Raw genomic sequence first — 54,060 nt, forward strand, 5'->3', positions numbered from 1 at the left:
CCCGCGCGAGGTGATCGAGGGCGTCACAATATGCGCGCGGTTGCCCATCCCCATGAGGATCGGCCCCACCTCCAGCCCGCCGGCCTTGAGCCGCAGGATGTTGCGCACGCCGCTCGCCGCATCCGCCTGGGCGAAGATCAGCACATTCGCCGCGCCCTGCATGCGGTTCTCGGGCATCAGACGCTCGCGCAGTTCGGGGTCGAGCGCGCTGTCCACATGCATCTCGCCTTCGTAGATGAAATCGCGCGGCTGGCTGTCGAGGATGTCCAGCGCGGCGCGGATGCGCGGGCCGGAGCCGTCGCTCTGGTTGCCGAACTGCGACCGCGAACATAGCGCGATCTTGGGCGTGAGGCCGAAGCGGCGCACATGCCGCGCGGCGCCGATGGTCGTCGCGGCGATCTGCTCGGGCGTCGGCTCGGTCCAGACCTGGGTATCCGCCAGGAACAGCGGCCCGTCCTCGAGGATCATCAGCGACAGAGCGCCCTGCGCCTCGCGCCCCCCCTCGCCCAGCACCTGGGTGATGTAGTTGAGATGCCAGCGATATTCGCCGAAGGTGCCGCAGATCATGCTGTCGGCCTCGCCGCGATGCACCATGATTGCCGCAATCGCCGTGAGGTTGGTGCGCAGGATCGCGCGCGCCAGATCCGGCGTCACCCCGCGCCGCGCCATCAGCTTGTGATAGGTCTCCCAGTAATCGCGATAGCGCGGGTCGTCCTGCGGGTTCACGATGTGGAAATCGCGGCCCGGGCGAATGTCGAGCCCCATGCGCTCGCAACGGCTTTCCATCACCTCCGGCCGGCCGATGAGGATGGGCTGTTCGGTGGTTTCCTCGAGGATCGCCTGCGCAGCGCGCAGCACACGCTCTTCCTCGCCCTCGGCAAACACGATCCGGCGCGATGCCGAGCGCGCGGCCTCGAAGACCGGGCGCATGAGCAGCGCCGACTTGAACACCGAGGCGTTGAGCTTGTCCTTGTAGGCCTTCAGATCCTCCAGCGGCCGCGTCGCCACGCCCGAGTCCATCGCCGCCTTGGCCACCGCCGAGGAGACCACGGAGGACAGGCGCGGATCGAAGGGTTTCGGGATCAGGTAATCGCGCCCGAAGGTGAGCTGCTCGCCATGATAGGCCGCCGCCGCCTCGGCGGAGGTGGTGGCGCGGGCCAGCGCCGCAATGCCCTCGACGCAGGCCACCGACATGGCGTCGTTGATCTCGGTCGCGCCGACATCCAGCGCGCCGCGGAAGATGAAGGGAAAGCAGAGGACGTTGTTGACCTGATTGGGGAAATCGCTGCGCCCTGTGGCCATGATCGCATCGGGTGCCACCGCGCGCACCGCATCGGGCATGATCTCGGGGGTGGGGTTGGCCAATGCGAAGACGATGGGCTGTGCGGTCATCTGCGCCACATGTTCGGGCTTCAGCACACCGGGACCGGAGAGACCGAGGAACAGATCGGCACCGGCGACCACCTCGTCGAGCGTCCGCTTGTCGGTCTTCTGCGCAAAACACGCCTTTTGCGGGTTCATATCCTCGTCCCGGCCCTCGTAGACGAGACCGTGAATGTCGCAAAGCCAGACATTCTCGCGCTTCACACCGAGTTTCAGCAGCATGTTCAGGCAGGCGATCCCAGCCGCCCCGCCGCCGGTAGAGACCACCTTGATGTCCTCGAACCGTTTGCCCGCCACATGCAACGCATTGGTGGCCGCGGCGCCCACGACGATGGCGGTGCCGTGCTGGTCGTCATGGAAGACGGGGATGTTCATCCGCTCGCGGCAGATCTTTTCCACGATGAAACAATCCGGCGCCTTGATGTCTTCGAGGTTGATCGCCCCGAAGGTCGGCTCCAGCGCGCAGACGATCTCGGCGAGCTTTTCCGGGTCGGGCTGGTTCAGCTCGATGTCGAAACAGTCGATGTTGGCGAATTTCTTGAAGAGCACGGCCTTGCCCTCCATCACCGGCTTGGAGGCCAGCGGACCGATATTGCCCAGCCCCAGCACCGCCGTGCCATTCGATACCACCGCCACGAGATTGCCGCGCGCGGTATAACGGGCGGCGGCCTGCGGATCGGCCTTGATCTCGAGACAGGCCTCGGCCACGCCGGGCGAATAGGCGCGGCTGAGGTCGCGGCCATTGGCCAGCGGCTTGGTCGCGCGGATCTCGAGTTTTCCGGGCTTGGGGTTTTCGTGGTAGAACAGCGCCGCCTGGCGCGCGGATTCCTGGGCGGTGTCGGACATGAGCAGCCGGGCTCCCAAATTAGTTCAATGCTGAACAATCCGCTTCGAGGCGGATGCGCGCCGAATAGCAGGAGTCTCGGAAGGCGTAAATGAAAAAGGGATCGCGCCCGACCCGGGCGCGGCACCGCGCCGATGCCCCAGCCGCGCAGGAACCGCCTGCCCCACGCCCCGGAACCATGATGCCCGCCCGGCCGATCCGGGCCGCGCCGCGGGTCACGGCACAAATCCGCGACCGTTTGCGCTCACGCGGTGGCGGCGCCGATTTCCATGGGTGACAAGTCCCGCCCCCGCTCCTATAAGGCGCGCGAAATCCGATACCCACCCAAGGAGTATTTCCAATGACCACCCTGGTTTTCGGCCATAAGTCCCCCGACACCGACAGCACCGGCAGCCCCATCGTCTGGGCCTGGTACATGAACGAGGTGAAGGGCGAGGCCGCCAAGCCCGCGCTGCTGGGCGAGCCCAACACCGAGGCCGCCTTCATGCTGTCGCACTGGGGTCTGGAAAAGCCCGAGATCATCGCCGACGTGGCCGAGGATGCGCCGGTCGTCATCGTCGACACCAACAACCCCGCCGAGCTGCCGGCCTCGATCAACGCGGCCGACATCACCGCGATCATCGACCACCACAAGCTGGTGGGCGGCCTGGAAACCAAAGGCCCGATCGACATCACCGTGCGCCCGCTGGCCTGCACCGCCACCATCATGGTCGATCTGATGGGCGACGACGCCGCCAAGATGCCCGAGGCCATCAAGGGCGCCGCGCTGACCTGCATCCTGTCGGACACGCTGGAGTTCCGCTCGCCCACCACCACCGAGCATGACAAGGCCGTCGCCGAGAAGCTGGCCGCCGAGCTGGGGGTGAACATCACCGAGTTCGCCGCGCAGATGTTCGCCGCGAAATCCGACGTCTCGGCCTTCTCGGACGCCGAGCTGATCCGCATGGATTCCAAGGAATACGAGGTCGATGGCACCAAGTTCCGCGTCTCGGTGCTGGAAACCACCGCGCCCGAGATCCCGCTGGGCCGCAAGGACAGCCTGATGGAGACCTTCAAGACCGTGGCCTCCGAGGACGGCGTGGATCAGGTGCTGCTGTTTGTCGTGGACATCCTCAAGGAAGAGGCCACGCTGCTGGTGCCGAACGACCTGGTGAAGACCGTCGCCGAAAAGAGCTTTGGCGCCAGCGTTGCGGGCGACACCGTCGTCCTGCCCGGCATCATGAGCCGCAAAAAGCAGATCATTCCGAACCTCAAGGTCTGATCCCCGGGGCACGGCCCCCGGAAAAGACGATGCCGGCTGCCACGCGCAGCCGGCATTTTTCTTTGTCGCGCGCTCACTCGCCGCGCACGACCTCGTAAAGCGCCGCATTGGGCACCACGCCCTCGACCGGCGGGAAGGCGCCCGCCTCACGCATCGCCGCGATGGCCCTGGCGAAATGCGCCGGGCTTTCCCAGCGGGCGATATTGATCAGCGAAAACCGCGCCTGCGGGTCGAGCGACCCGTGCAAGGCGGTCGAGATATAGCCCGGCTGCTGCTGGAGGAAATCGCGCGCGCTTTCCCAAGCGGAGATGGCCGCCTCCTGCCGACCTTCCGGCACCTCGAACACGTTGATCAGCGTCACCTCTGCCGCCGCCGCGCCGGCGATGAGAACCGCTGCCGCCAGCACGGCCAGACCCTTCGAAACTTTCATGTCTTTCATCCTCTCGATTTTAGATACCATGCTATGTAAAATTAAATAGCTTGCTATTCAATGATCTTTTTCAAGCGCTCTCGCCCCGTTTGGCCGCATATGCCGCTTGCTTGTCAGGGGTCTGCGGGAGTAGCGGTAAGGAATGACACCCAAAATCCTGACGACTCTGCGTGACTACAGCGCAGAGACTTTCCGTGCCGATCTCTGGGCGGGCGTGACCGTGGCGATGGTCGCGCTGCCGCTCAGCCTTGCCATTGCCATCGCCTCGGGCGCCGGGCCCGAGGCGGGGCTGATCACCGCCATCGTCGCGGGGTTCCTGATTTCGGCGCTCGGCGGCAGCCGGGTGCAGATCGGCGGGCCGACCGGCGCCTTCATCGTCGTGGTGGCGGGGGTCATCCATCAGCACGGGTTCTCCGGCCTCGTCACCGCCACCTTCATGGCGGGGCTCATCCTTCTGGCCGCCGGGTTCCTGCGCGCGGGGCGGCTGATCCGCTTCGTGCCCGAACCGGTGATCAACGGCTTCACCATCGGCATCGCCGCGATCATCGCGCTGAGCCAGCTCAAGGATCTCTTCGGCCTCTCCGCGCCCATGCCCGCCGAGGCGCTGGAAAAGATCGCCGCGCTTTGGGAGGCACGGGGCGAGATCGCGCTCTGGCCGCTGGGCATCGGCGTGGCCACCATGGCGCTGATCACGCTCTTCCGCCGTCTGGCCCCGGCCTGGCCCGGGCTGATCGTGGCGGTGGCGCTGACCTCGGGGGCGGTGGCGTTGTTCGACCTGCCGGTCGAGACGCTGGGCGACCGCTTCGGCACCCTGCCGCGCGGCCTGCCCCTGCCCGCCCTGCCCGACCTTTCCCCCGCAACCCTGCGCGAGCTGCTGCCCTCGGCGCTGATCATCGCCTTCCTCGCCGGGGTGGAATCGCTGCTCTCGGCGATGGTGGCCGACCGCATGACCGGCTTCCGGCACCGCTCGGGCGCCGAGCTGCTGGCCCAGGGCGCCGCCAACCTGGGCTCGTCGCTCTTCGGCGGGCTGCCCGCCACCGGCGCCATCGCCCGCACCGCCACCAATATCCGCGCCGGTGGCCGCACGCCGGTGGCCGGGCTGGTCCACGCGCTGACCATCCTGCTGGCGATGCTGGTGGCCGCACCGCTCGCCTCGATGCTGGCGATGCCCGCGCTGGCCGGGCTGCTGCTGCTCACCGCCTGGAACATGAGCGAGCCGCAGCACTGGAAGGCGCATTTCCTGCAAGGCCGCCGCAGCGACCGCTTCCTGCTGATCATGACCTGCGCGCTGACGATCTTCGCCGATCTCACCGTGGCCATCGGTCTGGGCGTGACCGCCGGTCTGGCCCTGCGCCTGCAACGCCGCGAGGTGCCGCCCGCCGACTGGACCCCGCCCGACCGGTAACCCCATGGCGCCCGGCGCGCGGGCACTGGCCTTCGCCCCGGGGCTGCGGCACTCTGCTGGCACCGGAGCCAGGAGAAGAGACCCCGATGGACCAGCAGACCCCGATCCGCATCGACAGCGGCGCCCTCTCCGCCACCGTCTCGCCGCTCGGCGCCGAGCTTCAGACCCTGCGCACGGCGGATGGCGCCGAACTGCTCTGGCACGGCGATCCCGCCTTCTGGAGCGGCCGTGCGCCGATCCTCTTTCCCATCGTCGGCCGCGCCCCCGGCAACCGCATCGCCGTGGGCGCCCATGAGGCCGAAATGGCGCAACACGGCTTTGCCCGCCGCGCCCGCTTTACCCTCGACACACACGCGCCCGACACCTGCCGCCACATCCTGCGCGACACCGCCGAGACACGCGCTCTTTACCCGTTTGCGTTCCGGCTCGCGGTCACCCACCGGCTGCACGGCGCCACCCTGGAGGTCGCCGTCGAGATCGCCAATTGCGACGACCGCGCGATGCCCTTCGGCTTCGGCTTTCACCCGGCCTTCGCCTGGCCCCTGCCCGGCGCCGAGGGCCAACCGCATGAGATCCGCCTCGACAACGGTGCCGAGCCGGCCATGGCCCGGCTGCATGACGGGCTTCTACCCACCGACCGCCTGCCCTCGCCGTTCCGTGCAGGCAAGCTCACGCTGATGCCCGAGCAGTTCGAGGAGGATGCCATGATCTTCCCCGCAGGCGCCGGCGCCGGGCTGCGCTACGGCGTGCCCGGCGGGCCGGAACTGGCCTTCGCCTTCGAGAACCTGCCGAACCTCGCGCTCTGGACCAAACCCGGCGCGCCCTTCCTCTGCGTCGAGCCCTGGCACGGCATGGCGGCCCAGAGCGGCGCCTCTCCGCAGATCTCCGAGCGGCCCTACAGCCAAAGCCTCGCGCCCGGCGCCGAGGCCCGGTTTGCCTATCGGGTAACAGCGGATCTCTGAGCGCCGCGAGGGGTGGCCATGGCCCCGATCAGGCCATATCAAAGGGCCAGATTTCTGCCAGAGGCCACCATGACCCAGATTATTGAAACTCTCTCCGATATTTCCGACAACTACGAGGCGATGTTCGTCGACCTCTGGGGCTGTCTGCACAACGGCGTGACCGCCTTTCCCGCGGCCGTCGAGGCGCTGCAAGCCTATCGCGCCAAGGGCGGTGTCGTGGTGCTGGTCACCAATTCCCCGCGCCCCCGCGCCGAGGTTGCCAAACAGCTCGTGACCTTCGGCGTGCCCGACGATTGCTGGGACAATATCGCCAGCTCGGGCGATTCCGCCCGCTCCGCGATGTTTCAGGGCACGGTCGGCAACAAGGTCTGGTTCGTCGGCACCGAGGCAGAGCTGCCCTTCTTCGAACCGCTGAAGCTGATCGACTCGCCGGTGGCGATCGAACGGGTGCCGCTGGAAGAGGCCGAAGGCATCGTCTGCACCGGCCCCTTCGATGCCGGCGCCGATCCCGCCGCGCTGCGCCCGCAGTTCCTCTATGCCAAGCAGAACGGGCTGAAGCTGCTCTGCGCCAACCCCGACATCGTCGTGGACCGCGGCGAGAAACGCGAATGGTGCGCCGGGGCACTGGCCGCGCTTTATACCGAGATGGGCGGCGAGAGCCTCTATTTCGGCAAGCCGCATCCCGCCATCTACGACCTCGCCCGCCGGCGCCTCTACGAAGTGGCGCCCGACCTGCCCGATTCCGCGATTCTCGCGGTGGGCGACGGGGTCAAGACCGACATCCTCGGCGCCATCGGCGAGGATCTCGATTCGCTCTTCGTCACCGGCGGGCTCGCCGCCGAGGAGACCCGCACCGGCGAACACCCGCATGAGGAGGCGTTGCTCGCCTTTCTCGCCGGAGAAGGCATCTCTCCGACCTATTCCATCGGCTTCCTGCGCTGATCCGATCCCGCCCCGACACAAACAGTTTGCCCGTGTCGGGGCGAATCCTCTTGATTTTCTGCATCCGCGAAGTAATAAAGTTGCCCACTGCGGGCGGTGACTCGCATATTTATTACTGGGCCAAAGTTCATGGAGGCAGAGATGTTCGATAACTTCCCGCGCGGAACGATCTGCATCGAAGACATCGAGATGGGGATGAGCCGCCATCTGCGCAAACATGTGACGGACCGCGACATCGAGCTGTTTGCCGAGGTCTCGACCGACCGCAACCCGGTACATCTCGACGATGATTACGCCCATGACACGATCTTCGAGGGCCGCATCGCGCACGGCATGCTGACGGCGGGGCTGATCTCGGCGGTGATCGGCGAGCAACTGCCGGGCCACGGCACGATCTATCTCGGCCAGACGCTGAAATTCCTCGGCCCGGTGCGCCCCGGCGACACCGTCTATGCCGAGGTCACGGTCACCGGAATCGACCACGCCAAGCGTCATGTCACCCTGAACTGCCTCTGCTCTGTGGATGGCAAGAAGGTGCTGGTCGGCGAGGCCAAGGTTCTGGCGCCCTCGCGCAAGTTCGACTGAGCGCGGCGCTTCATCCACAGCTCCGGCTGCGTATTTGACAAGAGAAGAAGACAGGGCCAGTGCGGCTCCTTGCCCTTCTTCTCTTTAAAAATACGCGCCTAAAGCGAGTCCTCCACCCGGAACCCCGCCGGGATGCCGTCGCGCCCCTCCAGCACCAGCGCCGCCATGACCTGCGCCACCTTCGGCGCCACGCCGAAGCCGATCTTGAACCCGCCATTGGCGATGTAATGCCCCTCGCGCCCGGGCCAGGGCCCCAGCATCGGCGCCCGGCTCTTCGCCCGCGGCCGCACCCCGGCCCAGCGCTCCACGATCTCGGCGCCATGCAGCACCGGCATCGCGGCCACCGCCCGTTCGACCAGCCCGTCGCATTGCGAGTCGGTCGTATCCGGCGCGTCGAAATCGCGCTCCGAGGTCGAGCCCAGCGCCACCGTCCCGTCGTGATGCGGCACGATATGCAGCCCGCCGGCAAAGACCTGCGGCACCGCACCCGCATCGTGGCGCAGCAGCACCGACTGCCCCTTCACCCCGTTGCCGACCGGCTTGCCCAGCCGCTCCGAGAGATCCAGCAGCCCGCGCCAGCCCGTCGCCCAGACCACCGCGCCGTCGTCCGGCGCCTCCGCCACGATCTCCACGCCCATCGCCGCCAGCGCCGCCACCAGCGCCGCGCCCGCGCGGCGCGGCGACATGCGCGCGCTCAGCGTGTCGCGGATCAGCCAGCCCGTCGGGGTGAGCGGCGCCCAGGCGCCTGCCGCCTCCGCCGCGATCACCTCCCAGGCCGCCGCCGCGCCCCAGAGATCGCGCGCCGTGATCTCCCGCGCCCGCGCCAGCTCCAGCGCGCGGGCATCGGCCACCGGTTGCAGCCGGCCGCTGCGCGCATAATCGGGCGAGACCCCGCCGACCTCTTCCACCTCGGCCCAGAACCGCGCGGCCATGAGCAGGCTGTCGAGCTGGAACGCCTTCTTCGGGTTCCAGTTTTCCGGCACATGCGGCGCCAGCGCGCCCACCAGACCGCCGCTCGATCCGGCACCGGGCCCGGCGGGGTCCACCACCCGCACGCGCGCACCCGAACGCGCGCAGACCCAGGCGATGGAGAGGCCGAAAATCCCCGCCCCGCGCACCGTCACGTCCAGCCTTGCCATTCCCGTGCCTCCCGTCCAATCTCGCGCCAGTTCTAGGACAGACGATCATGACGAACCAGCCCGATGCGCCGCTCTGGCGCGACGGCGGGGTGCCCGTGTCGCCCCGCTTCGACGACCCCTATTATTCGCTCGACAACGGGCTTGCGGAAACCCGCCACACCTTTCTGGCCGGCAACGGCCTGCCCGAGCGGTTCCGCGACGGGTTCCACATTGCCGAGCTGGGCTTCGGCACCGGGCTCAACCTGCTGGCGGCGCTGCATCTTTGGCGCGCGCAGGGCCGGCCCGGCACGCTGCGCGTCACCAGTTTCGAGGCCTTCCCCATGGCCGCAGAGGACATGATCCGCGCCCAGGCCGCCTTTCCCGAGCTGGCCGGGATCGCCGCCGAACTGGCGCCGCACTGGCGCGCCGGGGCGCAGCGTATCGCCCTGCCCGACCTGAGATTCGAGATGGTCCCCGGCGATGCCCGCGAGACCCTGCCGCGCTGGGAGGGCCTGGCCGATGCCTGGTTCCTCGACGGGTTCTCTCCTGCCAAGAACCCCGAGCTCTGGGAGCCCGCGCTGATGGCGGAGGTCGCGCGCCACACCGCCCCGGGCGGTTCGGCGGCCACCTATACGGCGGCGGGCCATGTCCGGCGGGCGCTGGAGGCAGCGGGCTTTGCCGTCACCCGCGCGCCGGGATACGGGCGCAAGCGGCACATGACCGTGGCGAGGCTTTCCTGATGGCAGAACAGAACACCCGGCTCGGCATCTGGCTGATGGTCGCGACGACCTTTGTCTTCGCGCTTCAGGACGGGATCTCGCGGCATCTCTCCGAGGCCTATAACGTCTATATGGTGGTGATGATCCGCTACTGGTTCTTTGCCGCCTTCGTGATGGCGGTGGCCGGGCGGCAGGCCGGCGGGCTGAAGGCGGCGGCGGCCACCACACAGCCCGTCCTGCAAGCGTTTCGCGGCGTGCTTCTGGTCGCCGAGATCTGCGTGATGGTGACCGCCTTCGTGCTGCTCGGGCTGACCGAAAGCCACGCGGTCTTTACCGCCTATCCGCTTCTGGTCGCGGCGCTCTCGGGGCCGATTCTCGGGGAAAAGGTCGGCTGGCGGCGCTGGACGGCGATCGGCGTCGGATTTGTCGGCGTGGTGATCATCCTGCAACCCTCGGGCGGGGTGTTCTCGCCCTTCGCTGCCGTGCCGCTGCTGGCGGCGCTGATGTTCGCGCTTTACGGGCTGCTGACCCGCTATGTCGCGCGCCGCGACAGCGCCGCCACCTCCTTCTTCTGGACCGGCGTCTCCGGCGCGGTGACCGCCACGCTTGTCGGGGTCTGGTTCTGGGAACCCATGACCGCGCCCGACTGGGGCTGGATGATCGTGCTCTGCTTTACCGGTGCGCTGGGGCATTTCACCCTGATCAAATGCTACGAGGTGGCCGAGGCTTCGGCGGTGCAGCCCTTCGCCTATCTGCAACTGGTCTTCGCCTCGACCCTGGGTCTCACGGTCTTTGGCGAAACGCTGCGCCCGAATGTGGTGCTGGGGGCCGCGATCATCGTGGCGGCCGGTCTCTTCACGCTGTGGCGTGCCCGGCAGCGGGGCTGAGCCCCCCGCGCGCCAACAGGCAAAAAGAAAAACGCCCCGCGGCTTTGCGCGGGGCGTTTTCCGTTTTCAGGATCGCGGCCGGATCACATGCGGCTGGCCACGTTCTCCCAGTTCACGAGATTGTCGAGGAAGTTGGCCAGATAGGCCGGGCGCTTGTTGCGGAAGTCGATGTAATAGGAATGCTCCCACACGTCGCAGCCCAGCAGCGCGGTCTGGCCGAAGCAGAGCGGGTTCACGCCGTTTTCGGTCTTGGTGATCTTGAGGCCACCATCGGTGTCCTTCACCAGCCAGGCCCAGCCCGAGCCGAACTGGCCCACGCCGGCGGCGGCGAAATCTTCCTTGAATTTCTCGACTGAGCCGAAGCTCTCCTTAATCGCGGCTTCCAGCTCGCCCGGCATGGAATTGTCGCCCGGGCCCATCATCTCCCAGAACTGCGCATGGTTCCACGCCTGCGAGGCGTTGTTGAAGATGCCGCTCTGCGCCACCGCGCCGGCGGCATAGGTGCCGGTCACGATCTCTTCGAGGCTCTTGCCCGCCCATTCGGTACCCTCGACCAGCTTGTTCAGCGTGGTGACATAGGCGTTGTGGTGCAGGTCGTGGTGATATTCCAGCGTCTCCTTGGACATGCCCTTGGAGGCAAGCGCATCGTGAGCATAGGGCAGATCGGGAAGTTCGAACGACATGTGAGGTGTCCTCTTGGCGTTGAGTGAATTTGTAAACCATTCCTAGACCCGCATGGCGCGAGGTCAAGCGATGTCACCGTATAAAACGTGCCAGACCGGCAAATGTTCCGCCGCCGTCAGGTGCCGTGAAAACCGACCTCGCCTCCCGGCTCCGCCGCGGTGGCGAGCACCCGGAAGGCATAATCGGCGACCGAGCGGAAACAGAAAAGCTGCGCCTCCTCCGGCCCGCGCAGCCAGATCCCCGCCGCGACCTGCGCCAGCTTGCTGCGCTTGACATCCCCCGGCACGAAGGCGCCCGGCGCCATATCCGCCGGCACCAGCTTGGAAAGCACATCGCGCAAAGGCGCGCCGCTCAGCCGGAAATGCGCCCGCGCGTCCGAGACATCGACCGCCAGCAGGATCCAGTTCGGAAAGGTCTCTTCCAGCCGTGCCAGCATCTCCGGCACCTCGTCATAGGGCAGCAGCAGCAGCAATTCGTCCGGCGACATCCAGAGCAGCGCGCGGTCCCCGTCCGAAACCGCCTTGCGCGGTTCGGGAAACGCCAGACCCAGCAGCCCGCTCAGCTTTGCGCGGTAATCGTCGGAGACCTCGCAGCGCAGGGTGATCTGCCCCTGCGCGGGCAGCGCCTCGACCGTGACCAGCCCGTCGAACCGGGCGCCGTCCAGAGGGGCCATGACATCAGACATTCTGTTTCTCCCCTTCCGGATCGTAGAAGACCGGGCTCACGATGCGCGCCTCGACCAGCGTCGGCTTGTCGTCGGTGTGATCCTGCTCCTCGGCGGTAAAGCCCAGCACCTCGCCCATGCGGTCGGGCCCGTGCCGGACCAGCCCCATGGCGATGCCCTTTTTCAGCGTCGGCGAATAATAGGTCGAGGTCACGCGGCCCTGGGTGTTGCGCTGCCCGTTGGCATTGCGCCCCGGCGCGATGGCATAGGCCCCGTCCGGCAGCACCGAGCCGTCGAGCGTCTCCAGCCCCACGAGCTGCCAGCGGTCGTCCCGCGCCATGTCGGTCCGCTCCTGCGCGCGTTTGCCGAGGAAATCCGCCTTCTTCTTCGAGATCGCCCAGGACAGGCCGAGATCCTGCGGGATCACCGTGCCGTCGCTCTCGTCGCCGATCATGATGAAGCCCTTCTCGGCGCGCATCACATGCAGCGCCTCGGTGCCATAAGGGGTGATGTCCCACGCCCGCCCGGCTTCGAGCAGCTTGCCCCAGAAGGCGCGTCCGCGATTGGCGGGCACGGCGATCTCGTAGCTGAGTTCACCGGAGAAGGAGATGCGGTAGACCCGCGCCGGCGTGCCGGCCAGCGCCCCTTCGGCCCAGGTCATGAAAGGCAGCGCCTCTTTCGACACATCCATGCCGCCGAGCGTTTCCAGAAGGTTGCGGGCATTGGGACCGACCACGGCGATCTGGGCGTATTGCTCGGTGAGATTGGCGGTGAAGACCTTCCAGTCCCACCATTCGCATTGCAGCCAGTCTTCCATATGGGCGTGGACGTGATCCGCGCCGCCCGACGTGGTGTGGCAGAGCCAGCTATCCTCCGACAGACGCACGACCACGCCGTCATCCATCAGAAAGCCGTTTTCGTTACACATCAGGCCGTAGCGGCATTTGCCCACCGGCAGCGTCGACATCATGTTGGTATACATCATGTCGAGGAACCGGCCCGCATCCGGGCCTTTTACCAGGATCTTTCCAAGCGTCGATGCGTCAAGGATTCCAAGAGATTGCCGTGTGGCATTGATCTCGCGGTTGACCGCGTCGCGTTTCGCCTCGCCGGGATGCGGATAGCAATAGGGCCGGCGCCACTGGCCGACCGGCTCCCAGGCCGCATGGTTCGATTCGTGCAAGTCCTGCATCGGCGTGCGGCGCAGCGGCTGGAAGATCTCGCCACGCGCCTCGCCGGCGATGGCGCCGAAGCTGATCGGCGTATAAGGCGGGCGGAAAGTGGTGGTGCCAACCTGCGGAACCGGCGTGCCAAGCGCATCAGAAAGCACCGCGAGTCCGTTTATATTGCTCAGTTTTCCCTGATCGGTCGCCATGCCCAGCGTGGTGTAGCGCTTGGTGTGTTCGACGCTTTCGTAGCCCTCGCGCGCGGCAAGCTGCACGTCGGACACCTTGACGTCGTTCTGGTAGTCGAGAAAGGCCTTCATGCGCAGCTCGGCGCGGGCGCCCTGCGGCATCAGCCAGACCGGCAGCAGCGCTGCCTCGGACGCGGCCTCGGCCTGCGGCGGGGCAGCGGTTGCGGCATGGCCCAGCGCCTCGGCGGCCGCGACCGCAGCCTTCTCGGCATCGGCCAGCGTATCGGAGAGGTGAAAGGCCCCGCTCGCCGCGCCGGCTGTGCCGAGGAAGGGCGCGCCATCGGCGCCGGTGGGCGCACGGGTGGGATCGGGGCGGAACACGGCGTTTTCCGCGTCCCAGGCGAGCTTGCCGCCGCAATGGGACCACAGATGCACCACCGGCGACCAGCCACCGGACATCGCCACCGCATCGCAGGGGATTTCCTCGAGCACCGAACCTTCGCCGGCCTGCAGACAGGTGGCGACACCGGTGACCCGCTTGCCGCCCAGCACCTTGGCGATGCCGCGGCCCGGCTCCACGCGAATGCCCAGCGCGCGCGCCTCCTCCATCAGCGCCCCGCCCCCCAGGGGCCGCGCATCGAGGATCACCGGCACCGCAAGCCCCGCCTTTTTCAGAACGATTGCAGTGCGATAGGCGTCGTCGTTATTGGTGACCACCACCGTGCGGTCGCCCGCCGACACGCCGTAATTCACCACGTAATCGCGCAGCGCCGAGGCCAGCATGACCCCGGGCACATCGTTGCCGGCAAAGCTCAGCGGGCGTTCGATGGCGCCGGTCGCGGCGACGATCTGCTTGCAGCGAATGCGCCAGAGCCGGTGGCGCGGACCATGTGCGCCGGGCTTGTGATCGGTGACCCGCTCATAGCCCAGCACATAGCCATGGTCGTAGACCCCGGCACCCATGCAGCGCAGGCGCAGACGGACGTTCTCCATGGTTTCCAGCTCGGCCACGGTCCGCGCCACCCAGTCCGCGGCGGCCATGCCGTCGATCGTGCCGCCATCGACCGGGGCGCGGCCGCCCCAATGCGCGCCCTGTTCGATCAGCAGCACCTGCGCCCCCGCCGCGCCGGCGGCTTTCGCCGCCTGTAGCCCGGCCACCCCGCCACCGACGATCAGCAGATCCACATGCGCATGGAAATGTTCGTAGCGGTCGATGTCGCGCACCTCGGGATGCGGCGCCTTGCCCAGCCCCGCCGAGCGCCGGATCACCGGTTCGTAAAGATGTTTCCAGAAGGCGCGCGGCCAGAGGAAGGTCTTGTAATAGAACCCCGCCGGCAGGAAGCGCGCCAGTTTCGCATTCACCTCGCCCACGTCGAACTCGAGGCTCGGCCAGTGGTTCTGGCTGTCCGCCACCAGCCCGTCGAACAGTTCGGTGGTGGTGGCGCGCTGATCGGGTTCGAACCGCGCGCCCTGCCCGAGACCGACCAGCGCGTTGGGCTCTTCGGCACCGGAGGCCACGACCCCGCGCGGGCGGTGATACTTGAAGCTGCGGCCCAGCAACATCTGGTCGTTGGCCAGCAGCGCCGAGGCCAGCGTGTCGCCGGCAAAACCGGTGAAGCGCTTGCCGTTGAAGGTGAAACCGATCTGCTTGCTGCGGTCGGTGAGGCGGCCGCCCTTGGCCAGTCGCGTACTCATGACTCGGACCTCATATGCGTGGCGCCGGCGGAGCCTCCGGCGGGAGTATTTGTCGAAAGATGAAGACTCATGCGCCTTGCGCCCAGTCCGGGTGGCGCCGGGCGATGCGGTCGCGGATCTCTTGCGGCGGTTCGTGGGTCTGAGCGGGATAGGTGCCGTAGACCTCCATGGTGACGCTGTCGCGCGCCGCGAGGAACCACTTGCCGCAGCCATAGGCGTGGCGCCAGCGCTCCAGCACCACACCTTTGGGGTTCTCGCGTTCGAAGAGATAGCGCTCGACCGCCTCGTCGGAGGCGCCGGGTCCCTCGCGTTTCAGATGCGCCTCTCCGCCGGGGACAAGCTCGATCTCGGCGGCATCGGCGCCGCAGCAGGGGCAAGGCAGGGTCAGCATGGGGCATCTCCTTGGAAGAGCGGACAGGCGCGGAAGCCGCGCGCGAAGGCCGGGGCGCGTTCCCGCGCTGCCGTTCTTGCGGCAGGGCTGCGGAAAACATGCACAAATTTGAAGCTATCGCCGCTTCCGCACGGCCCATGGGCCGAAATCAACGTCGCGTTTGCATCCCCGCCGCAGTTTGCGGTTACGCTAACGGCGAGGCAAAAAGAAAGGGCAGAGAGATGGGCAGATTGCTGACCCTCAGCTTGACGAGTCACCGCGGCCGGCAATACCCGGTCGAACTTTTCACCCCCGACACGGTCTTTACCGACACCGGCGCGGTCTACCTGTATCTGCGGATGCCCGAGGGCCGCTCGGTGCAGGCGCAGGTGCTCTATGTCGGCGAGACCGAGGCGCTGGGGCGCCAGCTTCTGCACGACCGGCGCCCTGGCGGGCCCTGGGACCGGGCCGAGGCCAAGGGGTTCGACACGATCGGCGGGCTGGCGCTGGCACGCCCCGAGGACCGCGCGATGATCGCGCGCGAGTTCATCCATAGCTGGCACCCGCCCTGCAATGACGGTCATGGCGCGCTGGCCGGTCTGGTGGGGCTGGCGGCGCCGGCGCCGTTCCAGATGAAACGGGCGATGGGCGGCAAGTGACGCCGTAACACGCGGGCCCACGGGCAGATCGCTGCCGGTGGCCGCGCTCAATGCGCCACCCCCGCCGCGACGCTTTCGTCGATGAAACGGCCTTCGCGAAAGCGGTTCAGGCCGAAGGCCTCGGTGAGCGGCGAGGATCCCTTGGCCATCAGCTCGGCAAAGCCCCAGCCCGAGCCCGGGATCGCCTTGAACCCGCCGGTGCCCCAGCCGCAGTTGATATAGCAGCCCTCGAGCGGGGTTTTCGACAGGATCGGCGAGCGGTCGCCGGTCACGTCCACGATCCCCGCCCATTGCCGCAGCATCTTGAGGCGCGAGATCATCGGGAAGGTCTCGATCAGCGCGCGCACCGTCTCCTCCACATGCTGGAAACTGCCGCGCTGCGCGTAGTTGATATAACCGTCGGTGCCGCCGCCGATCACCAGCTCGCCCTTGTCGGACTGGCTGAGATAGCCGTGCACGGTATTGGCCATCACCACCACGTCGATGGCCGGTTTGATCGGCTCGCTGACCAGCGCCTGCAGTGCCACCGATTCCAGCGGCAGGCGGAAGCCCGCCATCTCGGCCAGCACGCCGGAATGGCCCGCCACCACGATGCCCAGCTTGTCGCAGGAGATGTCGCCCTGGGTGGTGGAGACGCCGGTCACCCGCCCGCCCTCGCGCAGCACGGCGGTGACCTCGCAGTTCTGGATGATGTCCATGCCCATGTCGGAACAGGCCCGCGCATAGCCCCAGGCCACCGCATCGTGCCGGGCGGTGCCGCCGCGCACCTGCCAGAGCGCGCCCAGCACCGGGTAGCGCGGCCCGTCGATATTCATGATCGGGCAGAGCCGCTTGACCTCGCGCGGCGAGATCATCTCGGTGTCGATGCCCTGCAGGCGGTTGGCGTGCACCGTGCGCTGATAGCCGCGCAGCTCATGCTCGGTCTGCGCCAGCATCATCACGCCGCGCGGGCTGAACATGACATTGTAGTTCAGGTCCTGGCTCAGCCCCTCGTAAAGCGAGCGCGCCTTCTCATAAAGCGCAGCGGAAGGATCCTGAAGATAGTTCGAGCGGATGATCGTGGTGTTGCGGCCCGTGTTGCCGCCGCCCAGCCAGCCCTTCTCGATGATGGCGACATTCTTGATGCCGAAATTCTTGCCCAGATAATAAGCGGTTGCGAGCCCGTGCCCGCCCGCGCCGACGATCACCACATCATAGCGCGCTTTCGGCTGCGGCTTGCGCCAGGCGCGTCCCCAGCCGGTGTGATAACGGGCGGCCTCGCGGGCGATGGCAAAAGCGGAATAACGTTTCATCGGGCCTCGAATCCGGGACGGCATGTCCTCTTCTGTCCGGACCTCACCACAAGCGGAACCCCGACCGCAACCGCCAAGGCGGGGCTTGCGAAGCGACATTGCCATTTGGCCGCGCCTCTTGGCCCTTTTTTCCGCGGCCCCGCGCCTATACATGGTCCGGAAACACACGGGAGAGAGCATGACCCTATTCTGGATCGTCTCGGGCGCGGCGGCGCTCGTCGTGGCGGCGCTGCTGGTGCTGGCGCTGATGCGCGGGCGGCGGGAGACCGGGCCGGCCGAAGCCTATGATCTGCAGGTCTATCGCGACCAGCTCAAGGAGATCGAGCGCGACGCCGCGCGCGGCGTGATCGGCCCGGAGGAAGCCGAGCGCCTGAAGACCGAGGTCTCGCGCCGCATCCTCTCGGCGGATTCGCGGATGCGCGACGCCAAGACCGGCACCACGGCGGGACAGGGCCCGTCACGAGCGATGGCGGTGGGCATCGTGCTGGCCCTGATCGCGGGGACCTTCGGGCTTTACACCACGCTGGGCGCGCCGGGTTATGGCGATCTGGGGCTGAAGGACCGCATCGCCGCCGCGCGCGAGCTGCGGGCCAACCGCCCCGCGCAGGAGGAGGTCGAGGCGCAGCTTCCCGTGCAGCCGCCGGCCGAAGCGCCTGCCGATTACCTGACGCTGGTCGATCGCCTGCGCGGCGCGGTGGAAACCCGCCCGGACGACATTCAGGGGCACGTCCTGCTTGCCCGCGCCGAAGCGGCACTGGGCAATTACCAGGCCGCCTATGCGGCGCAGCGGCGGCTGATCGAGCTGAAAGGCCAGAGCGCCACCGCCAAGGACTACGCCGACCTGGCCGATATGCTGGTGCTGGCGGCGGGCGGTTATGTGTCGCCCGAGGCCGAGCGCGTGCTGGACGAGGTCATGGCGCGCGATCCGTCGAACGGGGTCGCCCGCTATTACGGCGGGCTGATGATGGCGCAGACCGGCCGTCCCGACGCGGCGTTCCGGATCTGGGACCAGCTTCTGCGCAACAGCGCACCCGAGGATCCCTGGGTGGCGCCGATCCGCGAGCAGATCGTCGATCTGGCCATGGCCGCGGGCGAGAACAATTACCAGCTTCCTGCAAATATGGCCCCGCGCGGCCCGTTCATGGCCGGCCCCAGCGACGCCGATGTCGAGGCCGCCTCGGAGATGACCGCCGAGGAGCGTCAGGACATGATCCGCGGCATGGTCGACCGGCTGGGCGAACGGCTCGCCACCGATGGCGGATCGCCCGAGGAATGGGCGCGGATGCTGAGCGCGCTTGGCGTGCTGGGCGATACCGAGCGCGCCAGCGCGATCTGGGCCGAGGCCCAGACCGTCTTCGCGGGACGGCCCGAAATGCTCGAAACGGTACGGCAGGGAGCGGTGCAGGCCGGCGTTGCGGAGTGACGGGCGCACCTGTCCCCTGCCGGAGCGTGCTGCGATGATCGTCGAGGAGATCGCCGAATTTGCCACCGCCCTGCCCCGCGACCGGGCGCTGGCCGGGCTCGACCTTGGCACGAAGACCATCGGCGTGGCGCTTTCCGACCGTCTGCTGACGGTCGCCACGCCGCTGGAAACGGTCAAGCGCAAGAAATTCACCGAAGACGCGCAGCGGCTGCTGGCCATCCTCGAGGCCCGCGAGATCGCCGGCGTCGTCCTGGGCCTGCCCCGCAACATGGACGGCAGCGAAGGCCCGCGCTGCCAGTCCACCCGCGCCTTCGCGCGCAATTTCGCGCAGCTCTGGCCGGGCCCGATCACCTTCTGGGACGAGCGCCTCTCCACCGTCGCCGCCGAGCGCGCGCTGCTCGAGGCCGACACCTCGCGCAAGAAACGCGCCGAGCTGATCGACCATGTGGCCGCCTCCTACATCCTGCAGGGCGCGCTCGACCGGCTGCGCCATCTGAAGGGCTGAGCCATGAGCGACGAGGTCTGGAAGCGCGACGAGATCGAAAGCCCCTGTATCAAGATCTGCGTGATCCATCCGGACTCGCGGCTCTGCACCGGTTGCCTGCGCAGCATCGACGAAATCGCCGCCTGGTCGCGGCTCAGCCCCGAAGCACGCCGCGCCCTCATGGCCGAGCTGCCCGCCCGCAAGGCGCAGCTCACCCGCCGCCGGGGCGGCCGCGCGGGGCGGCGCGAGGGCTGAGGCTCAGAACAACGCCTTGCGCAGCATGTTCAGGGCCACCGCCAGGATAAAGACCGCAAAGGCCCGGCGCAGGGTCTTTTCCTCCACCGAATGCGCCAGTTTCGCGCCCAGCGGCGCGGTGATCAGCGTCATAGAGATGGCGATGGCAAAGGCGCCGATATTCACCGAGCCCAGCGTCGCCGGCGGGCGCACCTCTGCCGGCACCGGCACGAAGAGGAAGGCCAGCACCGAGGGCACCGCGATCAGCACGCCGAAGCCCGCCGCCGTCGCCACGGCCCGGTGCATCGGGACCGAGCAGAGCGTCATCAGCGGCACGGCAAAACTGCCCCCGCCGATCCCCATGAGCACCGACAGAAACCCCACCATCGGCGACAGAGCCGCGCGCAGCACCCCGGTCGGCATCTGGCCTGACAGCCGCCAGTGCCGCCGCCCGAAGGCGAAATAAAGCCCGATTCCGATGGCGATGCAGCCGAACAGCGCCTGCAAAAAATCCGAGCGCAGCCGCGCGGCGATCATCACCCCGATCAGCGCGCCCACCGCGATGCCCGGCGCCCAGGCACGCAGGATCGGCCATTCCACCGCGCCTTTCTTGTTATGCGACAGGACCGAACGCATCGAGGTGACGATGATCGTGGCAAGCGAGGTCGCCAGACAGATCTGCATCACCTGCGGGCTGCCGTAGCCAAGCGTCTCGAAGGTGAAGAGGAACGCCGGCACCAGCACGATCCCCCCGCCAACCCCCAGCAGCCCGGCAATCAGCCCCGCGAAGGCGCTGGTGACGACAAGAAGCCCCACAAGGGGCAGCAAGGTGCTGAGATCAAACATGGGAGGTCCTTCGGATGGGTCCCATGCCGCTTAGCCCCGCCCCCGCCGGGGCGCAAGGCTCAGGCCGCCACGGCCACCCGCGCGAGGGCCCTCTCGATCACTTCGGGGCCGGCGCCGTCGCGAACCGCCTCTTCCGACAGCACCCGCCGCCATCCCCGCGCCCCGGGGCGGCCCGCGAACAGCCCCAGCATGTGCCGGGTGATCTGATGCAGCCGCCCGCCCGCGGCCAGATGCCGGTCGATATAGGGCAGCATGGCACGCGCCACCTCTTCCGGCGCCGGCACCGGGCCCGCCGCGCCGAAGATCCGCGCATCCGCATCGGCAAGGATTTCCCAGGGCCGGTGATAGGCCGCGCGTCCGATCATCACCCCGTCCAGCCCGGAGGCCAGCAGCGCCTCGGCCGTCTCGAGGCTCTCGATTCCGCCGTTGATCGAGACGTGCAGGTCGGGAAAGGCCCGTTTCATCTCTTGCACCAAAGCGTAATCGAGCGGCGGGATGTCCCTGTTTTCCTTGGGGCTCAACCCCTTCAGCCAGGCCTTGCGGGCATGGACGGTCACCCGCCGGCAGCCTGCCGCCGAGACGCGCTCGAGAAAGGCGGGCAAGGCGTCGCGCGGCTCCTGATCGTCGACGCCGATCCGGCATTTCACGGTGACCTCGCAGGACACCGCCGCGCGCATGGCCGCCACGCAATCGGCGACAAGATCGGGGCTCTTCATCAGCACCGCGCCGAAGGTTCCCGACTGGACCCGGTCCGACGGGCAGCCGCAATTGAGGTCGATCTGATCATAGCCCGCCTCTTCCCCCAGCCGCGCCGCCGCTGCGAGCTCCTGCGGATCCGATCCGCCGAGTTGCAGGGCTACGGGATGTTCCTCGGGGTTGAAGTCCAGCAGATGCAGGGCGCCCCCGCGCACCAGCGCCGGCGCGGTGACCATCTCGGTGTAAAGCAACGTGTGGCGGGACAGCAGGCGATGCAGATAACGGCAATGCCGGTCCGTCCAGTCCATCATAGGCGCAATGGCAAGTCTATGTGCTTGATATTTCGTCATTTTTCCAGTAGTATCAACTCATTGCGCGGCGGCGTGTGCACTCTAATCTACGACCCAATACGCCCCTTTTCGCCACGTTTCGACCGCGCACTGCACACATAGAGCACACGAAATGGCGACCATATCAAAGCTTCCTTCGGGCTCCTGGCGAGTCCAGGTCAGACGCAAAGGGCACTACATTAGTGAATCCTTCCTGCGCCGCGGTGACGCGGAGCTTTGGGCGCGGACCATTGAGGGCAAGATCGATCGGGGGGAACCTATACACACTCGCGTTGCCACGGCCAAGACATTCGGAGACCTCATCGATCTTCACAGAGCGGATCTGGCGGAAGTCGGGAGAACGCTCGGTAGGTCGAAAGCCGCGAGCCTGGATTTTCTTGCGCTACGCCTCGGGGCTTTGAAACCCGCCGAGCTCGGCCGGGAAAAGCTCGTCGAGTTCGGTCGTCAGCGCGCCAAAGAAGGGGCCGGCCCGGTAACGGTTGGCATCGACCTCGGATACATCAAGACGATCCTTTCGCATGCTGCCGCCGTTCACGGCATCATCGCCCCAACCGAAGGAGTTGATCTCGCTCGGATAGCGCTCACCCGGCTCGGACTGGTGGGCAAAGGCAACGAACGGGATCGTCGGCCGAGCGAAGAGGAGATCGACGCGATCCTGAAGGCGCTTGAAAGCAACCCACGACAGTTCATCCCCGTAGCGCGCGTCGTGCGTTTCGCCATCGCGACGGCCATGCGACAAGATGAAATCTCTCGGGCGCGATGGGAAGACTACAACCCTCGAACCAAAATGCTGCTCATCCGGGACCGCAAAGACCCTCGCCGCAAGACGGGCAACGACCAACGCATCCCGCTGCTGTCCGTTTCTGGTTACGACCCCTGCGCGTTGATCGAAGAACAACGTGCGCTGGTGGGCAGTCGCGGCAGAATCTTCCCTTACAACGGACGCTCAATCGGCACGGCATTCCGACGGGTCTGCCGTACCTTGGGCATCGAGGATTTGCATTTTCATGATCTGCGCCACGAAGCGACCAGTCGACTGTTCGAGGCAGGTTTCACCATTGAACAGGTTGCCCTTGTCACCGGGCACAAGGACTGGAAAATGCTGCGCCGCTACACCCACATCCGCCCAGAGGGTCTCCATGCGCTCGCGGCAAGCAGGGTTGCCTAGCCTTCACATCTGGAAATGACTTCTGGCGGCTCACATCGCTGCAATCTCGGCACAGATAGTGCCACCGCCGATCATTCCCCCGTCGCGCCATGCCAAGGGAACGGCACCGTATGGCCGCTTTCTTCGAAACGACGCTCGAAATCCTGCGCGACCTCCTCCACCGTGATCGCGGCGAATTGCGCCAGCAGCCGTGTCTCGGCCTCTGCCAGCGTCGCATCGAGCCGCGCGTCGACCGCCTGCTCGACCAGACAGGGCGACGGATCCGCCTGCGGTCCAATGTTGAACAGCGGCGGGTGGCCGACCGCCTCGTAGACGTCGCGCAAGCTGATCTCGGCCAGCGGGCAAGCAAGCTGCCAGCCACCGCCATGACCCTTTTCCGACGACACGATCCCCCGCTCGCGCAGCCCCGCCATCATCCTGCGCACCACCACGGCGTTGGTCGAGATCATCTGCGCGATCTGTTCCGAAGTGGCACGCCCGACATGTCGGTCCATGTGGATCAAGACGTGCAGCATCCGGGACATACGAAGATCGCGCGCCATGGGGTTTCCTTTCCTTGCCTCTTCAGGCTCCTTAGCAGCACTCACGTAACAATGAAAGTTTCATGTCTTGAAATGACGCACCGAATCACGTAACTTTCAGTGATACATTAAAGGGAACCACCATGGATCACGATGTTCTCGTCATCGGCGGCAGCTTTGCCGGGCTGGCCGCCGCGATGCAGCTTGCCCGCGCCCGCAGACGCGTTTGCGTTCTCGACACCGGCGCCCCCCGTAACCGCTTTGCCGCCGCATCGCACGGGTTTCCCGGGCAGGACGGGCGTCCCCCGCAGGACATCCGCGCCGCCCTCAGACATGAACTCTCGGCCTACCCCACCCTGTCCTTCCAGGACGGCGCGGCGGTTTCAGCTGCGCGCGAGCGGGACGGATTTCGGGTGGCACTGGCAGAGGGTGGAGACATCACCGCGCGGCGGCTGGTCCTGGCCTTCGGCGTGCGCGACAGCCTGCCCGATCTCCCGGGGCTGTCCGAACGCTGGGGGGCCACGGTGCTGCATTGCCCCTATTGCCATGGCTACGAGTTGAACGGCGGTCCGGTCGGCGTTCTGGCGCGCGGCGAGGCGGCGCTGCATCAGGCGATGCTGCTGCCCGACTGGGGGCCGACGACGCTCTTCACGCAAGGGGTGCTCCTGCTGACCGGGGAACAGCGGCAAAGCCTGACCGCCCGGGGCGTCACGGTCGAGGAAACGCCTGTCGCGGCGCTGATCGGCGCCGCCCCGGCGCTTGACGGGGTACGGCTGGACGACGGCCGTGAGATCGCGCTGGCGGGGCTGTTCCTGGCGCCGGACACAGCGCCCTCCTGCGATCTGGCTGCGCAGCTAGGCTGCACCATGAAGGACGGACCAACCGGCCCCTATGTGGCCGTCGACCCGATGCAGGCCACCAGCCAGCCCGGCGTCTTCGCCGCCGGCGACCTTGCCAGCCCCATGCCCAATGCCACGATCGCCGCGGCGGCGGGCGTGATGGCAGGCGGCGCCGCGCATCGCTCGCTGATCTTCGATCCGGATCTGACCGCTGCGGCCTGACGGAGCATCGCCATGCAACAGACCACACGAGACTTCTGGAACGACCGCTACCGCGACAAGACCGGCGACACATCCGGCAAGCCCGGGCTCGTTCTGTCCCAGTTCGCCGGTCCGCTGGCACCGGGGCGTGCGCTGGAACTGGGCTGCGGCCGAGGGGACGATGCGCTCTGGCTGGCCCGGCAGGGCTGGCAGGTGACGGCGGTGGACGTCTCCGATGTGGCGCTCGACTACGCGGCTGATAGCGCCAGCCGCGCCGGACTGGCCGGGAATATCCGTTTCGAAGAACACGATCTGGCCGAAACCTTCCCGAAAGGCAGTTTCGACCTCGTCGTGGCCAGCTTCCTGCAATCACCGCGAGACTGGCCGCGCGCGCGTGTGCTGGCCCGGGCGGCAGGCGCGGTGTCCACCGGCGGGCGCCTTCTGATCACCGAGCACGCCTCGCACCCGCCGGGATCCAAGGCAACCGAGGACACGATTTTTCCAACCGCTGATGAGACGCTGGCCTCGCTCGCGCTCGATCCCCGTCAGTGGCGGAGGCTTTGCATCTGCGCCATCGCGCGCACCGGCACCCGGGCCGAGGTTCTTGGCGAAACGGTCGAGGACAACGTGATCTTCATGGAACGGCTAGGATAGGCTACAATCTCCCTGCAGGCCCGCAAGGGCCTGCAGCCCACCCGAGACGAGTGTACTGCAGGGGATCACATCCTCCTAAACCCCCTCGATCAAGGGCAGATCGAATTCAAACTTCATCTCATAGCCAGTCGTGTGCAAACCCGGCTGTACCTCGTTCAGCAGCATCCGGCCTTGCGTCACAGGGCCCATTCATCTTCGTCAGGGCGGTATCCTGGGGCTGAAGCCGCATCGAGATCGCCTCGGCGGCGCGTTTCAGATCCCTGTGGCAGAAGCCCACCCCCGAGAATAGAGGGAGCGAGACAGGTCATCGCCATCGAGTAGCGACGTTGTGAGCCAAGAGCATCCGCACCGCGTTCAGAACACATCTCCCAAATTTGTTTTTGGACGCTCATGCCCGGTTGAGAACTTCTCAATCGCCTTGTCCGACAGAACGCTCGACCATCGTGTCGTTGGGAGGATCAGAGGACGCGGAAAATGCAGATTGCGACGATCGGGGCGCTGGCGCTCTATGCCTTTGTCATGTCGATCACCCCGGGACCAAACAACATGCTTCTCGCGAACGCGGGGCTGGTGTTTGGCTTTCGGAGCACCATACCGCAGATCGTTGGCATTCCGACCGGTGTAATCTCCCAAATCCTGCTCGTGGCCGCCGGTCTCAGCAGCCTTTTCGCACAGTTTCCCAGCATCCAGTTGGCACTCAAGGTGGCTGGGACATTCTATCTGCTCTGGCTCGCCCTGAAGCTATGGAAAGCCGATGCGCTGGCGCAATCACCCAATGCCACCCCGATCTCGTTTTCTCAGGCGCTGCTGTTCCAGTTCATCAATCCGAAATCTTGGCTGATCGCGCTCACCGCCGTGTCGGCATTTCTGCGGCCCGAAAAGGCGGTTCTTCCCCAATTGTTGATCATTTGCTTCGCCTTCGCATTGATCGGCACCCCATGCATGGCCGTCTGGTCTGCCATGGGATCCGCCCTGCGGCGCCACCTGTCGAGCCCGACCAGCCTCAGGCGCGCAAATCGAACCCTCGCGGCGCTCGCATCGGCAACGTGCCTCATGTTCTGGCTCTGAAGGTGGACAAGGCACGCCACGCGCATTCGATGCCTGATCTGGTGATCTGGCTGTCATATTTTCGGCTTGCCGGGTTCTGGCTCATGGCCGGGCTCCTCCTCGTTCCAGCTCTCGCGGTGGCGATGTCTCTCAGTCAGGAGCCCGGCGTCGATGGCAGGCCCTCTCAGGTGGCATTTCTGGCATTGGCCGTGCCACTGGGGTTTGCGCCCGTCGTCCTGCATTGGAAGTACGGACGACGAAAAGGCCCGATACTGACATTCACGGCGCAGGGCATCCTCATGAACGCCATAGATCCCGAGGCGATCATCCCATGGAGAGATATCGACGTCAGAGCAAGTTGGCACGTTCTCGGGGGCTGGCGGACGATCCTGACCTTCCGATGCGTCGGCCGACCTCCGAAAGAAGGAAGACGTGTCGGACCCGCTGATCTTTACGAATTGCGAATTCCCAACATCGCAACCAAAGGCTGCCTGAGCCTGCAGAGGCTTTCCAGGTCCTACAAGACGGCGACGATGACAGATGAGCCGCAAAGCCCACCTTAACTGTCGACGGGCGGCGCAGTATGAATTATCTACAATTCATGAAACACGCCCCTGAAGAGACCCAGTCCGCCCGCATCGCCCGCGTCCTTGCTGACCGTATCATCTCGGGCGAGATTCCGCCCGGCGCGCGGCTCCGGCAGGACCATGTCGCTGCCGAGTTCGGCGCGAGCCATGTCCCAGTGCGCGAGGCCTTCCGCGAGTTGCAGACCCAGGGTCTGGCAGAGAGCGAACCGAGGCGCGGCTTTCGCGTAACCGAATTCGACGTAGCCGAACTGCGCGAGGTGGCCGAGATGCGCTCCAGCCTCGAAAGCCTCGCCCTGCGCCACGCCTCGCCCAATATGACACGCGCTATTCTGCAGGAAGCAGAAGAGGTTACGCGCCACGGCGACAGCGCCAGCACCGTGCGCGACTGGGAGGCAGCGAACCGTCACTTCCACCGGCTCATCCTGTCCCCCTGCCGGATGCCGCGCCTTCTGCGGACGATCGACGACCTGCAGGCCGCAAGCGCGCGGTTCCTCTTCGCCGCCTGGCGGCGCGACTGGGAGGCGCGCACGGATCACGATCACCGCGCCATTCTCGATGCGTTGCGCAAGGGGCAGACCGACCTTGCCTGTGCCACGCTCGCGCGCCATGTCGGCTGGATCGGCAAGCGCAAACCCTCGGTGAAGAATGCCGACGCCAGAGAGACTTACGAGATTCCCGGATAATTATCTACAATCTCGATTGCCGTTACCCCTCCACGCCTCCGTAATTATAGATAGATTCGATGCCTATCTTCGGAGGACAAGACCCATGGCATTTCTCACCCCCTCTCTGACCCGTCCCGCCGCGCTCGGGCGCGGCCTTGCGCTGGCGCTCGGCGGCGCGGCGCTGATCACGCTGGGCGCCAAGATCCAGATCCCGTTCTGGCCGGTGCCGATGACGCTCCACACCCTGGCGGTCTTCTTCCTCGCTGCCACGCTCGGGCCGAGGATCGGCTTTGCGGCAATGGCGGCCTATCTGGCGGCGGGCGCCCTGGGAATTCCGGTCTTCTCGGGCACGCCGGAACGCGGAATCGGGCTGGCTTATATGGTCGGGCCGACCGGCGGTTATCTTGCGGGCTACCTGCTGGGGGCGGGCCTGACCGGCTGGCTGGCGCAGCGGCACGGGTTGATCGGGCGCTTCCTGGCGATGCTGGCGGGCCTCGCCGTGGTCTATGCCCTCGGCCTCGCCTGGCTGGCGCTCTATGTCCCGGCGCAGGGGCTGCTGGCCGCGGGTCTCACGCCCTTCCTGCTCGGCGATCTGGTCAAGCTGGCTTTGGCCTCGGGCCTCATCGCGGCCATCGCCCGCCTCCGGACCCGCGCGGCATGATCCGCAGCGACTGGACCATGGCGGAGGCCAGGGCGATCCATGCCCTGCCCTTCGCCGACCTGATGCATCGCGCCCAGACCCTGCACCGCGCGCATTTCGACCCCAACGCGATCGAAACCGCGAGCCTGCTCAGCATCAAGACCGGCGGCTGCCCCGAGGATTGCGGCTACTGCTCGCAATCGGCCCATCACGAGACCGGGGTGAAGGCCACCAAGCTGATGGGAACCGACGAGGTTCTGGCCGCCGCGCGGCGCGCCAAGGCCTCGGGCGCACAAAGGTTCTGCATGGGGGCCGCCTGGCGCAGCCCCAAGGACCGCGACATGGACAAGCTCTGCGACATGGTGCGGGGCATCTCGGATCTGGGGCTGGAGACCTGCATGACGCTGGGGATGCTGTCGCCCGAACAGGTCGCGCGGCTAAAGGCGGCGGGCCTGGATTTCTACAACCACAACATCGACACCTCGCCCGAGTATTACGCGCAGATCGCCAGCACCCGAACGATGGAAGACCGGCTCGACACGGTCGAGCAGGTCCGCAAGGGTGGCATCAAGGTCTGCTGTGGCGGCATCCTCGGCATGGGTGAGGCCGAGGAAGACCGTATCGCCATGCTGGTGACGCTGGCCACACTCCCCGCGCATCCCGACAGCGTGCCGGTGAACCTGTGGAACGAGATCGAGGGCGTGCCGGTGCAGGCGCGCGCCCAGGCCGTCGATCCCTTCGCGCTGGTGCGCATCGTGGCGCTGGCCCGCATCCTGATGCCAGCCTCGGTCGTGCGCCTGTCGGCAGGGCGCACTGGGATGAGCGACGAGTTACAGGTGCTGTGCTTCCTTGCCGGGGCGAACTCGATCTTCGTGGGCGACCAGCTGCTGACCACCGGCAACCCGGCGGCGTGGAAGGACCAGGACCTGCTGACCCGGCTTGGCATGCACATTGCCCCCGCGCAGGCCCGGCCCCGGGTCGCGGCGGAATAGGCTCAGCCCGGAACGCTTCGGGCGAGGATCTCCACCGCCCGGGAGATCTGCCCTTCGTCCAGCGCCGCATAGCCCAGCCGGAAGGCCTGCGGCGCCGGGCCCTCCAGCGCAAAGCGCGTACCCGGCAGCAGCGCCAGTCCCGCCTGCCCCGCGGCTTTGGCCCAATCCTCGGCGGACCTCCCCTCGCAACGCAGCCACAGGGCAAGGCCACCGGCGGGCAGATCGAATGTCGCCCGCCCGGCCAGATGCTCCCCCAGCAGCGCCGCCAGCAGATCCCGCCGCGCCCGGTAGACCCGCCGCGCCTTGCGGGCATGACGACCGAGATCGCCATCGCGGATCAGTTCCGCCAGCGCCGCCTCCAGTGGCGCGTCGCCCTGCCGGTCGATGGCGGCCCGCGCCTCGGCCATGCGGATCAACAACGGCTCGGGCGCCAGCGCATAGCCCAGACGGATCCCCGGTGAGAGCAGCTTCGACAGCGAGCCCACGTAGATCAGCGGCAGGTCTTCGGGCGCGCGGGCGGCCAACGGCAGCACCGGGCGGCCCTCGAACCGGTACTCGTGGTCGTAATCGTCTTCGATCAACGTGACCCCATGGCGCTGCGCCAGCTCCAGAAGCTGCAACCGCCGCGCCGCGCCCATCGTCACCGTGGTCGGATATTGGTGATGCGGCGTGACATAGACGGCCCGGATGCGCGGATCGCGAGCCAGCACAGCCTCCAACGCATCGATCCGCAGGCCGCCGCCATCCACCGACACGCCCCGCACCTCTGCCCCCGCCGCGCGGAACGCCTCCCAGGCCAGCGGATAGCCCGGTTCCTCCACCGCGATGACCTCGCCCGGCGACAGCGCCGCCCGCACGGCCAGGAACAGCGCCATCTGGCTGCCCCGCGTGATCAAGAGCCGCGACGGCTCCGCCACCACGCCCCGGTCTGTGGCGAGATAGCCTGCCAGTGCCTCGCGCAGCGAGGACGTGCCGCGCGCGTCGCCGTAATCCGCCCCTGCGCGGAAGGCGGGCGACAGCAGCGCCCGGCGAAAGGCCCGGGCCAGCGCCTTGTCGGGCACCAGCTTGGGGTCCGGCGCACCGTCGGTGAAGGCGAGCTCCGCGCGCGGCGCCACCGGGTCCATCGGCGCGGGCGCTGACCTGCGGGCCAGCATCCCCTGTGGCAGATCCTGCGCCACGAAGGTGCCCCGCGCAGGTTCGGCCTGCAGCCAGCCCTGGGTCAGCAGCTCCTGATAGGCGGCATCCACCGTGTTGCGGTGCACCCCCAGCTCGCGCGCCAGCGCCCGCGTGCCGGGCAGCCGCGCTCCGGGCTTAAGGCGTCCGCGGGTGATGTCACGGGTGATCGCCTCGGCAATGGCGAGGAACAGCGGGCGGTCGTCGCCCGGCTCCATCTCGAGGGCAAGAGGTTCGCGCATGTCGAAAACCGGCCTATCACAATCTTTCATACTGGCACTTTTGGATAGGCCAGTGTTTTGCGACAGAGGCGAAAACCGCAAGAGGCTTCGACCATGAAATCCGCCCTGATCCTGCGCCACCTGGCTTTTGAAGACCTCGGGTCCTTTGCCCCGGTTCTGAGGGACGCCGGCTACCAGCTGCGCGAAATCGAGGCGGCGGTGAACCCACTGCCCGACCCGCTGGAACCGGATCTGGTCGTGGTGCTGGGTGGCCCGATCGGCGTGAACGACGGCGCCGCCTATCCTTGCATGACAGCAGAGCGGGACTGGCTGGCCATGAGGCTGGCGGCGAATCGCCCGACCCTCGGCATTTGCCTCGGCGCACAGCTCATGGCCGCGGCCCTCGGAGCCCGTGTCGCGCCCATTGCCGAAAAGGAGATCGGCTTCGCGCCCCTGACCCTGACCGCGCCCGGCCGGGCCGGCCCTCTTGTCCACCTCTCGGACATTCGAGTGCTGCAATGGCACGGCGAGGGCTTCGAACTGCCTGCCGGAGCCGAGCGCCTCGCCGCGACCCCCGCCTGCGAAACACAGGGCTTCGCCCGGGGCCGCAATATTCTCGGCCTGCAATTCCACCCCGAGGCCGGGATGCTGCCGGATTTCGAACGCTGGCTGATCGGCCATAACGCCGAGCTGGCGCAGGCGGGGATTGCCCCCGAGGCCCTCCGGCAGGATGCCAAGGCACATGGCCTGGCGCTGCGGACCGCCGGTCAGGCCATGCTGAAACAATGGCTGCGTGAGCTGGACGGATGAGACTCGTCACACTCCTGACGGGTCGCGCCGCTCCCCTGCCCGGAAGCACCACCCTGAGCGGGATCGGCAAGACGCCGGTCACCCACCCGCTGACGCTTGGCCCCGAGGGGTTCGAAAGCGACGAACAGGCCGACCGGCGCGTACATGGCGGCGTCGAGAAGGCCGTGCATCACTATCCGCTCGATCATTATAGCGACTGGCGCGCGGAACTCGGTGACCTTCCGGTGCTGACCGCTCCCGGCGGGTTCGGCGAGAATATCTCGACCGCCGGGCTCACCGAAGCGGAGGTCGCCGTCGGCGATACATTCCGGCTGGGCGGCGCGCTGATCCAAGTCTCGCAGGGGCGCCAGCCCTGCTGGAAGCTCAACCACCGCTTCGGTGTGCCCGACATGGCGCGGCGGGTGCAGCAGACCGGGCGCACCGGGTGGTATTACCGGGTGCTTGAATCCGGCACCGCCGCCCCCGGCGATGGGCTGGACCTGATCGACCGCCTGGCACCGGACTGGACCTTACGGCGGCTCTGGCACGCTCTCTATGTGGACCGGATGAACCTGGTCGAACTCGAAGGCATCGCCGCGCTCGATGTCCTGGCCGAGGGCTGGCGCAAATACGCGGTCCGGCGGTTGGAAAGCCGCCGGGTCGAGGACTGGAGCGCAAGACTGGACGGCACCGCATGAAACGCCCCCCTTTCGTCATTTCGATCCAGAGCCAGGTGGTCTTCGGCCATGTCGGCAATTCCGCGGCGCTCTTCCCGATGCAGGCGGCAGGCCTCGAGGTGGCGGCGATCCCCACCGTGGTCTTCTCGAATACACCCGATTACCCGACCCTGCGCGGCCGCGCCCTGCCGCCCGAGTTCTTTTCCGACCTGCTGCAAGGCGCGCGCGAACGCGGCTTGCCCGAGCGGGCGGATTACATCCTCACCGGATATATCGGCTCGCTCGACGTGGCCGAGATGGTGGCGGATTTCGTGGCCGAGGCAAAGGCCGCGAACCCGCGCCTGCGCTACATCTGCGACCCGGTGATGGGTGACGAGGGGCCGGGCCTCTATGTCTCCGAAGCCATCGCCGGCGTGATGCGCGCGCGCCTCCTGCCGCTGGCCGACATCGCCACGCCGAACCCCTTCGAACTCTCCTGGCTCACCGGGCAGCAGATCCACACGCTGGCCGATCTTCAAGCGGCGCGCGAAGCACTGCACATCGCGCGCGAAGCACATCTGATCGCCACCGGCTGCGTGCTCGACGACACCGGCCCCGGGCAACTCGAGACGGTGCTCCTGGGCCCCGAGGGCCTCAGCCGCCACCCGACCAAGCGCCTGCCGATCGCCCTGCCCGGCACCGGCGATCTCTTCGCCGGGCTTGTGGTCGCGGGCATCGGGCGGGCCTTGCCCTGCCCCGCGCCATCGAGAACGCCCAGACCCTAACCGCCCGCGCCCTCAGCTACGCCGAGGCGCTTGGCGCGGGCGAGGTGGTGCTGAGCGAGGTGGAGTTCCGCCGCACTCTTCTTTCGCTGGGGTCTGGCTGAGTCAGGGTGACGCAGACATCGTCGCTTGATCAAGCCTGCACATAGAATGACCTGACCTGCCCCATTCAGGGTGCGAACGGACTGCCAAAATACGTATGAAACCCGGTGGGCTTTCATTCACCGCAAGGGGAATGTCCAATATCGATGCCAAAGAGCGAGACCACCCAAAATGGCACGCTGCACGCTTGAATACCTACGCCTCCGGCCCAGAGCGGCCGCTCATCATAATCGCCGGTGCTGCGGCGCAATACACCAAGACGGCCATTCGAGCCTTGTGCTCCATTAAAGCCGGCTGAAATCGAAACCTCTGCCGTCCCGTTTATCAAGAAGCTCACGGCCTCCCTTGTGTTTCGTGCATTCGCGGGCACAATATCGAGCGAATGCAAGCAGTGAGAAGGTCGCCGGTTGAGGCAAAGGCAGCACAAGGTCAAATCGATGGCGCCGCTGGATCAGCGTTTCGAGATGGAGCACGGCATCCGAGGAGAACGTTTTCGGAGTGCGTCAGGTCTCTGGATGGCGACAGATCATGCTGATGGGGAGTCCTATCTGCTATGGCTAATCGAAAAGACCGGCGCTGCGGTCGATTACGATGTCGCGCGCATACTCGCGGACACCGTGCGGCGCGTCCGAGGTGTTTTAGCCCGAAAATCCGCACGCGAGGTCCTGCTGGAGGTGATCGACCTCGTCGAAGATGATCGAGAGATTGGAATCCGTCTGGCTGGCGCTGACGGAACGCTGGCGACACTCACTGGCCGAAGCCGCCGAATGCTCGAAGATGGCGCGCGGACTTTGTCAGGTCGGGCCGGAATCTGGCGTCAGATCGGTCGGCTCGTTCGGGGACTGGGACATCTCCATGCAGCCGATCTCGTCCATGGCGGTATCGCTGATGGCGCCATCTTCACGGTCAACATGGAGCCTCTGGAGTTGAAGCTCGGTGGCTACGAAGGCTGTGTCCATATCGGCTCACTTGGCAGCGGAGGCGCTGGTCTTTTGCGACCCGGCACCGTCGTCTCGCACAGCCAAGATTGGCGCGATCTCGGGACCATTGCCGCTCGGCTCCTGCTCCAGAGCGACGCAGACGGCATGGCGCTCCTACCGCCAGAACAGCGCCTGCTCGACCGACTCCGACTGCCGCCCCAATTTGCCTTCATCGAGGGTGAAGCTCTGGCTGCCGAAATCGAGGAGTTGTGTTTGGAACTGGAGCGGGTGGGCTCGAGTGGCCGGTATGAGTTGGTGGCGGCACCAGGTCGCGATCTCCTACGGCGCGATGCTCCAGCATTGACGCGAGGGCTCATAGCCGCTGCGGATACAGACGCTCTGCTGGCCTTCATCCAGGATGACCTGACAGCTGACGCACCGCAGGCCTGGCGCAATCCTGGCCGCCACGACGGCACAATCCAAATATTCAGCCAGCGTGCGGTCTACTATGTCCGTCCTCTCACTGACAACGATCGGATTGGCCGCATCACGGGTTGCAGAGTGCGCGGCCCGGGTGACGGCGCGATTGAGTCCGAAACGATCGACGCACGAGTGCATGTCGCACGCGACCTTCACGAGGCCCGCGACCGCGTCGCACGGACCGGCGGTGGGGCGATGGCCTGGAAATCGGTCGGGGCAGACAAGGCGACGGCCCTGAGCGCCGTCGATCCTGTCGAATGGCATGCGCTGGTCCTGATCGAGGTGGCTGCACTTCTCGAAGGACGGCTGCACCACTATCCGGCCGAAATTATCGATGCCCCCGAGACAGGCCTTGTGCGAGTTGCCGCGCGCACCGATGTGATGCGCGATCGCTGGCGGGCCACGTTCGGGCGCATGGAGGCGGCGGCCGAACTGCAACGTGAAATGCTGCGCGATGATGGCACTGCGGAATGGACCCTTACGGTGTCGGACGCCCTTACTCTGGGCCCTACCGTGCCAAAGCTATATCTCGAGGACGTCGTCGATGAAGGCGGACGGCGGCTTTACGTTTTTCGTCACGAGGGAAACTTGCCTGTAGAGGCGCACGTGCTGTTGCGGCCGCGGCCGGACCGAGGCACCGAAACCCAGATCCGCCGACGGCTCCGGCATGTCGTCACGGCCCGAGACAACGTTGAACTCCTCCGGGCGATCGGAAACCCTCAGAGCGTCGGGCTTGATCCCGCACTGAGCGCCATTGCTGCGCCGGGCGCCCCGCCTGACGAACTCGACCCATCAAAGTCCGATGCTTGGGAAGCGATCTGTCGCGGCCACTCGATCGACCTGATTGTCGGTCCGCCGGGCGTGGGAAAGACATTCCTCGTATCCCGCTTGGTCAGCAGCATCCTCTCCTCCCACCCGACTGCGCGCGTCCTCATTGCTGCGCAAAACCACGAGGCACTTGCGGAGATGGAGCGCAAGCTGCGCGAGCATCTCTCGCAGGCGGAGCGCGATCCGATCGTCGTGCGCATCGAGCGACCTGCGCCGGATCTAAGTGACACCCAACTTCGAGACCAGGCGCGCACACTCCTCGACGCCTTCGTGCTTGGCGATGCGAGCCCTCTCTCGCGCCGCCGGCGGGAAGCTGTCGAGCGGGTCCTGCGCAGGACCGGTCCCGTAGGCGATGTGGACCCTGAGGGAGAGGCGATCTTGCGGGACACGGAGCATCTGATTCTGCGCAGTGCAGACGTGACGCTGGCGACGGCGAATTCCTCTGTCATCGAAGAGATGGTAGCCGAGGGTGAGCAATTCGACTGGGTGATCGTGGAAGAGGCGGCGCGGGCGAGCGGCCCGGAACTCATCGGCCCTCTGCTTCTGGGGGCCCGTCGGGTCCTGATCGGCGACCACCGCCAGCTCGCGCCGTTCGATGCCGAGCGCAAGGCGCGGCTCTACCGCGACGATGCCGGTGAAGCGCTGCTCGCCGACGCTCCCGAGTTGATCGACGCAGTGTCCGACCTCCCGGACGCAGTCTGGATGTCGCTCGAGGTCTTGGCGAACGATCCGATACTCCGTGCCGACGCACTCGGCGCAGCGCTCCGACTGGAGCAGCCCTTCCGCGAGATCGCCGAGACGACAGAGGAAATGACCCATGCCCGGAATGGGCCGGTCTCGATGCTCACCGAACAGAGCCGAATGCACCCCGCGATCTGCGGCTTGGTTTCCGACACATTCTACGGTGGGCAGTTGACAACGGTGGATCGCATTGCGGACCGCCCCTGCCCGATCGCTCCGGCCAGTGGTGCGCTGTCAGCTCCCGTCGTCCTATTCGACCTTCCGTCGTTGAGCCGGACCCGGGTGCAGGCATTCGAGACATACGAAGGCACTTCGCCCTGCAACCGGGCCGAGGCCGCAGCGCTATTCGAGGCTCTCGACCGGCTGAGCCCTGCAAATGGCGCCACTCCGACGCTCGCGATCCTATCGCCCTACACGGCACAATGCCGCATTCTCCATGCGCGCGTGGCCTCGCGCGTCGATCCTGAGACCAAGCTCCTGAACGGCTTCGCCAGCCCCAAGGGCGACGGCGTGTTCGTTCAGACAATCGACAGCTTCCAGGGTGGCGAGGCCGACCTGGTGGTGGTGACCACCGTGCGCAACAATCAAAAGATGGGCCGGCACGCCCTCGGCATCCTCGGCGACCGAAGGCGCATGAACGTGTTGCTCAGCCGCGCCAAGCACAAGCTCGTGCTCGTAACATCAACCGGCTTCCTCAAGAACGCGGTCAAATGGTCCGAACCCGGACGCGGGCCCGGACATGACCTCGAGTTCTTGGGGGCGTTGCTGAGACGGATCGACCTGATGGCGGCGCCGGACGATCCGGACACGACTCCCACGGCCTCGATCATCGCCTGCGGTGAGGACGGGAAGGTGGTTCAATGACGCTGTTGATCCCAGCGGTCTGGTATCGTGCACGTGCCATCATCGAGCGTCGATGGGGCTGGAGCCCCGTCGAAGAGGAGGTGCTTCTCACGTTGCGTGAGAAGCCCGGGACCAGCGCCTCGGTGGCAGCTGAGCTTGGTATTCCCCGTCAGGTGGCAGAAGCGGCAGTGAGCCGGCTGATGCGGTTCGGGTTGATCGAAGTTCGCATCGCGCCCGAGCCCGCGCTTGCGATGACCGATGCCGCGCGCGCCCACCTGCTGGCCGGCCGATCGCTCCCTGAACGGGCGCAGCGCCGCGAGATGACGGTGAGCCTCGTCTTCGACAAGCTGGGTGGCTCGGTGTTTCGCCGTCGCGAGGTGGTGATCAAGCCTGTGAAGAAAATCCCAAAAGGTGCGACGATCGTCGACTTTCCGAACGCCGACGAGGCCGAGACTGACTCGTCCATGGAAGAGCGCGTGCGCCATCTGTTGAGTTCGTCGCTGCGTCCCGGCGAGGTCTTCGCTATGGTGCGCGCCAACCATTCCCTTTTTGAGAAGCGGTTCATCCACCTTGATCTCGACCGGGCACGGGAGGGTGCGCTTCCCGAAGGCGCGAGCGACGCGCTGTGCGCGGCGGTGCGCGAGCATCTCGCCTCCGGTCGCCTTCCAGCCGCCCGGTCCAGCCAGCCGGCACGACCGGCTTGTCTCGATTCACCGATCGAGACGACTGTGGCGCCGGATCAGATCCTGTTTGGCGGCGGCGATCACCTCGACCGCCTCGAGGAAGTTGTGGATGCAGCGCGCAGCGATGTCTTCGTGCTCTCGACTTTCGTTGCCGCGCAGGACGACGCGAAAGCCCGGCATGGACAGGATCGTGTCTGGGCCGCCCTGGAAAGGGCCGTTCGGCGTGGGGTCCGGCTCCACCTCTTCTTCGGCTCTTCTCTCGACGAAGAGCGCAAGCACACGCGAGCGATGGCGGAGCTCCAGACCAGGTTGCGGGCGGCCGGCGCTGGCGTCGCAACTCATCTCGAACCGGTGCATAGCCACGCAAAGATCCTCGTAGCTGACGACGGCAGCGATGGCGCTCGTGCAATGCTGGGGTCCTGCAACTGGCTCCAGTCGCCTTTCCGCGCCCACGAGCTCTCGCTCGAGCTGCGCGACCGCGCTGTCGCCGCCTGCCTCGAACTCTTCGGGGCCATAACCGCAGCGGTGCCGACCGCCCGCGACTCGCGCGATGCCATGCAGGCCATGCGGACAGCACTGAGGCTGAAGCCCGGACGGCTGCTCGACGCTGACCCGACAGAAGATGCGATCCCGGTAACGCTTCGCATCCTCCCCGCGCCCGATCACCTGCCGCTGCTTCGGCGCGCCGCTCATGATGCGAAGGAACGCCTGGTGGTGATGACACACCGGATGGGGTCGCCCATGATCCAGAATGTCTTCGATCCGGCACAGGTGGCGTCGGAGCGCATTGAGACGGTTCAGGCGCTCTACTCGGTGCCCTCCGGTGAAGTGAAGAAGCGCGACGTGCGCGCCGCCGGGGAGATGGCCGGCGGGGGTATCGACCTGAGAAGAATCCAAAGCAAGCATGCCATGCTGCACGGAAAGGCTCTGCTCTGGGATCATGACGACATCGTGGTGACGAGTTTCAACTGGGGATCGCAGACCGCCTCGGAAGACAAGCCTCTCGATGAGATCGGCCTCCACCTAAACGGTAAAGGGGTCGCGGACCTCTTGCAGACGATTCTCGACAAACGCGTTCTGGACAGCTCTGCCAGTTTAAGTGAAAGCGGAGTGCCGACCACGTAGAGATATCATCTTGAAGCAGACTGCCCTGATGTCTGCTGCGAAAGGAGTCACGGCCGGGTGGCGTTTGGTAAAAGCGGTGAATGGCCACTTCTGTATTCTCGGCAGAGAACCTTCGCACGTGCAGCGAATTCACAATTTCCGCCCTTCGTGCCAGAGCCTCTAGCCGTAACGGCAATGGAACTGTTGCAGGCCCTGAATCGCGAATCTTAGGCAGCCGAGGGCCGCACAACGCTATGCTCCGGCGCCTAACATTCAGTTGGGACTGAGAATTCCTCACGCGCTGAGACCTCTGCCTCATGCATACTTCCCCTGCCAAGATGTGGAGTAAGAATATGCAGGTCGGCGATCCAATTTCTGAGGAAATCATCATTCGAGCGCGCGAAAGCTTTGCGCGACAGGGACTTATGGCGCATCTCGGGGCGGAAATGGCGGATGTACGCGCGGGGCTTGTCACGCTGCGACTGCCGTTCCGTCCAGAACTCACGCAACAGCATGGCTACTTCCATGCCGGCGGAACATCGGCCATCGCCGACAGCGCAGGCGGTTACGCTGGGTTTACCCTCTTCCCCGAAGGCAGTTCAGTCCTGACGGTCGAGTTCAAACTGAACCTGATCAGCCCGGCGCAAGGAGATTATCTCGAGGCTGTCGGCCGCGTGATCAAGAATGGTCGCACACTGACCATCTGCCAGCTCGATGTATGGGGCGTTGATGGAGATCGCCGCAAACATGTCGCGACGGGGATGCAAACCCTGATCTGCTTGCATGACACGCCAGACCTGCCCGCTTCGCGCTAGAACAGGTCTTCTCGGCGAATGGCCTGAACAGGGTTGAAGATCGGCAGATTTTGGCGGTCCAATCCCAGATCCATCAATTCCGCGTCGCTCAAGCGGTAAAAGGCCCGAAAGCGGCGCGGCAGCCGGGCCGGGCGTGATGCAAGACTGTCTTTCTCGTGCTCTTGCGTTGGGGCGGCCGTGCATCGCGGGTTCATGGTCACCTCCGGTATCTTCCCCCCCCAGAGAATGCACCCCGTGCCCAGAGCCATGAATTTCGGATCCCTCAGCGGATATTGAGATTTCCTCTCTGTGATTGTCGCCGCGAAATCCTCAGGACCTCCGGAAAATTCCTCAATTGCGAGCCGCCATGCTGCCGCATGACAGTCAGTCCCGACCGCCAAAGCGGACGGAGAAGGATACCGGAAGAATGACAAGACTTTCCCGCACTGGCCTTGAAACCCATGCCAGGCATTGGATCGCCGCTTGGAACGCGCATGACGTGGAGACGGTTCTCGCGCCGTTCGCCGAAGACACCGTCTTCATCAGCCCTCTCGCCAAGCAGGTGGCGGGAAACGCTGAGATCGTTGGGAAGGACGCCCTGCGGCAGTACTGGACCGACGCCCTGGCACGCGTGCCCGATCTTCACTTCGAACTGAGCGGACTCGCCGTAGACGAAGAGGCGCAATCCGTGACGGTTTTCTATGTGTCGCGAGCCGGCGGTCGGGTCAGGCATGCCTGCGAACACATGCGGTTTCGCGACGGCGTCCAGTTTCTGGGCGAAGCCTATTACGGGTCCGAGGAATGACGGGCCCCGTGCGCGCGACCGACGCAAACCACTACCCTTGGGGTAACGGCTGCGACGGCTGGAGACTGGTCGATCGCCCCGAGCTTTCGCTGCGCGAAGAGCGGCTGCCGCCCGGCGGTGCCGAAGCACCACATTATCATCGGGTCTCCCGCCAGATCTTCTATGTCCTTGCCGGGGAACTGACGATCAAGGTTCCGGGTCGTATCCTCTTGGCCAAGGTGGGAGAGGCCCTGGAAATCCCCCCGGGCCTGGGACATTTGGTGCAGAACAACGGGCCCGAAGACCTGCGCATCCTGCTCGTCTCCGCCCCTGATACGGCCGGCGACCGGTATCCGGTCGACGACCATGCGGCCGTCCCGACGGATTTAGCGCACCATCCGATGTATTGGCTCTAGCCCGCCCCTGACAAAATCTCCCGCTCGGTTGAGACCTTCTCAATCGGCGTGGAGGCGGCTCCCGGCTAGCACTTGAGACAAAGAGCGGATGCCAGAAGCCATGAACATCAATGATCTCAGAAAATCCTTGAGCGCCGCCTCTGGCGGGACACCGACACCCGGCCTGTCGGGTCTTCAACGACTTGCACTTCTTTGGGTCACGGCCATCCTGCTGACATTTCTGTCCTTCGTCTCTTATCCTCACCGATCTGGCGAAACGGGCTCCATTCAAGATCGTGCCGAGCAAACCGACGAGCTTGGGCGGGTATACTCCCTGAGGGACGACTGCTGCATCTGGTCCGGCCACGCGCATGACTGACCCAGCCCGATTGGCCCCGTTGCGCCGCATCGTCTTCATCTCTCTGCCATTCACCTTCGCCTACCTGCTCTCCGAACTCTTTCGAAATGTGAACGCTGTTATGGAGCCTCGTCTCACGGCCGAGTTTCAGCTTGAGCCTGCGACCATGGGCATGATGACCTCCGCCTTCCTTGGCGCACTGGCCGGCTCGCAGCTGTTCGTCGGCCAGGCCCTGGACAGGTTCGGGCCGAAACGCGTGCTGGTGGCTACGCTCTTCCTGGCTGTCGTCGCATCCGCGCTCTTCGCCGGGGCACAAACAGCCCACATGCTCGTCCTGACGCGTTTCATAATCGGCCTCGGACTTTCCGCTTGCTGGACCGGCGCCTACAAGGCGAACACCCTGTGGTGGCCGAGGGAGCGCCTGCCCCTGGTAAACGCCATCACGATTGCAGCGGCCGGCCTTGGCTCCCTGGCGGCCACCAGCCCGACCGAATGGCTGCTACGCCAAATCGGCTGGCGCGAAATTTTTCTGGGTCTCGCCGGCGTCACAGCCACCATTGCATTGATCATCGCCGCGGTGGTTCCGCCCCAGACGAGGGAACGGGCCGCACCCGCGATCCCGGAACCGGCTTTGAAGGGACTGCGTGGTGTCCTCACGCACCCCACCTTTCTCACCATCGCACCGGCTTCGGCCCTCTGTCAGGGAGCCTGGGTCGCCTATCAGGGGCTCTGGGCTGGGGTCTGGCTGCGCGACGCGATTGATCTCCCGTCGACTACGGCAGCGAGTATCCTGATGGCGCTCTCCTTTGCCGTCATCTTGGGGCAATTCGGCTTCGGCCTGCTCGCCGATCGGATCGCCCGCACCGACCGGCACCTGTTCCACCTGACGTTCGCCCTGACGCTTGGCTTTGTGCTGGGTCAGCTCGCAATTGCCGGTGCAGGCGCGTCCCTGCAGACCATCCTCTGGGCTGGCTACGGGCTCTTCACCGCGGGTCCCATCCTTGCCTACGCGCTTCTGGTCCGGCTGCTACCCGACGCAGTGTCCGGCCGCGCTATCGCCATGCTCAATCTCGGCGCCGTCCTCACCGGTTTCTTGATGCAGGGCGGCGTCGGCGCAGGCATCGAGGCTTTGGCTCGGCTTGGGTGGAGCATTTCGTCCGCCCATGTCACGTTCATCGTGCTGATTGCCGGTCTGCAAGCCGTCGCACTGGCGTGGATGGCTCTGCATCAAGGTCGCGCCCTGGGTCTGGACAAGGTTCGGTGATCATTTCTACCGTGCGCCTGAAAGCTTCTCATTCGCCGCCTCTAACGCATTGGAATACCGTCATATCATGGAAGTCGAGGAGAGACATTCATGATGCTGAACCTAAGCCGTACTGCCCTGTGCTCAATGTCGCTCGCCGCCGCTCCCGTTGTCGCTCACGCGTTCGATCTGGACAGCCGCGATCTGCGGGAGGGTGAAACCATCCGCACGGAATTGGTGAATTCGACCATGGGGTGCGAGGGGCTCAACCAATCCCCGCACCTGCTCTGGAATGACCCGCCCGCGGGAACACAGAGCTTCGCGATTACGGTCTACGACCCGGACGCCCCGACCGGCAGCGGTTGGTGGCACTGGATCGTTCTGGATATTCCGGCGCACACACGAGCGATGCTCGCGGGCGCCTCCGGCGACCTGCCCGCCCCTCTCGTCGAGTCCCTGACGGATTTCGGGCAGCCCGGCTACGGTGGCCCCTGCCCGCCTGAGGGCGCAGTCCCTCATCGCTACGAGTTCACCGTCTATGCCATCGACGTGCCGAGCCTGGGGGTGGACGCCAGCGCCATGCCCGCCCTCGCCGGCTACGTGATCCACGCGCACAGCCTCGGCAGTGTGACACTGACAGCGCGCTACGGGCGCTGAAAGCAAGGACTTACCGACCATGAAGAAACGCATGCTTCAGATCGATGCCTTTTCGGACCGACCACTGCTCGGCAATCCGGCGGCGGTGGTCTTCGACGCCGACGACTTGTCCACCGAGATCATGCAACGCATCGCGCGCGAGATGAACCTCTCCGAGACCGTATTCCTGCTTCGCCCGACCGGTGACGCGGACTATCGCGCCCGCATTTTTACCCCGGTGCGCGAACTGCCCTTCGCCGGTCATCCGACCATCGCCGCCGCCCATGCGTTTTGCGGCGAGCAAAGCAGAACGCCCCAAAGCCTGACGCAGGAATGCGGCATCGGACTGGTGCCGATCCGCGTCGAAGACGACCTTTACACGATGACGCAGGCGACGCCCCAATTCCGCGATGTGCCGGTCACCAAGGCTGAACTTGCCGAGGCGATCTGCCTTCCGCTCGATATGCTCGCGGACAGCCCGCATCGGATCGTCTCGACGGGGGTTCCATGGCTGTTGCTTGAGCTGCACGACCTTCAGGCGCTGACCGGCCTGCGACCCGACCTCGGCCTGATCGAGCGGGTCTGCCATGGGCTCGGCGCGGCAGGGCTCACGGTCTTTGCGGACAGCGGGTCCGGGGCCACGCCACGCCTGCGTGTACGCACCTTCGCTCCGGGTGAGGGCGTGGCCGAGGATCCTGTTTGTGGGTCTGGCAATGGTGCCATTGCTGCGTGGATCGCCACGCATCGCGACGCGGTGCCTCGGGGCAGTTACCTGTCGGAGCAAGGGGTCGAGATGGGCCGGCGCGGGCTGGTTCACGCGGGCTGGGAAACGACAGCCGAAGGGCTGCGGATCACCATCGGCGGGGCCGCCTGTATCGTCCTGCGGGGCGAGCTGGATCTGGGTGACGCGTCCTGATCAGACGGACTGATCCAAAACCTCCAGAACAAAATCGACCCGCGCCTCGACCGTGGCCAAAGGCAGCGGCAGCAGGTCATATCCCGCCATGGCATAGGCCTGCTCCATTGCCTCTGCCGTCGCAACAGCCTCGTCGAAATCCTGCGCGCGCTGTGCATCCTGACCGAATATCTCGGGCCAGGGCGGCGCAAGAAACACCGTCGCGCGATACCGGTAGAACTCGGCCGCCGCGTGAACATGTGCGGGCGCCTCGCCCTCGTAAAGCTGGAGATATCCGATCACATCGGGAATGCCGCGATCGAAGATCACCGGACCGTCGATCCCCTGCGCCTCGTGCCACGAGCGCATCTCCCAGCCGAGCATAAGCTCTGCAAAAAGCTGCCGGTCCTGACCGTGCCACCCTGTCCCACCGATCCGGGTCTGATCCTGAATGATCGCGCGACCTGCTTCGGGCATTGTTGTGAGACCATGCCGCGCCAGTGCGGACAGAAGCGTCGTCTTGCCCGATCCCGGGCCGCCGGTAATAACAAAAAGCCGATCGTTCATAGTGGTCCTGCTGGAAAGAAACCTGCATTCAGCCTGTCGGAAAGACGATCCGCCCCGGAGCATCCTTGGGCAGTCGACCGGAAAGCAACCATGCGGCGGCAAGCGGCCAGAGCGTCTGTTCGAAACGGGCGTGGAAGAATGCGAAATGCCCGATCTCGGGCACCGCGATATCCAAGGGCGCGATCCGCAGATGGGTTCGATCCGCCCCGGAATAGTAGTCGAGCAATCGTTGCCCCGCAGCTTCGGTGCAGAACGGGTCATCTGTCAACCCGATGGCCAGGAGCCGCGCCCGGGTGGCGCCATGACGCGCTGCAAGGTCTGCTGGGTCCAAAGCGGAGCAAACACTTGTCTCGAACCGCGGCCCCATCCGGCTCCAGTCGCGCACCACGCCGCGCGGCACATCCTCGAGCCATCCAAGCCGTGCCCCGGGAAAATAGCCGAAGAGCTGCGTCACGGCTGGCATGAAGAGATGCCATTTCAGATACATCGCGCGCCGCTGGCGGGGATCGTAATCGCGCCAGTAGGCGAATTGCGCGCCAACCGTCACGATCCGGTCCAGCCGATCCGAGGTGCGCGCCAACCCCAGGGCGAAGCCGCCGATTGAATGGCCCACGGCGCAGAGCGCACGATCCGGCCAGCGCCTGCCAGCATAGGCAAGCACCGCCTCAGCATCGAGGACGCCCCAATCGACCCATCCCGCCTGCAAATCCTTCACCGGCGTGGAGCGGGACTCACCAATCCCGCGATAGTCGAAGGTCAGGACCGTCGCCCCCTGCCCGGACAACCAGGATGCAAACCGTGCGTAATAGCGCGCCTGAACCGCCGTAGCGGCATGAAGCACGACGACAGGGCCGGTGTCTGCGTGCCAGATCCCACCCCTGATCGGATACCCGTCTTCAGCCGCCACCTCGAAGCGTTCGGCGGGCATCGCTGGGGCGGGCCTTTCAGGGTTCGGCCGCGATGGCGGAGCGTCAGGTCTCCAGCGATAAAGCATTGGTGTCCACATTCGTCTCAGGTCCGACAATACGAGAACAGCTTCCTTTGAAAGGGAAATCACGCCAAATGAGCTTTGCTACGGCTCACCTGAAGCCAATTCAATTGCGGGACCGGTCGGATTGGCGCTCTCTTCTCGCAGGAGGGCACCGAAATGACCCAGGATCGCATGCCACGCAGCCCCGTCGTCACGCTCGACGATCTGGACCTGTCGCCACAGAGCTATGGCACCCGCTTTCATGCCGCCATGGCGGCCATTGCCGCCCCACTCGGTGCGACGCATCTGGGGGCAAGGCTGGTGGAGGTTCCGCCCGGCAAAACGACCTGGCCCTTCCATGCCCATCACGCCAATGACGAGATGTTCATCATTCTCTCGGGCACCGGCGAACTGCGGTTCGGCCCCGACCGGTACCCGGTCGCAGCCGGCATGGTGGTGGTCTGCCCTGCGGGTGGCGCCGAAACGGCCCATCAGCTGATCGCAACCGGCACTGAACCTCTGCGATATGTCGCGGTCAGCACCATGCGAGAGCCTGATGTGATGGCCTATCCCGACAGCGGCAAGCTGACGGTCTTCGCGGGCGCCGCGCCCGGAGGTGACAAGGCAAAGCGCCGGGTTGCCAGTTCCTTCCGGACCGCGGATGCGGTCGATTACTGGAACGGCGAAGAGCCATGAGGTCCCTCGAGTTCTGGTTCGACTTCTCGTCCGGTTACGCCTTCTTCGCTGCGCAGCGGATTGAGGCCATCGCGGCAGACCTGGGTCGGACCGTGCTCTGGCGACCCTACATGCTGGGCACCGCTTACAAGGTGACAGGGGCACGCGGACTGTCGTCGACGCCACTGAAACGCGACTATGCGCGGCGCGACTGGGCGCGGATCGCACGGCACCAGGGCCTGACCTTCCAGCTGCCCGCCAACCATCCCCATGTCGCCCTGGCGGCGACGCGCGCCTTCTACTGGGTTGAAACACAGCACCCTGAACTTGCTGCTGCCTTCGCGAAGAGGGTCTTCACCTTGTATTTCAACGACAGTCTCGACACCGCCTCACCCGAAGCTGTCTCGCGGCTCGCCCCAGAGTTCGGTCTCAAGCCCGGCGCCCTTCTGGCCGGCATCGCCGACCCTGCCCTGAAAGAAAAGGTCCGGAGGATCGGCGAAGATGCGGTGGCACGGGGTGTCTTCGGATCTCCCTTCTTCATCGTCGATGAAGAGCCTTTCTGGGGCTGGGACCGAATGGAGATGATGACAGAGTGGGTCAGGACCGGCGGATGGTGATCGTACCGACGATCCGCCGACTGTCAGCCGCGGATGCTCCGCGCCTTGCCGATCTGATGACGGCCTATCGGAGAGCCATGGGCGGACCGGCCAAGGCGATGACGCCGGAACAGGCCACACCTCTGATCGAGCGCTCCGTCGCCGAGCCGGATCTGCTGCTTCTCGGGGCGGATCATGGCGGCGCGCTTGCCGGCTTTGCGCTGGCCTTCGACTTGCCCGAGATCATCTCAGGAAGCCGTGCCGGTCAGCTCGACGATCTCTTCGTCATGCCAGAGGCCCGGGGAAGCGGCCTTGCCCGCGCCCTGATTGGCCAGTTAACCGAGATCGGTACCGCGCGCGGCTGGACCCATCTGCGCTGGCTGGTGCCGCAGGACAATCTGACGGCGAAACGGTTGTATCTGTCGATCGCCGATACCGCGCCCTGGGACAGTTTTCGGATCGAGCTGAGCCAACGCCGCTCAATCTAGGTCGATTCGGTACCGTTTCACCGGATCGAGCGTGGCAATTCGGTCATAGAGCCGCTGCGCAACCAGGTTCTCAACGCCGGTTTCCCATTCGATGCGGCGCCAGCCCTGCGCGCGCCCCTCCTGAACCAGTCGCTCGACAAGCCGTTCCGCCAGACCACGACCGCGCGCGAAAGGCGCGATCCAGAGATCTTCCAGGATCGCGATCTGGGCCGTGCTGAAGCTGTGCTGACGAAGGACCAAATGCGCCAGCCCGGCGGCCTGCCCCTGAACGAGAACCAGCCAGCCGAGAAGCGGCGCAGCTTGATCCAAGAGGCGCTGCCAGATGACGGGCATGTCCGCGCGGGCTCGATCAGGTGCCGCGAAATGGTCCAGGTTCTCTTGCCAGAGGTCTTCCCATGCCACGCGGTCGTTTTCCTCAAGTCGCCGGATTTCGACCGCAGCCGCTTCAATACGATTCATTCAATCTGCTCCCGGCTCCTGTTGCCTTTGCGCGAGGGTCCTTTCCCCGGCCGAGGCCTCGATCATCCAGCGGCTCAGGTTGCGCACGCGACGGTCCCTGGCCAGCGCCTCGGGATAGACGAGGAAGTAGCCTCCGCCCGTATGAGCCCAATGTGAAAAGAGCTGTTTCAACCGCCCGGCTCCGACGTCGAAGGCGGCGATCTCCACGCCTGCCAGCGCCACTCCTGCCCCGTCCATGGCCGCGCGCAGTGCGAGTCCGGCGGAATCGACCATCATCACCGCAGCAGGCCGGATCGGCCCGCCCGGCAACGTCGCGTTCCATCGCGCGTAGTTCTCTTTCCGATACTGCGAGAGAAACAAGGTCATGCCCGATATCTGCGCCCGCATTTCGTCGGGGTCATCCTTGCTCAGGGGCGGCGCACCGAACAGGCTCACGGTTTCTTCGAACAGCAGGTCCGCCTGCAACCCATCCCATTGGCCCTGCCCATGCCGCACCGCCGCATCGGCCACTCCCGCAGACAGATCCACAGCCTCCTGCGTCGTGGATATCAGCAGATCGAAACCGTTGCGCTCGAACGGGTAGCGCGTCAGCCGGGGCGAGAACCAATGGGCCGCGAAAGTCGGCAACATCGACAGCCGCAAGGGGCCCGCGTTGCGATCCTGTCTGAGGCCGCCGACCGCTTCGATGATCCGGGAAAACCCCTCGCTCAGATCGGGCGCGAGTCTTGCTCCGGCCTCTGTCAGTTCGAGCGCCGGGCCGACCCGTCGCATCAATGTCAGGCCGAGCGCATCCTCAAGCCCGCGCAACTGGTGGCTGACGGCCGATGGCGTGACGCCAAGTTCCAGCGCCGCCTCCTTGATAGAGAGATGGCGCGCCGCGGCCTCGAAGGCTCGCAGGGCGTTCAGGGGCACATTCAGCCGAAAGGGTACTTGTTTATCCATAGATCCTCACAAACCGACTATCGCCGATAACCGGCACCACGCGAACGACGCTTTCTCATCAGCGCCTGAAAACTGCTCACTCGCCTGCCCGGCTCCTGAGCCTGAAGATCGTCCCACCATCCGCGAACTGGGAGATCCCGAATGCTGACCGAAGCCGTGAAGGTCCCGCTCGTCGATACGACGAGCCCCGTCTGGTTCGACGGGACGCTTCTGCCGTCCGGTGAGGCGACGCTGCATGTTCTGACGCACTCTCTGCACAACGGCGGTGCGGTCTTCGAAGGGATCCGCGCCTATGACGGTCGCCTGTTTCTGGGTAAGGAGCATTTCCGGCGCCTGCAGCGCTCGGCCGAACTTCTCGGCTACACGCTCCCATGGCTGGTCGATGATCTTCAGGCCGCCGCCGAGGCCGTGCTTTGGGCTGGCGGACTGAAGGACGCCTATGTTCGACCGATCGCCTGGCGCGGCAGCGAAAGCGTCACCGTATCGGCGCATGGTTGCCGGATCCATACCGCAATCGCGGCCTGGGACTGGCCAGTGGAGACCGCCCTTGGGGACGGGACCGGCGGATTGCGCCTGGTTCTGTCGGATTGGCGGCGCCCCGCGCCCGATACGGCGCCGACCGCCTCGAAATGCTCGGGGCTCTACATGACCGGAACCTTGTCGCGGGCCGCAGCCGCCCGTAGCGGACATGACGATGCGCTCATGCTGGATATGGCAGGCCATGTCGCCGAAACGACGGTCACGAACATCGTCCTCGTCCGGAACGGCAGGCTTCGGTCTCCCCTTCCCACATGCTTTCTTGACAGCCTGACCAAGCGCCATGTCTTCGACCTTGCGCGTGGCCTTGGCCTGTCGGTTCATGAAGGAACCGTCAGCCTCGACGATCTGGATGCAGCGGACGAGGTCTTCGTCACGGGCACGTCGGTCGAGCTTCGCCCCGTGGTCTCGCTGGACCGCCCCGGCAAGCACAGCACCTGGCCTGTCGGGCGCATCACCACGGCCCTGCGCGAGGCGTTCCGCGCCTCGACCCGGGCTCACGCGTAGTGCCAGACCAGCAACAGGCCGAGGCAGACGATCGCGGCGCGCAGGAATTGCGGCTTCACCCGGCGCGCCAGCCGGCCACCGATGACACCACCTGCCGCCGCCCCCAGGAAGACCAGGGCAGCCGGCCCCCAGGCAACCGCGCCGCCAAAGGCGAAGATCAGGACAGCGATACTGGTCGCAAGCGTCGCCAAGGCATTCTTGACCACGTTCAGCCGCTTCAGATCGTCGTCCCCCGTCACGGTCAGCAGCGCCAGCAGCAGCACCCCCAGCCCTGCCCCAAAGTAGCCACCATAAAGGGCCACGACGCCTTCGGCGCACGCGGCAAGGACGGGCCCGATCGACACCCCGCGGCGGGCGAGCCAGCAGTTGAGCATGGGCCCTGCCGCAAACAGCAGCGTCGCGAAGAGCAGCAGCCAGGGGACCAACTGCCGGAACAGCGCATCTCCCGACACCAGCAACAGCCCGGCCCCCGCCGCCGAGGCCAGCGCAAACACCGCGACGCGTCCGGGCCGCGCGATCAGTTCCTGCCGCAGCACTGCGCCTTCGCCAATCAGGCTGGCTGCATGGCCGGGCCAAATCGCCACTGCACTGGTCGCGCCCGCCGTCACCGGCGGCAGCCCCACGGCCAGCAGCGCCGGGAAGGTAAAAAACGTGCCGCCGCCCGCGATCGCATTGCACAGTCCGCCGAGCAGCCCCGCGCCCGTGAGCAGCGCTATTGTCGTCATATCCATCCGGTCCTCCCCTCCGCCTCCGCGCGATCCTGACGGAAGCGCTGGAAAATTGTGTCGGACCGGTGCCAGATGATACCCCGGAGGTGCCAACATGCAGCGCGATGAGATTGGAGGATTCGTCGAGGATGGAAGTCCGGTGATCGGCAGGATCACGAGCTTCACATCCGGCACCATGCCGGAGGCGCATGCGCATTGGCGCGGACAGATCGCCTGGTGCCCGGACCGGCCGGTGACGATCGAGACAGGACGGAGGCTGCATCTTCTCTCTCCCGGCATGGCGATCTGGCTTCCGCCGACGCACCGCCACCGCATCCGGGCCGAGGGCGCGCGGAAATCGGTCAACCTCTACACCCGGCCCGCTGCGGCACCGCTGCCCAAGGCCCCCACGCCTTTCCCACTCGAAGCGCTGGAGGCCGAACTTCTCCGCACCCTGGCAGGGTCCAGCCGCGCCGACCGGCAAGAGCCCGCCTTCGCCCGGCTGATAGCCGTGCTGTGGGACCGACTTGCGCGCCCCGCCCCTGCGCCCACACTGCCCCTGCCTGCCGACCCGCGCCTGCGTCGTATCGCGCTGGCACATCTCGATGGGGTCGACCATTCGCTCGACCACTGGGCCGCGGCACTGGCGCTGTCGCGGCGCAGCCTGCAACGGCTCGTCCGTCGCGACACCGGGCAAAACTGGGCCACCTGGGTGCGCGACCTTCGGTTGGCACGCGCCATTGCCCCTTTGATGGCCGGCAAAAGCGTGCAGCATGCAGCCCATGCCGCCGGCTACGCCACCGCGAGCGGCTTCGTGGCCGCTTTTCATGCCGCCCATGGGATTACGCCCGGTCAGTTGCAGCGTCGGATGGAGATCTGAGGTCATCCCACGCGCCGCTCCGTCAGCAGTCGCAGGGCGAACCCGATCAAGACACTGCCGGTAACCCCGTCGAGGAGCCGAGGCAGGCGGGGGCCGTTCAGGGCATTCTGAAACGGCACTGTCGCGGCAGTCAGCGCTGCAAAGAAAATCAGCCCCATCGACGCGTGTATCCCCGCGAGCAGGACGCTGAACGGCACCACCGGAACGCCCACGGGCAGAAACTGCGGCAGGAAGCTGATATAGAAGACACCGACCTTGGGGTTAAGAAGGTTGGTCATCACCCCACGCAGGAACCAATTCGGGGCGGAAGGCGCCATGACCCTCGGAACCCCCGGCTCTCGCGCACGGAACGCCCCCCGCAACATCCCGATCCCCAGCCAGATCAGGTAGGCCGCGCCGGCAAGCTGAAGGCAACGGTAAGCCAGTTCCGATACGGCCAGCACTGCACCGAGCCCCAAAGCCGCAATCAATCCCTATGCCAGCACCCCGGTCACCACCCCTGCCCCCGCCAGCATCGCGCGGCGCGGCCCCTCGACCGCCGCCGTCCGCAGAACAAGGGCTGTATCGAGCCCCGGTGTGATCGTCAGCAAAGCCGCGGCAATGGAAAAGCTCAGCAATGCAGTTGCAACGTCCATGGCTACTCTCCGATCTCGTCCAGAAAATCTGCCAGAAGCTCTTGGCCTTCGGGCCAGGCGCCGAGGTTCGACGCCTCGTTCAAATGGCCCCTTGGGCCAAGACGGCGTGGCCAGGCGCCTTGCCTGGCAGCCCAGGCTATCCCACTCGCCGTCGGATCATAGGGATCGTTCTCACTTGCGACGGCCAACACCGGCCGCTCACCAAACCCCGTTGCAGGTAACGCTCCGAATGCCTTTGCCTGCGCCGGGAAAGCCGGCCCGCTCGGGTCCGGCACGGCAACAAGAAATGCCGCAGCGATCGCCCGGGACGACGCCGCACGCCAATGGGCGAAAAGCAGGCACCCGAGCGAATGGCATACCAGCACCGGCGGATAAGGTGCTGCGGCGACCGCCCGGTCCAGGGCGGCAAACCAGTCCGCGAGGTCGGGCTTATCCCAGGAATTTGGCTCTATCCGGAGGGTGTTCGGATAGAGAGTTTCCCAATGACTCTGCCAATGTTCAGGGCCGGATCCCCCGATGCCCGGCACCATAACGAAACGACGGCTCATGCGACTCTCCTGGTGTTTACCCTTCTGGAGTGTCCCTTGCCGAACGCATAACGGGAATGGCAATTCATCGGCCTTTGCGGCAAACTCCCGATGAATTAACGGAATCTGTGGTGGAACATGCCGACCAGTGAGCTCGACCGCCTTGACATCGCAATCCTCGAAGCGCTTCAGGAAGCGGGCCATTTGTGGATTATCAGAAACTTGAATAAACACTAATGGCAGAGAATTTCATCTCCTTTTCAGAAAGCTCCTGAGACTTTGTCTGCGGCAGATTCAAGATATTGCCGGCCCAGTCTCGGGGCCGGCAATCTTACTAGGCGGTCAGCGCTGAACTTCCACCGTCGTCCTTCCATCGGCGCCAAGCTGGGAATGCAAGTGCGATCAGGCCGAGCGCCAGGTGGGCGAGCGAGACTGCTAAGGTGAAACCGTCAATAAGCACCCATGGACTAATGGCCGCCCAAATACCTGTTACCACTCGCGCCCAGTCAAGCCCTTCATGCGGTCGCCAAAGTGCAATCGCGGAAAGCACTGCGATCAGTCCGCCTGTCAGCAGGGCGCTCCAGAAGGCAATATCGGTCATCGTGATGACGAAGGGCAACCCAGCGAGGGCGAGGCCCGCGAGAAGGCTGATGCCGTCGCCAAGCTTGTCATAGTTCGTAGTCCAGGTCTTGCTCATGGTGTTACCTCCTTTCTCTTCACCAGGGATTCAATGCGGCCGAGCCAGCCGCTTGGGCGCCGGCGCAGGCAGGAAGGGCAACAACTCCTCCTGCGAAATCGCGCCGGTCGCGATCTCTTCCAAGGCAAGCTCTTCGGTGGCTTGCCGTTTAGGTTCGACCCGCGGTTCTGCCCCGGCCTTCAGCGCCCGGCTGCGGGCGCTCGCGGCGAGGACCAGAGCGAAACGATCGGGCACCGCCTGCTGGGCATCAATTGCAACGAAGGGATTCATGCCGCCCTCCCTTCCTCAACGGACGGATACATGCCGTCGGCGGCCACCGCCGCTTCAAGCGCCAACAGCGCTCGTTCAACCTCGGCAAGCTGCGATTCACGTTGGTTTTCCGGCATGCCTTCGGTGCTGGCGACATCCTGAAGATACTCCGTGTAGGCCCAGTTCATCAGGATAGAACGGCGAGCCTCCAACGACAGGCTGGCGTCCGAAGCAACCTCAATGGGAGGACGCCCATCATCGCCGCCTTTCGGATCGCCCCGCCGTTTGGCGCCGGCCATCGCGTCGCGATAGGTTTGCCGCATCTCCGACAGGCCGAGCCGAGAAAGCGTGGCATCGGACCACAGCCCGGCCTGCCTGTCCCGTGCCCGGGCGGCACCGCGCGCGGCTTCGCCTGCCGGCAGATGCACCTCGTAAGCCACCCCCAGACGCTTTGCATGGCGAATAGCAGCTTCCAGCGTCGGAAAGCTCAGGTCTATCTGCTGGATCGTGTCGTCCCCACCCGTCCAGCCCATCAAAGGCTCGAGCCAAGGACCGGTCCGGCGCGGAAAGCTCATCTTCCAGCCCTGCGTACCCGCGCGCCCCGAGGTCATCGCCGATTTCGACGGCTTCCAGATCCGGGCGACCGCATCGTCCGGCAGAGAAGAGTCCCAGTCGGGTCGCGAACCGGCCAGGCTCGGAATGGGTGAGGCATGTGATTGTGCTGTGAAATCTCCACTGATCAAGTTCACTACTTACCCTCCAGATTTCGGGAACGGCGTCCGACCGCCAAGAAAGCGGCCGGAGCATCCCATCCTGGGCCCGAGGTGCTTCAGGCCGCGACAGGTTCCGGCTCACGAGCCGTCTCGAGCTGCCTGGTCTCGAGACCTTCGGTCGCCTCAGGAGACGCGATCTCGATCCGACGCGGCTTGAGTTCCTCGGGGACCTCGCGCTTCAGCTGGACAGTCAGCAGACCGTTCGACAAGGTGGCCTCTTCGACCCGGACGTGATCAGCCAGTTCGAACCGACGTTCAAACGACCGACCGGCGATGCCGCGATAGAGATAGCTGGCACCGTCGTCACCATCGGGAGTCTCCTTGTGGCCCGACACGATCAGCATGTTCTTGTCCTGGGTCAGGGTCAGATCGTCTTCGGCAAAGCCCGCCACCGCCATGTCGATGCGATAGTCGTCCTCGCCGGTCTTGACGATGTCGTAGGGCGGCCAGTTGTCGAGCGTTTCCACCCGACGGGCGGCCTCAAGTGCGTCGAGCATACGGTCGAAACCGATACTCGAACGGAACAGAGGTGCAAAATCAAGTCTCGTTGCCATAGCCATATCCTCCTTTGAGCAACATGGGTACAGACGTCGGAAGCACCGCAGGAACGGCGTCCCGCCTTGTCACCGATCCCCATCTGGGCGATCAGCATAAATTGATTTGGAACAGCACCTTACGGTTTCAAGAGGATGCTCAAAACTTTTTTCTGCGAACAGAAATCCTATATTTCACGCACTTCCTTGTAGCATTCGAAAGGAGGAGATCATGACCGAGAACGACGTGAAGAGCATCTTGGGTCCCGGCACGGATCCTACACTTCTGT

62 protein-coding genes and 1 pseudogene (1 of these 63 only partly in view) are annotated in these 54,060 nt (G+C 65.7%); 38 read left to right on the forward strand and 25 right to left on the reverse strand.

Features of this window, described 5'->3' with window-relative positions:
• A partial coding sequence (locus M4578_RS07560) for an NADP-dependent malic enzyme (protein WP_258092852.1) occupies nt 1–2,229 on the reverse strand: 2,229 nt, incomplete at its 3' end.
• A 338-nt stretch (nt 2,230–2,567) separates the two neighbouring features.
• Between M4578_RS07560 and M4578_RS07565 the strand changes: the two genes are divergently transcribed.
• A complete protein-coding gene (locus M4578_RS07565) occupies nt 2,568–3,488 on the forward strand; it encodes a manganese-dependent inorganic pyrophosphatase (RefSeq protein WP_258092853.1) in 921 nt (306 codons plus the stop codon).
• Nucleotides 3,489–3,561: 73 nt separating this feature from the next.
• On the opposite strand, the gene M4578_RS07570 is transcribed toward M4578_RS07565, so the two are convergent.
• The gene (locus M4578_RS07570; protein WP_258092854.1) at nt 3,562–3,918 is read right to left on the reverse strand and encodes an antibiotic biosynthesis monooxygenase family protein; all 357 of its coding nucleotides are present in this window, start codon (nt 3,916–3,918) and stop codon (nt 3,562–3,564) included.
• A gap of 142 nt (nt 3,919–4,060) precedes the next feature.
• Here M4578_RS07570 and M4578_RS07575 point away from each other — a divergent pair, with 142 nt between their 5' ends.
• The 4 genes from M4578_RS07575 (at nt 4,061) to M4578_RS07590 (ending at nt 7,812) form a co-directional block, all read left to right on the forward strand.
• On the forward strand, nt 4,061–5,323 hold the full coding sequence (locus M4578_RS07575; protein WP_258092855.1) for a SulP family inorganic anion transporter: 1,263 nt from the start codon (nt 4,061–4,063) through the stop codon (nt 5,321–5,323).
• Nucleotides 5,324–5,409: 86 nt separating this feature from the next.
• Nucleotides 5,410–6,285, forward strand: coding sequence for an aldose 1-epimerase family protein (locus M4578_RS07580; RefSeq protein WP_258092856.1), 876 nt, complete (start codon nt 5,410–5,412; stop codon nt 6,283–6,285).
• Between the two features lie 69 nt (nt 6,286–6,354).
• Nucleotides 6,355–7,227, forward strand: coding sequence for a TIGR01459 family HAD-type hydrolase (locus tag M4578_RS07585; protein ID WP_258092857.1), 873 nt, complete (start codon nt 6,355–6,357; stop codon nt 7,225–7,227).
• Between the two features lie 141 nt (nt 7,228–7,368).
• Nucleotides 7,369–7,812: a MaoC family dehydratase gene (locus M4578_RS07590; RefSeq protein ID WP_258092858.1), complete on the forward strand. Its 444-nt coding sequence runs from the start codon at nt 7,369–7,371 to the stop codon at nt 7,810–7,812.
• 98 nt (nt 7,813–7,910) lie between these two features.
• Here M4578_RS07590 and M4578_RS07595 read toward each other — a convergent pair whose 3' ends face one another.
• Complete coding sequence (locus tag M4578_RS07595) at nt 7,911–8,951, reverse strand: NAD(P)/FAD-dependent oxidoreductase (protein ID WP_258092859.1); 1,041 nt, start codon at nt 8,949–8,951, stop codon at nt 7,911–7,913.
• 47 nt (nt 8,952–8,998) lie between these two features.
• Between M4578_RS07595 and mnmC2 the strand changes: the two genes are divergently transcribed.
• Nucleotides 8,999–9,670, forward strand: a complete 672-nt coding sequence (gene mnmC2 / locus M4578_RS07600) for a tRNA (5-methylaminomethyl-2-thiouridine)(34)-methyltransferase MnmC2 (RefSeq protein WP_258092860.1) — start codon at nt 8,999–9,001, stop codon at nt 9,668–9,670.
• A complete protein-coding gene (locus tag M4578_RS07605; protein WP_258092861.1) occupies nt 9,670–10,536 on the forward strand; it encodes a DMT family transporter in 867 nt (288 codons plus the stop codon). The genes mnmC2 and M4578_RS07605 overlap by 1 nt, the downstream gene beginning before the upstream one ends.
• A gap of 83 nt (nt 10,537–10,619) precedes the next feature.
• On the opposite strand, the gene M4578_RS07610 is transcribed toward M4578_RS07605, so the two are convergent.
• The 4 genes from M4578_RS07610 to M4578_RS07625 form a co-directional block, all read right to left on the reverse strand.
• Entirely contained in the window at nt 10,620–11,219 is a 600-nt protein-coding gene (locus M4578_RS07610) for a superoxide dismutase (protein WP_258092862.1), read from the reverse strand.
• A gap of 116 nt (nt 11,220–11,335) precedes the next feature.
• A complete protein-coding gene (locus M4578_RS07615) occupies nt 11,336–11,905 on the reverse strand; it encodes a sarcosine oxidase subunit gamma (RefSeq protein WP_258092863.1) in 570 nt (189 codons plus the stop codon).
• Nucleotides 11,898–14,933, reverse strand: a complete 3,036-nt coding sequence (locus M4578_RS07620; protein WP_258092864.1) for a sarcosine oxidase subunit alpha family protein — start codon at nt 14,931–14,933, stop codon at nt 11,898–11,900. Before M4578_RS07620 ends, M4578_RS07615 begins: the two co-directional genes overlap by 8 nt.
• Nucleotides 14,934–15,000: 67 nt before the next feature.
• Complete coding sequence (locus tag M4578_RS07625; RefSeq protein ID WP_258092865.1) at nt 15,001–15,324, reverse strand: sarcosine oxidase subunit delta; 324 nt, start codon at nt 15,322–15,324, stop codon at nt 15,001–15,003.
• A gap of 245 nt (nt 15,325–15,569) precedes the next feature.
• Here M4578_RS07625 and M4578_RS07630 point away from each other — a divergent pair, with 245 nt between their 5' ends.
• A complete protein-coding gene (locus tag M4578_RS07630; RefSeq protein ID WP_258092866.1) occupies nt 15,570–15,962 on the forward strand; it encodes a hypothetical protein in 393 nt (130 codons plus the stop codon).
• A gap of 47 nt (nt 15,963–16,009) precedes the next feature.
• Here M4578_RS07630 and M4578_RS07635 read toward each other — a convergent pair whose 3' ends face one another.
• Nucleotides 16,010–17,254 (reverse strand): sarcosine oxidase subunit beta family protein, encoded by a 1,245-nt coding sequence (locus M4578_RS07635; protein ID WP_258092867.1) that lies wholly within the window; start codon nt 17,252–17,254, stop codon nt 16,010–16,012.
• 178 nt (nt 17,255–17,432) lie between these two features.
• On the opposite strand from M4578_RS07635, the gene ccmI reads away from it, so the two are divergent.
• The 3 genes from ccmI to M4578_RS07650 are packed head-to-tail and all read left to right on the forward strand — an operon-like array spanning nt 17,433 to nt 19,416.
• Entirely contained in the window at nt 17,433–18,677 is a 1,245-nt protein-coding gene (gene ccmI, locus M4578_RS07640) for a c-type cytochrome biogenesis protein CcmI (RefSeq protein WP_258092868.1), read from the forward strand.
• Between the two features lie 34 nt (nt 18,678–18,711).
• Nucleotides 18,712–19,182, forward strand: a complete 471-nt coding sequence (gene ruvX, locus M4578_RS07645) for a Holliday junction resolvase RuvX (RefSeq protein ID WP_258092869.1) — start codon at nt 18,712–18,714, stop codon at nt 19,180–19,182.
• Nucleotides 19,183–19,185: 3 nt separating this feature from the next.
• On the forward strand, nt 19,186–19,416 hold the full coding sequence (locus M4578_RS07650; RefSeq protein ID WP_258092870.1) for a DUF1289 domain-containing protein: 231 nt from the start codon (nt 19,186–19,188) through the stop codon (nt 19,414–19,416).
• Nucleotides 19,417–19,419: 3 nt separating this feature from the next.
• On the opposite strand, the gene M4578_RS07655 is transcribed toward M4578_RS07650, so the two are convergent.
• Together M4578_RS07655 and dusA are read right to left on the reverse strand one after the other, a co-directional pair.
• On the reverse strand, nt 19,420–20,241 hold the full coding sequence (locus M4578_RS07655; protein WP_258092871.1) for a sulfite exporter TauE/SafE family protein: 822 nt from the start codon (nt 20,239–20,241) through the stop codon (nt 19,420–19,422).
• Nucleotides 20,242–20,300: 59 nt separating this feature from the next.
• A complete protein-coding gene (gene dusA / locus M4578_RS07660; protein ID WP_258092872.1) occupies nt 20,301–21,287 on the reverse strand; it encodes a tRNA dihydrouridine(20/20a) synthase DusA in 987 nt (328 codons plus the stop codon).
• Between the two features lie 112 nt (nt 21,288–21,399).
• Between dusA and M4578_RS07665 the strand changes: the two genes are divergently transcribed.
• Nucleotides 21,400–22,455 (forward strand): site-specific integrase, encoded by a 1,056-nt coding sequence (locus tag M4578_RS07665; RefSeq protein WP_028092959.1) that lies wholly within the window; start codon nt 21,400–21,402, stop codon nt 22,453–22,455.
• Nucleotides 22,456–22,526: 71 nt separating this feature from the next.
• On the opposite strand, the gene M4578_RS07670 is transcribed toward M4578_RS07665, so the two are convergent.
• Complete coding sequence (locus M4578_RS07670) at nt 22,527–22,997, reverse strand: RrF2 family transcriptional regulator (protein ID WP_011747741.1); 471 nt, start codon at nt 22,995–22,997, stop codon at nt 22,527–22,529.
• A 122-nt stretch (nt 22,998–23,119) separates the two neighbouring features.
• Here M4578_RS07670 and M4578_RS07675 point away from each other — a divergent pair, with 122 nt between their 5' ends.
• From M4578_RS07675 to bioB, 7 genes are all read left to right on the forward strand, one after another.
• Nucleotides 23,120–24,037 carry an NAD(P)/FAD-dependent oxidoreductase gene (locus M4578_RS07675; RefSeq protein ID WP_258092873.1) on the forward strand — a complete coding sequence of 306 codons (918 nt, stop codon included), beginning with the start codon at nt 23,120–23,122 and terminating at the stop codon, nt 24,035–24,037.
• A 12-nt stretch (nt 24,038–24,049) separates the two neighbouring features.
• A complete protein-coding gene (locus M4578_RS07680; RefSeq protein ID WP_258092874.1) occupies nt 24,050–24,670 on the forward strand; it encodes an SAM-dependent methyltransferase in 621 nt (206 codons plus the stop codon).
• A 474-nt stretch (nt 24,671–25,144) separates the two neighbouring features.
• Entirely contained in the window at nt 25,145–25,738 is a 594-nt protein-coding gene (locus M4578_RS07685) for a LysE family translocator (RefSeq protein ID WP_258092875.1), read from the forward strand.
• Between the two features lie 2 nt (nt 25,739–25,740).
• Entirely contained in the window at nt 25,741–26,280 is a 540-nt protein-coding gene (locus M4578_RS07690) for a hypothetical protein (protein WP_149884242.1), read from the forward strand.
• 38 nt (nt 26,281–26,318) lie between these two features.
• Nucleotides 26,319–26,987, forward strand: a complete 669-nt coding sequence (locus M4578_RS07695) for a GntR family transcriptional regulator (protein WP_258092972.1) — start codon at nt 26,319–26,321, stop codon at nt 26,985–26,987.
• An 85-nt stretch (nt 26,988–27,072) separates the two neighbouring features.
• The gene (locus tag M4578_RS07700) at nt 27,073–27,630 is read left to right on the forward strand and encodes a biotin transporter BioY (RefSeq protein ID WP_149884241.1); all 558 of its coding nucleotides are present in this window, start codon (nt 27,073–27,075) and stop codon (nt 27,628–27,630) included.
• Entirely contained in the window at nt 27,627–28,601 is a 975-nt protein-coding gene (gene bioB / locus M4578_RS07705) for a biotin synthase BioB (RefSeq protein ID WP_258092876.1), read from the forward strand. The genes M4578_RS07700 and bioB overlap by 4 nt, the downstream gene beginning before the upstream one ends.
• Before the next feature lie 2 nt (nt 28,602–28,603).
• On the opposite strand, the gene pdxR is transcribed toward bioB, so the two are convergent.
• A complete protein-coding gene (pdxR, locus tag M4578_RS07710; protein ID WP_258092877.1) occupies nt 28,604–30,016 on the reverse strand; it encodes a MocR-like pyridoxine biosynthesis transcription factor PdxR in 1,413 nt (470 codons plus the stop codon).
• Nucleotides 30,017–30,109: 93 nt separating this feature from the next.
• On the opposite strand from pdxR, the gene M4578_RS07715 reads away from it, so the two are divergent.
• The 7 genes and pseudogenes from M4578_RS07715 to M4578_RS07745 all read left to right on the forward strand — a co-directional run bounded on the left by M4578_RS07715 (nt 30,110) and on the right by M4578_RS07745 (nt 38,738).
• On the forward strand, nt 30,110–30,805 hold the full coding sequence (locus tag M4578_RS07715; RefSeq protein WP_258092878.1) for a glutamine amidotransferase: 696 nt from the start codon (nt 30,110–30,112) through the stop codon (nt 30,803–30,805).
• Entirely contained in the window at nt 30,802–31,482 is a 681-nt protein-coding gene (locus M4578_RS07720) for an MOSC domain-containing protein (RefSeq protein ID WP_258092879.1), read from the forward strand. The genes M4578_RS07715 and M4578_RS07720 overlap by 4 nt, the downstream gene beginning before the upstream one ends.
• A pseudogene (gene pdxY, locus M4578_RS07725) lies at nt 31,479–32,326 on the forward strand (pyridoxal kinase). Before M4578_RS07720 ends, pdxY begins: the two are co-directional and overlap by 4 nt.
• Nucleotides 32,327–32,457: 131 nt before the next feature.
• Entirely contained in the window at nt 32,458–32,622 is a 165-nt protein-coding gene (locus tag M4578_RS07730) for a hypothetical protein (RefSeq protein WP_258092880.1), read from the forward strand.
• A 139-nt stretch (nt 32,623–32,761) separates the two neighbouring features.
• Nucleotides 32,762–36,157, forward strand: a complete 3,396-nt coding sequence (locus M4578_RS07735) for an AAA domain-containing protein (RefSeq protein WP_258092881.1) — start codon at nt 32,762–32,764, stop codon at nt 36,155–36,157.
• Nucleotides 36,154–37,944 carry a phospholipase D-like domain-containing protein gene (locus M4578_RS07740; protein ID WP_258092882.1) on the forward strand — a complete coding sequence of 597 codons (1,791 nt, stop codon included), beginning with the start codon at nt 36,154–36,156 and terminating at the stop codon, nt 37,942–37,944. The genes M4578_RS07735 and M4578_RS07740 overlap by 4 nt, the downstream gene beginning before the upstream one ends.
• Nucleotides 37,945–38,276: 332 nt before the next feature.
• On the forward strand, nt 38,277–38,738 hold the full coding sequence (locus M4578_RS07745) for a PaaI family thioesterase (protein ID WP_258092883.1): 462 nt from the start codon (nt 38,277–38,279) through the stop codon (nt 38,736–38,738).
• Here M4578_RS07745 and M4578_RS07750 read toward each other — a convergent pair.
• Nucleotides 38,735–38,938 carry a hypothetical protein gene (locus M4578_RS07750; RefSeq protein ID WP_258092884.1) on the reverse strand — a complete coding sequence of 68 codons (204 nt, stop codon included), beginning with the start codon at nt 38,936–38,938 and terminating at the stop codon, nt 38,735–38,737. The two genes, M4578_RS07745 and M4578_RS07750, sit on opposite strands and share 4 nt — an antisense overlap.
• 206 nt (nt 38,939–39,144) lie before the next feature.
• On the opposite strand from M4578_RS07750, the gene M4578_RS07755 reads away from it, so the two are divergent.
• From M4578_RS07755 to M4578_RS07780, 6 genes are all read left to right on the forward strand, one after another.
• The gene (locus M4578_RS07755) at nt 39,145–39,522 is read left to right on the forward strand and encodes a nuclear transport factor 2 family protein (RefSeq protein ID WP_258092885.1); all 378 of its coding nucleotides are present in this window, start codon (nt 39,145–39,147) and stop codon (nt 39,520–39,522) included.
• 8 nt (nt 39,523–39,530) lie between these two features.
• Nucleotides 39,531–39,917: a cupin domain-containing protein gene (locus tag M4578_RS07760; protein WP_258092886.1), complete on the forward strand. Its 387-nt coding sequence runs from the start codon at nt 39,531–39,533 to the stop codon at nt 39,915–39,917.
• Between the two features lie 100 nt (nt 39,918–40,017).
• Nucleotides 40,018–40,275, forward strand: coding sequence for a hypothetical protein (locus M4578_RS07765; RefSeq protein ID WP_258092887.1), 258 nt, complete (start codon nt 40,018–40,020; stop codon nt 40,273–40,275).
• Entirely contained in the window at nt 40,268–41,518 is a 1,251-nt protein-coding gene (locus M4578_RS07770) for an MFS transporter (RefSeq protein ID WP_258092888.1), read from the forward strand. The genes M4578_RS07765 and M4578_RS07770 overlap by 8 nt, the downstream gene beginning before the upstream one ends.
• Nucleotides 41,519–41,608: 90 nt before the next feature.
• The gene (locus M4578_RS07775; RefSeq protein ID WP_258092889.1) at nt 41,609–42,154 is read left to right on the forward strand and encodes a YbhB/YbcL family Raf kinase inhibitor-like protein; all 546 of its coding nucleotides are present in this window, start codon (nt 41,609–41,611) and stop codon (nt 42,152–42,154) included.
• Nucleotides 42,155–42,185: 31 nt separating this feature from the next.
• The gene (locus M4578_RS07780; protein WP_258092890.1) at nt 42,186–43,049 is read left to right on the forward strand and encodes a PhzF family phenazine biosynthesis protein; all 864 of its coding nucleotides are present in this window, start codon (nt 42,186–42,188) and stop codon (nt 43,047–43,049) included.
• On the opposite strand, the gene M4578_RS07785 is transcribed toward M4578_RS07780, so the two are convergent.
• Both M4578_RS07785 and M4578_RS07790 read right to left on the reverse strand, forming a co-directional pair.
• Nucleotides 43,050–43,595, reverse strand: coding sequence for an AAA family ATPase (locus M4578_RS07785; RefSeq protein WP_258092891.1), 546 nt, complete (start codon nt 43,593–43,595; stop codon nt 43,050–43,052).
• Between the two features lie 28 nt (nt 43,596–43,623).
• Nucleotides 43,624–44,601, reverse strand: coding sequence for an alpha/beta hydrolase family protein (locus M4578_RS07790; RefSeq protein WP_338054517.1), 978 nt, complete (start codon nt 44,599–44,601; stop codon nt 43,624–43,626).
• 141 nt (nt 44,602–44,742) lie between these two features.
• Between M4578_RS07790 and M4578_RS07795 the strand changes: the two genes are divergently transcribed.
• From M4578_RS07795 to M4578_RS07805, 3 genes are read left to right on the forward strand one after another with little or no spacing between them, the layout of a single operon-like run.
• Nucleotides 44,743–45,261 (forward strand): cupin domain-containing protein, encoded by a 519-nt coding sequence (locus M4578_RS07795; RefSeq protein WP_258092893.1) that lies wholly within the window; start codon nt 44,743–44,745, stop codon nt 45,259–45,261.
• Entirely contained in the window at nt 45,258–45,857 is a 600-nt protein-coding gene (locus M4578_RS07800) for a 2-hydroxychromene-2-carboxylate isomerase (protein ID WP_258092894.1), read from the forward strand. Before M4578_RS07795 ends, M4578_RS07800 begins: the two co-directional genes overlap by 4 nt.
• Nucleotides 45,851–46,324: a GNAT family N-acetyltransferase gene (locus M4578_RS07805; RefSeq protein WP_258092895.1), complete on the forward strand. Its 474-nt coding sequence runs from the start codon at nt 45,851–45,853 to the stop codon at nt 46,322–46,324. Before M4578_RS07800 ends, M4578_RS07805 begins: the two co-directional genes overlap by 7 nt.
• On the opposite strand, the gene M4578_RS07810 is transcribed toward M4578_RS07805, so the two are convergent.
• Both M4578_RS07810 and M4578_RS07815 read right to left on the reverse strand, forming a co-directional pair.
• A complete protein-coding gene (locus tag M4578_RS07810; protein WP_258092896.1) occupies nt 46,316–46,783 on the reverse strand; it encodes a GNAT family N-acetyltransferase in 468 nt (155 codons plus the stop codon). The two genes, M4578_RS07805 and M4578_RS07810, sit on opposite strands and share 9 nt — an antisense overlap.
• Nucleotides 46,784–47,725, reverse strand: a complete 942-nt coding sequence (locus M4578_RS07815; protein ID WP_258092897.1) for a LysR substrate-binding domain-containing protein — start codon at nt 47,723–47,725, stop codon at nt 46,784–46,786.
• A 141-nt stretch (nt 47,726–47,866) separates the two neighbouring features.
• On the opposite strand from M4578_RS07815, the gene M4578_RS07820 reads away from it, so the two are divergent.
• Entirely contained in the window at nt 47,867–48,769 is a 903-nt protein-coding gene (locus M4578_RS07820) for an aminotransferase class IV (RefSeq protein WP_258092898.1), read from the forward strand.
• Here the strand turns inward: M4578_RS07820 and M4578_RS07825 are convergent.
• Nucleotides 48,760–49,500 carry a sulfite exporter TauE/SafE family protein gene (locus tag M4578_RS07825; RefSeq protein ID WP_258092899.1) on the reverse strand — a complete coding sequence of 247 codons (741 nt, stop codon included), beginning with the start codon at nt 49,498–49,500 and terminating at the stop codon, nt 48,760–48,762. The genes M4578_RS07820 and M4578_RS07825 overlap by 10 nt on opposite strands.
• A 91-nt stretch (nt 49,501–49,591) precedes the next feature.
• Between M4578_RS07825 and M4578_RS07830 the strand changes: the two genes are divergently transcribed.
• Entirely contained in the window at nt 49,592–50,356 is a 765-nt protein-coding gene (locus M4578_RS07830) for an AraC family transcriptional regulator (RefSeq protein WP_258092900.1), read from the forward strand.
• Nucleotides 50,357–50,358: 2 nt separating this feature from the next.
• On the opposite strand, the gene M4578_RS07835 is transcribed toward M4578_RS07830, so the two are convergent.
• The 7 genes from M4578_RS07835 to M4578_RS07865 form a co-directional block, all read right to left on the reverse strand.
• A complete protein-coding gene (locus M4578_RS07835) occupies nt 50,359–50,826 on the reverse strand; it encodes a LysE family transporter (protein WP_338054511.1) in 468 nt (155 codons plus the stop codon).
• Nucleotides 50,827–50,829: 3 nt separating this feature from the next.
• Nucleotides 50,830–50,991 (reverse strand): hypothetical protein, encoded by a 162-nt coding sequence (locus M4578_RS07840; RefSeq protein ID WP_258092902.1) that lies wholly within the window; start codon nt 50,989–50,991, stop codon nt 50,830–50,832.
• A 2-nt stretch (nt 50,992–50,993) separates the two neighbouring features.
• Entirely contained in the window at nt 50,994–51,722 is a 729-nt protein-coding gene (locus M4578_RS07845) for an RBBP9/YdeN family alpha/beta hydrolase (protein ID WP_258092903.1), read from the reverse strand.
• Between the two features lie 130 nt (nt 51,723–51,852).
• Nucleotides 51,853–52,215, reverse strand: a complete 363-nt coding sequence (locus M4578_RS07850) for an SPW repeat domain-containing protein (protein ID WP_258092904.1) — start codon at nt 52,213–52,215, stop codon at nt 51,853–51,855.
• 30 nt (nt 52,216–52,245) lie between these two features.
• A complete protein-coding gene (gene rpoZ / locus M4578_RS07855) occupies nt 52,246–52,485 on the reverse strand; it encodes a DNA-directed RNA polymerase subunit omega (protein WP_073033774.1) in 240 nt (79 codons plus the stop codon).
• Nucleotides 52,482–53,213 carry an NADH dehydrogenase ubiquinone Fe-S protein 4 gene (locus M4578_RS07860; RefSeq protein WP_051312240.1) on the reverse strand — a complete coding sequence of 244 codons (732 nt, stop codon included), beginning with the start codon at nt 53,211–53,213 and terminating at the stop codon, nt 52,482–52,484. The genes rpoZ and M4578_RS07860 overlap by 4 nt, the downstream gene beginning before the upstream one ends.
• A gap of 80 nt (nt 53,214–53,293) precedes the next feature.
• Nucleotides 53,294–53,791 (reverse strand): Hsp20 family protein, encoded by a 498-nt coding sequence (locus M4578_RS07865; RefSeq protein WP_028092955.1) that lies wholly within the window; start codon nt 53,789–53,791, stop codon nt 53,294–53,296.
• A 211-nt stretch (nt 53,792–54,002) separates the two neighbouring features.
• On the opposite strand from M4578_RS07865, the gene M4578_RS07870 reads away from it, so the two are divergent.
• A protein-coding gene (locus M4578_RS07870) for a hypothetical protein (protein WP_073033773.1) crosses the window boundary here: on the forward strand, nt 54,003–54,060 show its 5' portion. The gene runs 167 nt beyond the window's last position; only the first 58 of its 225 coding nucleotides appear in the window; it begins with the start codon at nt 54,003–54,005; its stop codon lies beyond the right edge, outside the window.

Source organism: Salipiger pentaromativorans (genome assembly GCF_024721115.1).
Classification (GTDB): Bacteria; Pseudomonadota; Alphaproteobacteria; order Rhodobacterales; family Rhodobacteraceae; genus Salipiger; species Salipiger pentaromativorans.

Coding starts and splice junctions, on each gene's coding strand:
- M4578_RS07800 (WP_258092894.1), top strand. CDS start 45,258: ATGAGGTCCCTCGAGTTCTGGTTCGACTTCTCGTCCGGTTACGCCTTC.
- M4578_RS07615 (WP_258092863.1), bottom strand. CDS start 11,905: ATGTCTGATGTCATGGCCCCTCTGGACGGCGCCCGGTTCGACGGGCTG.
- mnmC2 (WP_258092860.1), top strand. CDS start 8,999: ATGACGAACCAGCCCGATGCGCCGCTCTGGCGCGACGGCGGGGTGCCC.
- M4578_RS07665 (WP_028092959.1), top strand. CDS start 21,400: ATGGCGACCATATCAAAGCTTCCTTCGGGCTCCTGGCGAGTCCAGGTC.
- pdxR (WP_258092877.1), bottom strand. CDS start 30,016: ATGCGCGAACCTCTTGCCCTCGAGATGGAGCCGGGCGACGACCGCCCG.
- M4578_RS07610 (WP_258092862.1), bottom strand. CDS start 11,219: ATGTCGTTCGAACTTCCCGATCTGCCCTATGCTCACGATGCGCTTGCC.
- M4578_RS07675 (WP_258092873.1), top strand. CDS start 23,120: ATGGATCACGATGTTCTCGTCATCGGCGGCAGCTTTGCCGGGCTGGCC.
- M4578_RS07655 (WP_258092871.1), bottom strand. CDS start 20,241: ATGTTTGATCTCAGCACCTTGCTGCCCCTTGTGGGGCTTCTTGTCGTC.
- M4578_RS07830 (WP_258092900.1), top strand. CDS start 49,592: ATGCAGCGCGATGAGATTGGAGGATTCGTCGAGGATGGAAGTCCGGTG.
- M4578_RS07680 (WP_258092874.1), top strand. CDS start 24,050: ATGCAACAGACCACACGAGACTTCTGGAACGACCGCTACCGCGACAAG.
- M4578_RS07810 (WP_258092896.1), bottom strand. CDS start 46,783: ATGAATCGTATTGAAGCGGCTGCGGTCGAAATCCGGCGACTTGAGGAA.
- M4578_RS07730 (WP_258092880.1), top strand. CDS start 32,458: ATGTCCAATATCGATGCCAAAGAGCGAGACCACCCAAAATGGCACGCT.
- M4578_RS07850 (WP_258092904.1), bottom strand. CDS start 52,215: ATGAGCAAGACCTGGACTACGAACTATGACAAGCTTGGCGACGGCATC.
- M4578_RS07845 (WP_258092903.1), bottom strand. CDS start 51,722: ATGGCCCGCTTCCTGAAGCGCTTCGAGGATTGCGATGTCAAGGCGGTC.
- M4578_RS07565 (WP_258092853.1), top strand. CDS start 2,568: ATGACCACCCTGGTTTTCGGCCATAAGTCCCCCGACACCGACAGCACC.
- M4578_RS07770 (WP_258092888.1), top strand. CDS start 40,268: ATGACTGACCCAGCCCGATTGGCCCCGTTGCGCCGCATCGTCTTCATC.
- M4578_RS07820 (WP_258092898.1), top strand. CDS start 47,867: ATGCTGACCGAAGCCGTGAAGGTCCCGCTCGTCGATACGACGAGCCCC.
- M4578_RS07865 (WP_028092955.1), bottom strand. CDS start 53,791: ATGGCAACGAGACTTGATTTTGCACCTCTGTTCCGTTCGAGTATCGGT.
- M4578_RS07790 (WP_338054517.1), bottom strand. CDS start 44,601: ATGTGGACACCAATGCTTTATCGCTGGAGACCTGACGCTCCGCCATCG.
- M4578_RS07695 (WP_258092972.1), top strand. CDS start 26,319: ATGAAACACGCCCCTGAAGAGACCCAGTCCGCCCGCATCGCCCGCGTC.
- M4578_RS07575 (WP_258092855.1), top strand. CDS start 4,061: ATGACACCCAAAATCCTGACGACTCTGCGTGACTACAGCGCAGAGACT.
- M4578_RS07585 (WP_258092857.1), top strand. CDS start 6,355: ATGACCCAGATTATTGAAACTCTCTCCGATATTTCCGACAACTACGAG.
- M4578_RS07595 (WP_258092859.1), bottom strand. CDS start 8,951: ATGGCAAGGCTGGACGTGACGGTGCGCGGGGCGGGGATTTTCGGCCTC.
- rpoZ (WP_073033774.1), bottom strand. CDS start 52,485: ATGAATCCCTTCGTTGCAATTGATGCCCAGCAGGCGGTGCCCGATCGT.
- M4578_RS07765 (WP_258092887.1), top strand. CDS start 40,018: ATGAACATCAATGATCTCAGAAAATCCTTGAGCGCCGCCTCTGGCGGG.
- M4578_RS07740 (WP_258092882.1), top strand. CDS start 36,154: ATGACGCTGTTGATCCCAGCGGTCTGGTATCGTGCACGTGCCATCATC.
- M4578_RS07840 (WP_258092902.1), bottom strand. CDS start 50,991: ATGGACGTTGCAACTGCATTGCTGAGCTTTTCCATTGCCGCGGCTTTG.
- M4578_RS07775 (WP_258092889.1), top strand. CDS start 41,609: ATGATGCTGAACCTAAGCCGTACTGCCCTGTGCTCAATGTCGCTCGCC.
- ccmI (WP_258092868.1), top strand. CDS start 17,433: ATGACCCTATTCTGGATCGTCTCGGGCGCGGCGGCGCTCGTCGTGGCG.
- M4578_RS07620 (WP_258092864.1), bottom strand. CDS start 14,933: ATGAGTACGCGACTGGCCAAGGGCGGCCGCCTCACCGACCGCAGCAAG.
- ruvX (WP_258092869.1), top strand. CDS start 18,712: ATGATCGTCGAGGAGATCGCCGAATTTGCCACCGCCCTGCCCCGCGAC.
- M4578_RS07670 (WP_011747741.1), bottom strand. CDS start 22,997: ATGGCGCGCGATCTTCGTATGTCCCGGATGCTGCACGTCTTGATCCAC.
- M4578_RS07780 (WP_258092890.1), top strand. CDS start 42,186: ATGCTTCAGATCGATGCCTTTTCGGACCGACCACTGCTCGGCAATCCG.
- M4578_RS07625 (WP_258092865.1), bottom strand. CDS start 15,324: ATGCTGACCCTGCCTTGCCCCTGCTGCGGCGCCGATGCCGCCGAGATC.
- bioB (WP_258092876.1), top strand. CDS start 27,627: ATGATCCGCAGCGACTGGACCATGGCGGAGGCCAGGGCGATCCATGCC.
- M4578_RS07785 (WP_258092891.1), bottom strand. CDS start 43,595: ATGAACGATCGGCTTTTTGTTATTACCGGCGGCCCGGGATCGGGCAAG.
- M4578_RS07700 (WP_149884241.1), top strand. CDS start 27,073: ATGGCATTTCTCACCCCCTCTCTGACCCGTCCCGCCGCGCTCGGGCGC.
- M4578_RS07570 (WP_258092854.1), bottom strand. CDS start 3,918: ATGAAAGTTTCGAAGGGTCTGGCCGTGCTGGCGGCAGCGGTTCTCATC.
- M4578_RS07650 (WP_258092870.1), top strand. CDS start 19,186: ATGAGCGACGAGGTCTGGAAGCGCGACGAGATCGAAAGCCCCTGTATC.
- M4578_RS07635 (WP_258092867.1), bottom strand. CDS start 17,254: ATGAAACGTTATTCCGCTTTTGCCATCGCCCGCGAGGCCGCCCGTTAT.
- M4578_RS07735 (WP_258092881.1), top strand. CDS start 32,762: ATGGCGCCGCTGGATCAGCGTTTCGAGATGGAGCACGGCATCCGAGGA.
- M4578_RS07755 (WP_258092885.1), top strand. CDS start 39,145: ATGACAAGACTTTCCCGCACTGGCCTTGAAACCCATGCCAGGCATTGG.
- M4578_RS07715 (WP_258092878.1), top strand. CDS start 30,110: ATGAAATCCGCCCTGATCCTGCGCCACCTGGCTTTTGAAGACCTCGGG.
- M4578_RS07590 (WP_258092858.1), top strand. CDS start 7,369: ATGTTCGATAACTTCCCGCGCGGAACGATCTGCATCGAAGACATCGAG.
- M4578_RS07685 (WP_258092875.1), top strand. CDS start 25,145: ATGCAGATTGCGACGATCGGGGCGCTGGCGCTCTATGCCTTTGTCATG.
- M4578_RS07720 (WP_258092879.1), top strand. CDS start 30,802: ATGAGACTCGTCACACTCCTGACGGGTCGCGCCGCTCCCCTGCCCGGA.
- M4578_RS07805 (WP_258092895.1), top strand. CDS start 45,851: ATGGTGATCGTACCGACGATCCGCCGACTGTCAGCCGCGGATGCTCCG.
- dusA (WP_258092872.1), bottom strand. CDS start 21,287: ATGACGAAATATCAAGCACATAGACTTGCCATTGCGCCTATGATGGAC.
- M4578_RS07745 (WP_258092883.1), top strand. CDS start 38,277: ATGCAGGTCGGCGATCCAATTTCTGAGGAAATCATCATTCGAGCGCGC.
- M4578_RS07825 (WP_258092899.1), bottom strand. CDS start 49,500: ATGGATATGACGACAATAGCGCTGCTCACGGGCGCGGGGCTGCTCGGC.
- M4578_RS07605 (WP_258092861.1), top strand. CDS start 9,670: ATGGCAGAACAGAACACCCGGCTCGGCATCTGGCTGATGGTCGCGACG.
- M4578_RS07815 (WP_258092897.1), bottom strand. CDS start 47,725: ATGGATAAACAAGTACCCTTTCGGCTGAATGTGCCCCTGAACGCCCTG.
- M4578_RS07580 (WP_258092856.1), top strand. CDS start 5,410: ATGGACCAGCAGACCCCGATCCGCATCGACAGCGGCGCCCTCTCCGCC.
- M4578_RS07795 (WP_258092893.1), top strand. CDS start 44,743: ATGACCCAGGATCGCATGCCACGCAGCCCCGTCGTCACGCTCGACGAT.